45 protein-coding genes and 3 pseudogenes (2 of these 48 cut by a window edge) are annotated in these 57,009 nt (G+C 68.5%); 22 read left to right on the forward strand and 26 right to left on the reverse strand.

The features are described from left to right. Positions 1-180, forward strand: the end of a protein-coding gene (gene ggt, locus ACT9AS_RS01990; RefSeq protein WP_445098443.1) for a gamma-glutamyltransferase. The gene continues 1,557 nt to the left of window position 1, outside the view; 180 of the gene's 1,737 nt are visible here — the last part of the coding sequence; its start codon lies off the left edge, out of view; the stop codon is at positions 178-180. Positions 181-230: 50 nt separating this feature from the next. Beyond that, complete coding sequence (locus ACT9AS_RS01995) at positions 231-1,127, forward strand: LysR substrate-binding domain-containing protein (RefSeq protein WP_445098444.1); 897 nt, start codon at positions 231-233, stop codon at positions 1,125-1,127. Between the two features lie 57 nt (positions 1,128-1,184). Here the strand turns inward: ACT9AS_RS01995 and ACT9AS_RS02000 are convergent, their stop codons facing one another. The 3 genes from ACT9AS_RS02000 to ACT9AS_RS02010 form a co-directional block, all read right to left on the reverse strand. Then, positions 1,185-2,111 (reverse strand): alpha/beta fold hydrolase, encoded by a 927-nt coding sequence (locus tag ACT9AS_RS02000; protein ID WP_445098445.1) that lies wholly within the window; start codon positions 2,109-2,111, stop codon positions 1,185-1,187. A gap of 251 nt (positions 2,112-2,362) precedes the next feature. Then, the gene (locus ACT9AS_RS02005) at positions 2,363-3,097 is read right to left on the reverse strand and encodes an SDR family oxidoreductase (RefSeq protein ID WP_445098446.1); all 735 of its coding nucleotides are present in this window, start codon (positions 3,095-3,097) and stop codon (positions 2,363-2,365) included. A gap of 49 nt (positions 3,098-3,146) precedes the next feature. After that, positions 3,147-3,752, reverse strand: coding sequence for an NAD(P)-binding domain-containing protein (locus tag ACT9AS_RS02010; protein ID WP_445098447.1), 606 nt, complete (start codon positions 3,750-3,752; stop codon positions 3,147-3,149). Positions 3,753-3,885: 133 nt separating this feature from the next. Between ACT9AS_RS02010 and ACT9AS_RS02015 the strand changes: the two genes are divergently transcribed. Further along, entirely contained in the window at positions 3,886-4,776 is an 891-nt protein-coding gene (locus ACT9AS_RS02015) for a LysR substrate-binding domain-containing protein (protein WP_445098448.1), read from the forward strand. 129 nt (positions 4,777-4,905) lie between these two features. Here the strand turns inward: ACT9AS_RS02015 and ACT9AS_RS02020 are convergent, their stop codons facing one another. The 5 genes from ACT9AS_RS02020 to ACT9AS_RS02040 all read right to left on the reverse strand — a co-directional run bounded on the left by ACT9AS_RS02020 (position 4,906) and on the right by ACT9AS_RS02040 (position 9,796). Then, positions 4,906-5,241, reverse strand: coding sequence for an EthD family reductase (locus ACT9AS_RS02020; protein ID WP_445098449.1), 336 nt, complete (start codon positions 5,239-5,241; stop codon positions 4,906-4,908). A 33-nt stretch (positions 5,242-5,274) separates the two neighbouring features. Then, complete coding sequence (locus ACT9AS_RS02025; protein ID WP_445098450.1) at positions 5,275-6,366, reverse strand: alpha/beta hydrolase; 1,092 nt, start codon at positions 6,364-6,366, stop codon at positions 5,275-5,277. A 115-nt stretch (positions 6,367-6,481) separates the two neighbouring features. Continuing rightward, the gene (locus ACT9AS_RS02030) at positions 6,482-7,603 is read right to left on the reverse strand and encodes an alpha/beta fold hydrolase (RefSeq protein WP_445098451.1); all 1,122 of its coding nucleotides are present in this window, start codon (positions 7,601-7,603) and stop codon (positions 6,482-6,484) included. Next, positions 7,603-8,850, reverse strand: a complete 1,248-nt coding sequence (locus ACT9AS_RS02035; protein ID WP_445098452.1) for an FAD-dependent oxidoreductase — start codon at positions 8,848-8,850, stop codon at positions 7,603-7,605. Before ACT9AS_RS02035 ends, ACT9AS_RS02030 begins: the two co-directional genes overlap by 1 nt. Before the next feature lie 64 nt (positions 8,851-8,914). Next, on the reverse strand, positions 8,915-9,796 hold the full coding sequence (locus tag ACT9AS_RS02040) for a sigma-70 family RNA polymerase sigma factor (protein WP_445098453.1): 882 nt from the start codon (positions 9,794-9,796) through the stop codon (positions 8,915-8,917). A gap of 153 nt (positions 9,797-9,949) precedes the next feature. On the opposite strand from ACT9AS_RS02040, the gene ACT9AS_RS02045 reads away from it, so the two are divergent. Continuing rightward, entirely contained in the window at positions 9,950-10,951 is a 1,002-nt protein-coding gene (locus tag ACT9AS_RS02045; protein ID WP_445098454.1) for a hypothetical protein, read from the forward strand. 212 nt (positions 10,952-11,163) lie between these two features. On the opposite strand, the gene ACT9AS_RS02050 is transcribed toward ACT9AS_RS02045, so the two are convergent. Further along, positions 11,164-11,595, reverse strand: coding sequence for a GNAT family N-acetyltransferase (locus tag ACT9AS_RS02050; protein WP_445098455.1), 432 nt, complete (start codon positions 11,593-11,595; stop codon positions 11,164-11,166). Positions 11,596-11,603: 8 nt separating this feature from the next. Then, entirely contained in the window at positions 11,604-11,903 is a 300-nt protein-coding gene (locus ACT9AS_RS02055; protein ID WP_445098456.1) for a DUF2782 domain-containing protein, read from the reverse strand. Between the two features lie 96 nt (positions 11,904-11,999). On the opposite strand from ACT9AS_RS02055, the gene polA reads away from it, so the two are divergent. Then, on the forward strand, positions 12,000-14,789 hold the full coding sequence (gene polA / locus ACT9AS_RS02060) for a DNA polymerase I (protein WP_445098457.1): 2,790 nt from the start codon (positions 12,000-12,002) through the stop codon (positions 14,787-14,789). An 815-nt stretch (positions 14,790-15,604) separates the two neighbouring features. On the opposite strand, the pseudogene ACT9AS_RS02065 reads toward polA, so the two are convergent. From ACT9AS_RS02065 to ACT9AS_RS02080, 4 genes and pseudogenes are all read right to left on the reverse strand, one after another. Further along, a pseudogene (locus ACT9AS_RS02065) lies at positions 15,605-15,899 on the reverse strand (IS30 family transposase); the annotation flags it as partial. Positions 15,900-16,066: 167 nt separating this feature from the next. Next, positions 16,067-17,074 carry a methyltransferase domain-containing protein gene (locus ACT9AS_RS02070; RefSeq protein WP_445098458.1) on the reverse strand — a complete coding sequence of 336 codons (1,008 nt, stop codon included), beginning with the start codon at positions 17,072-17,074 and terminating at the stop codon, positions 16,067-16,069. 200 nt (positions 17,075-17,274) lie between these two features. After that, a complete protein-coding gene (hemF, locus tag ACT9AS_RS02075; RefSeq protein ID WP_445098459.1) occupies positions 17,275-18,219 on the reverse strand; it encodes an oxygen-dependent coproporphyrinogen oxidase in 945 nt (314 codons plus the stop codon). 188 nt (positions 18,220-18,407) lie between these two features. Beyond that, positions 18,408-20,837, reverse strand: a complete 2,430-nt coding sequence (locus tag ACT9AS_RS02080; RefSeq protein ID WP_445098460.1) for a prolyl oligopeptidase family serine peptidase — start codon at positions 20,835-20,837, stop codon at positions 18,408-18,410. A gap of 181 nt (positions 20,838-21,018) precedes the next feature. Between ACT9AS_RS02080 and ACT9AS_RS02085 the strand changes: the two genes are divergently transcribed. The 4 genes from ACT9AS_RS02085 (at position 21,019) to ACT9AS_RS02100 (ending at position 27,251) form a co-directional block, all read left to right on the forward strand. Continuing rightward, a complete protein-coding gene (locus ACT9AS_RS02085) occupies positions 21,019-22,428 on the forward strand; it encodes a cytochrome ubiquinol oxidase subunit I (protein ID WP_445099012.1) in 1,410 nt (469 codons plus the stop codon). Beyond that, positions 22,428-23,441, forward strand: coding sequence for a cytochrome d ubiquinol oxidase subunit II (cydB, locus tag ACT9AS_RS02090; RefSeq protein ID WP_445098461.1), 1,014 nt, complete (start codon positions 22,428-22,430; stop codon positions 23,439-23,441). Before ACT9AS_RS02085 ends, cydB begins: the two co-directional genes overlap by 1 nt. A gap of 128 nt (positions 23,442-23,569) precedes the next feature. After that, positions 23,570-23,839: a YcgL domain-containing protein gene (locus tag ACT9AS_RS02095; RefSeq protein WP_445098462.1), complete on the forward strand. Its 270-nt coding sequence runs from the start codon at positions 23,570-23,572 to the stop codon at positions 23,837-23,839. Next, positions 23,832-27,251 carry an ankyrin repeat domain-containing protein gene (locus ACT9AS_RS02100; protein WP_445098463.1) on the forward strand — a complete coding sequence of 1,140 codons (3,420 nt, stop codon included), beginning with the start codon at positions 23,832-23,834 and terminating at the stop codon, positions 27,249-27,251. Before ACT9AS_RS02095 ends, ACT9AS_RS02100 begins: the two co-directional genes overlap by 8 nt. A gap of 3 nt (positions 27,252-27,254) precedes the next feature. Here the strand turns inward: ACT9AS_RS02100 and ACT9AS_RS02105 are convergent, their stop codons facing one another. Beyond that, positions 27,255-29,105: a monovalent cation:proton antiporter-2 (CPA2) family protein gene (locus ACT9AS_RS02105; protein ID WP_445098464.1), complete on the reverse strand. Its 1,851-nt coding sequence runs from the start codon at positions 29,103-29,105 to the stop codon at positions 27,255-27,257. A 173-nt stretch (positions 29,106-29,278) separates the two neighbouring features. Here ACT9AS_RS02105 and ACT9AS_RS02110 point away from each other — a divergent pair, with 173 nt between their 5' ends. After that, a complete protein-coding gene (locus tag ACT9AS_RS02110) occupies positions 29,279-30,115 on the forward strand; it encodes a hypothetical protein (protein WP_445098465.1) in 837 nt (278 codons plus the stop codon). Positions 30,116-30,191: 76 nt separating this feature from the next. Here the strand turns inward: ACT9AS_RS02110 and rho are convergent. Next, a pseudogene (gene rho / locus ACT9AS_RS02115) lies at positions 30,192-31,670 on the reverse strand (transcription termination factor Rho); the annotation flags it as partial. Between the two features lie 831 nt (positions 31,671-32,501). Then, positions 32,502-32,828 (reverse strand): thioredoxin TrxA, encoded by a 327-nt coding sequence (trxA, locus tag ACT9AS_RS02120; RefSeq protein ID WP_445098466.1) that lies wholly within the window; start codon positions 32,826-32,828, stop codon positions 32,502-32,504. Positions 32,829-33,053: 225 nt separating this feature from the next. Between trxA and rhlB the strand changes: the two genes are divergently transcribed. The 6 genes from rhlB (at position 33,054) to rpoH (ending at position 39,255) form a co-directional block, all read left to right on the forward strand. Continuing rightward, complete coding sequence (gene rhlB, locus ACT9AS_RS02125) at positions 33,054-34,823, forward strand: ATP-dependent RNA helicase RhlB (protein ID WP_445098467.1); 1,770 nt, start codon at positions 33,054-33,056, stop codon at positions 34,821-34,823. Positions 34,824-34,890: 67 nt separating this feature from the next. After that, entirely contained in the window at positions 34,891-35,577 is a 687-nt protein-coding gene (ftsE, locus tag ACT9AS_RS02130) for a cell division ATP-binding protein FtsE (RefSeq protein ID WP_445098468.1), read from the forward strand. Continuing rightward, positions 35,574-36,521, forward strand: coding sequence for a permease-like cell division protein FtsX (gene ftsX / locus ACT9AS_RS02135; RefSeq protein ID WP_445098469.1), 948 nt, complete (start codon positions 35,574-35,576; stop codon positions 36,519-36,521). The genes ftsE and ftsX overlap by 4 nt, the downstream gene beginning before the upstream one ends. A gap of 10 nt (positions 36,522-36,531) precedes the next feature. Then, positions 36,532-37,359, forward strand: a complete 828-nt coding sequence (locus tag ACT9AS_RS02140) for a response regulator (RefSeq protein WP_445098470.1) — start codon at positions 36,532-36,534, stop codon at positions 37,357-37,359. Positions 37,360-37,473: 114 nt separating this feature from the next. Then, positions 37,474-38,181 carry a uracil-DNA glycosylase gene (gene ung, locus ACT9AS_RS02145; protein ID WP_445098471.1) on the forward strand — a complete coding sequence of 236 codons (708 nt, stop codon included), beginning with the start codon at positions 37,474-37,476 and terminating at the stop codon, positions 38,179-38,181. 180 nt (positions 38,182-38,361) lie between these two features. Next, positions 38,362-39,255, forward strand: coding sequence for an RNA polymerase sigma factor RpoH (rpoH, locus tag ACT9AS_RS02150; RefSeq protein WP_445098472.1), 894 nt, complete (start codon positions 38,362-38,364; stop codon positions 39,253-39,255). A gap of 237 nt (positions 39,256-39,492) precedes the next feature. On the opposite strand, the pseudogene ACT9AS_RS02155 reads toward rpoH, so the two are convergent. Continuing rightward, positions 39,493-40,887 (reverse strand): annotated as a pseudogene (locus tag ACT9AS_RS02155) (NAD(P)/FAD-dependent oxidoreductase); the annotation flags it as partial. A gap of 144 nt (positions 40,888-41,031) precedes the next feature. Here ACT9AS_RS02155 and ACT9AS_RS02160 point away from each other — a divergent pair. Further along, positions 41,032-41,802, forward strand: coding sequence for an NYN domain-containing protein (locus tag ACT9AS_RS02160; protein ID WP_445098473.1), 771 nt, complete (start codon positions 41,032-41,034; stop codon positions 41,800-41,802). Positions 41,803-41,936: 134 nt separating this feature from the next. On the opposite strand, the gene ACT9AS_RS02165 is transcribed toward ACT9AS_RS02160, so the two are convergent. Continuing rightward, positions 41,937-44,171, reverse strand: a complete 2,235-nt coding sequence (locus ACT9AS_RS02165; protein ID WP_445098474.1) for a primosomal protein N' — start codon at positions 44,169-44,171, stop codon at positions 41,937-41,939. A 96-nt stretch (positions 44,172-44,267) separates the two neighbouring features. Next, entirely contained in the window at positions 44,268-44,471 is a 204-nt protein-coding gene (locus tag ACT9AS_RS02170; RefSeq protein WP_445098475.1) for a hypothetical protein, read from the reverse strand. 140 nt (positions 44,472-44,611) lie between these two features. Between ACT9AS_RS02170 and ACT9AS_RS02175 the strand changes: the two genes are divergently transcribed. After that, positions 44,612-45,559 (forward strand): hypothetical protein, encoded by a 948-nt coding sequence (locus ACT9AS_RS02175; RefSeq protein ID WP_445098476.1) that lies wholly within the window; start codon positions 44,612-44,614, stop codon positions 45,557-45,559. Further along, positions 45,546-46,205 carry a DUF3106 domain-containing protein gene (locus tag ACT9AS_RS02180; protein WP_445098477.1) on the forward strand — a complete coding sequence of 220 codons (660 nt, stop codon included), beginning with the start codon at positions 45,546-45,548 and terminating at the stop codon, positions 46,203-46,205. The genes ACT9AS_RS02175 and ACT9AS_RS02180 overlap by 14 nt, the downstream gene beginning before the upstream one ends. Before the next feature lie 4 nt (positions 46,206-46,209). Here ACT9AS_RS02180 and ACT9AS_RS02185 read toward each other — a convergent pair whose 3' ends face one another. Beyond that, entirely contained in the window at positions 46,210-47,385 is a 1,176-nt protein-coding gene (locus ACT9AS_RS02185; protein ID WP_445098478.1) for a DUF3667 domain-containing protein, read from the reverse strand. A gap of 122 nt (positions 47,386-47,507) precedes the next feature. Here ACT9AS_RS02185 and ACT9AS_RS02190 point away from each other — a divergent pair, with 122 nt between their 5' ends. Further along, the gene (locus tag ACT9AS_RS02190) at positions 47,508-48,956 is read left to right on the forward strand and encodes an MATE family efflux transporter (RefSeq protein WP_445098479.1); all 1,449 of its coding nucleotides are present in this window, start codon (positions 47,508-47,510) and stop codon (positions 48,954-48,956) included. A 51-nt stretch (positions 48,957-49,007) separates the two neighbouring features. Continuing rightward, positions 49,008-50,897 (forward strand): signal peptide peptidase SppA, encoded by a 1,890-nt coding sequence (gene sppA, locus ACT9AS_RS02195; RefSeq protein ID WP_445098480.1) that lies wholly within the window; start codon positions 49,008-49,010, stop codon positions 50,895-50,897. Between the two features lie 198 nt (positions 50,898-51,095). Here sppA and ACT9AS_RS02200 read toward each other — a convergent pair whose 3' ends face one another. Then, positions 51,096-51,332: a hypothetical protein gene (locus ACT9AS_RS02200; RefSeq protein ID WP_445098481.1), complete on the reverse strand. Its 237-nt coding sequence runs from the start codon at positions 51,330-51,332 to the stop codon at positions 51,096-51,098. Between the two features lie 90 nt (positions 51,333-51,422). Between ACT9AS_RS02200 and ACT9AS_RS02205 the strand changes: the two genes are divergently transcribed. Then, on the forward strand, positions 51,423-52,199 hold the full coding sequence (locus ACT9AS_RS02205; protein ID WP_445098482.1) for an SDR family oxidoreductase: 777 nt from the start codon (positions 51,423-51,425) through the stop codon (positions 52,197-52,199). Between the two features lie 15 nt (positions 52,200-52,214). Here the strand turns inward: ACT9AS_RS02205 and ACT9AS_RS02210 are convergent, their stop codons facing one another. The 4 genes from ACT9AS_RS02210 to ACT9AS_RS02225 all read right to left on the reverse strand — a co-directional run. Beyond that, on the reverse strand, positions 52,215-52,814 hold the full coding sequence (locus ACT9AS_RS02210; RefSeq protein ID WP_445098483.1) for a DUF4124 domain-containing protein: 600 nt from the start codon (positions 52,812-52,814) through the stop codon (positions 52,215-52,217). 110 nt (positions 52,815-52,924) lie between these two features. Continuing rightward, on the reverse strand, positions 52,925-53,710 hold the full coding sequence (locus ACT9AS_RS02215) for a DUF4124 domain-containing protein (protein ID WP_445098484.1): 786 nt from the start codon (positions 53,708-53,710) through the stop codon (positions 52,925-52,927). Positions 53,711-53,841: 131 nt separating this feature from the next. After that, complete coding sequence (locus tag ACT9AS_RS02220) at positions 53,842-54,405, reverse strand: Sua5/YciO/YrdC/YwlC family protein (protein ID WP_445098485.1); 564 nt, start codon at positions 54,403-54,405, stop codon at positions 53,842-53,844. Between the two features lie 206 nt (positions 54,406-54,611). Continuing rightward, positions 54,612-57,009 carry the 3' portion of a DNA topoisomerase I gene (locus ACT9AS_RS02225; protein WP_445098486.1) on the reverse strand. Its footprint extends 56 nt past the window's final position, so the window shows 2,398 of its 2,454 coding nt (coding positions 57-2,454); its start codon lies off the right edge, out of view; it ends in the stop codon at positions 54,612-54,614.

The following is a 57,009-nucleotide window of genomic DNA, read 5'->3' on the forward strand; positions in this document are numbered from 1 at the left end:
AACTTCAACGGCGAGGCCCACGCGTTCGACCCGCAACTGCGACAGGCGCTGTCCGCGCTCGGCGTCGACGTGGAATCGGGCTCCGGCGAGAACTCCGGACTGCACGGCGTGGTGCTGCGCGACGGCGAACTGCACGGCGCCGCGGACCCGCGACGCGAGGGCACCGCCGCCGCACTGTAGCCCGCATGCCGCAATCGGCGATCATGTCGGCTGCCCATCGGGGACCGACCATGCGCTTCCGCCAGATCGAAGTCTTCCACGCCGTCTACACCACCGGCTCCATCAGCGCCGCCGCCCGCGCGCTGCACGTCTCGCAGCCGTCGGTCAGCAAGGTGCTGCACCACACCCAGCAGCAACTGGACCTGGAACTGTTCCGCCTGGTGCGCGGCCGGCTGGTGCCCACCGACCAGGCGCACGCGCTGTTCGTCGAGGTCGCCGATGTCTTCGAGCGCGTCAACTCGCTGCAGAAGACCGTCGGCAACCTCAAGAACGTCTCCACCGGCCACATCCGGCTGGCGGTGGTGCCGTCGCTCGGCCTGCAACTGGCGCCCCTGGCGATCGCCCGCTTCCGCCAGCAGCACCCGCAGGTCACGTTCGACGTGCAGACCCTGCACCACGACGAAGTGTTCGAAGCGCTCTACGAGCGCAGCTGCGACATAGCCATCGCCTACGACCCGCCGACCCATCCACGCATGAAGCGCCGCGACCTCGACGCCGGCGAACTGATGCTGTTGTTCCGCAAGGCCAGCCTGCCGGAGGTGGGCGACACCGTGCCGATGCAGCTGCTGGACGGCCGCGACATGGTCGGCCTGACCACCGGCGGTCCGGTCGGCGAGGTGTTCAGCCGCGAACTGCGCCGGCTGGGCATCAGCGTGCGCGAAGTGGTGTCCAACCAGACCTTCTACATCGCCGCCGCGCTGACCCGCTGCGGCGCCGGCATGGCCGTGGTCGACGAGTTCACCGCGCGTGCGAGCGTCGACGAGAGCACCGCGTTCCGGCCATTTTCGCCGTCATTACGGTTCAAGGTGCAGTGCGTGCACCTGGAGGACCGCCCGCCATCGAAGGCGGCGGTGGATTTCCTGGAGGTGTTCGGGAAGGTGCTGCGGGAGGGGCGGGAGGGTGGTTGATTAGCTGTGACGCATGGAAGGCTCCATCCACCCGCCCACTAGTCGAACTTGTATTGGTCAGCGGAAGAATCGGATCAATTCTCCCGAAACAGCCCCCGGCTGCTCTTCCGGCAGGTAATGGCCGCAGTGGGCGATCGTGGTCCCATGCACGTCTTCGACATAGGCACGTAATGGGGCGGCCATGTCCGAGATCGAACCGTGGTCCGCACTCAACGCCAGCAGCGGCATCTGCAGCTTCCCTTGGGCACTCAGTTCGCGGTTCTGTCGCGCCGACTCGATCGCGGCACGGTAGTAGGCGAGTCCCGCGCGCAGCCCGCCCTCCCTGGTGAAAACGCGCGCGTACTCGTCCATGTCCGCATCGGAGAACGTCTGTGGATTGGCGGCCTTGCGGCGGATGAACCAGTCCAGATACGCGCGCTCCTTACCGCCGATCAGGAGCTCGGGCAGGTCGGGGAGCGCATGGAAAGCGAAGTGCCAAGTGCGCCACGCCCGATCCGGCGCGACCGGCAAGGCATCGGGCAATGTGATGCCGGGGATGCCGGCGTCCAGCAGCGCAAGTCGCTGTAGCTCGTCACCGAACAGAGCCGCGTAGGGGTAGGCGACCCATGCGCCGACATCATGAGCGGCAAGGTGGTAGCGCCGGACGCCCAGCTTGTCGAGCAGCGAGTGCAGAACGGTAGCCAGTGACTTCGTGTCGTAGCCATCGAGCGGACGATCGGAGTCGCCCTGGCCGGGGAGGTCTGGAGCGATGATGCGGTAGCGTTCCCCCAATGCCGGCATGACCTTGCGCCAGGCAAACCAGCTCTGCGGGTAGCCGGCCAGCAACACGACGGTATCTCCGCCATCCTTCCCGCCTGTGACGTAGTGCAACCTGATTCCATCGACGGTCAGGAAGCGATGATGGAAGCCGTCCAGATTCTGGTCACGCAGCGAGGCCGAACCGAGGTCGACGATCCTGGGTACGGCGGAGGTTGAGGTTGTCATTTTGAACTCCTGTTGACGGAACGAGCCGACGCAGCAGCCCTTTTAGACGACAGCGCACCCACGGCTTATCGCAGTCACGAATATCGTCGGCTAGTTTCTGCTGCTTCAAAGCGGCGAAGTGTCCGTGTCTCGGTGTCGTCGTCCATCGCTGGCGCGGACGAGAACTACACGCGGGCGCTCAGCGACGAACCCCGCGCTCTCAGTAGTTGGCGCTCCGGATAATCGAACGGAGCGCCGTCAGGCGTGGCGCGTCAGAGTTGCGCCAGGCCGCCGTCGACAGCGAGCTCACTGGCGGTCATGAAGCTGCTGTCATCCGACGCGAGAAAAGCCGCCCCCGCCGCGATCTCCGCCGGCTCGGCCATGCGCTGCAGCGGATTCATCGAGGCGAACATCTTCAGGCCCTCCTCACCGACCGCGGCCTTCGCCAGTTCTGTCGCCGTCGGCCCGGGCGACAGCACGTTGACGCGGATGCCGGTGCCCTTCAGGTCCTCCGCCCAGCTCCGCGCGAGGTTGCGTACCGCGGCCTTGCTCGCGCTGTAGACGCTGAAGGCCGGCGCGCCAGTGGTGCCGGCGCTCGATCCGGTCAGGATGATCGAGCCGCCCGGGGCCATCAGCGGCAGTGCCTTCTGGACCGTGAAGATCGTGCCCTTCACGTTGGTCTCGAAGGTGTCGTCGATCTGCTCGGCGGTGATCTCGCCCAGCGGCAGCACGCCCCCGGTCCCGGCGTTGGCGAACACGACGTCGAGCGTGCCACGCTCCGCCTTCACCGCCGCATAAAGCCGGTCGAGGTCGGCCGGGTCGGAGACCGAGCCCTGTACGGCACGGGCGTTGGGGCCGAGGTCGGCCACGGCCGCGTCGAGCGCCTCCTGCCGGCGGCCAAAGATGAAGACGAACGCGCCCTCCTCGATGAAGCGTTCTGCCGCCGCCTGTCCGATGCCGGTGGCACCGCCGGTGATCACGGCGGTCTTTCCATTCAATCTGGTCATGTCATGGGTCCTTGTTGGATGCGCAGCTAAGTGGTTGCGATTCGGGGGATTACGCAGCGGCGGGTGTTGCCGGCCGCGCGGGTTCGTTCTTGAACAGGTCCTGGAAGATCAGGGGCGCCCAGCTCTTGTCCAGCACCTGCACCAGCGCGCCGCCTTCTTCGAGCTTGCCGAGGTGGACGGGGGCGAAGCCCAGTTGTCGGGCCAGGTCCGTCACCTGCGCGGCGGCGGCCTCGTCGTCGCTCGACAGGAACACCACGCGGCGGCTGCCGTTGACGTTCGGGTCGGCGGCCAGCGTCCTCGCGGGGAGATGGTTGAAGCCCTTCACCCAGCGCGCACCGGGGAAGGCCTTGGCGACGTCGGCGGAAGACAGGCCTTCGAAGCCGTTCATCGCGTCCACCACTGTCTTGCCCTGCCAGTCCGGCAGCGCCTTGGCGACCTCGCGATGCCCTTCGAACAGAACGGCCAGGAAGATCACGTCCGCCTTGAGGGCGTCCTGCAGCGTCGTGGGCGTGACCGTCGGCCCGATCGCCTGTGCTTGGGGCAACAGTGCTTCGGGGGTGCGCCGGCTGGCGACGGCAACGTCGATGTTGCTGCGGGCGAAGGCGCGGGCGAGGGCCTGGCCGATGGCGCCGAAACCGATGATTGCGTAGTTCATGAGAGTGTCCTTTTCGATTGGGGGAGGGATTCGCTTGGCCCGTGCGGGCCTGTTGCCCCACCGATCTGGGTCGCTTGACGTATCAAAACAATTGACGAAACATCGCTAAATACCATCTGGTTTTTGGATACAAATGCTCGACAACGTCACCATCAACCAGCTGCGTGCATTCGTTGCGGTGTGCGACCAGGGGAGCTTCTCGGGCGCGGCGCGGAAGCTCAGCCGCGCGCAGTCCGCCATCAGCCACGCGGTCAAGTCGCTGGAAAGCGCGTTCGATGTCGAACTGTTCGAGCGCAACACGCGCAAGGCGCAACTCAGCGCGGCGGGGCGCAGCCTGTTGCCGGACGCACGCGCGGTGATCTCACGCATCGAGGAAATGAAGAACCGTGCCGGCGCGATCGCCCGTGCCGGGGTGCCGCAGGTTTCGGTTGCGGTCGACGCCTACTTCCCGCGCGCCCGCCTGGTCGACTGCCTGCGTACGCTGCAGGCGGAGTTCCCGACCGCGGCGATCAACCTGCGGATCACCACCATGCAGGGTGGCGAGCGCCTGGTGCTCGAAAAGGTGTGTGCCTTGGCGATCACGATCGAGAACGTGCCGGAGGTGAACCCCGATGCGATCGAGCGCAGTTGGCTATGCGAGACCGGGATGGTGACGGCATGTGCACCGGCGCATCCGCTCGCTTCGGTACCCGGGCCCATCCCCATGGACGAGTTCGGCCTGCATATCCAGGTCGTCGTCACGGATAACCAGCCCGGTGCGGAAAAGACCCAGCAAGGCGTCGCCGGCAAGCGCCAGTGGCTGGTCAATGACCTCGGCGCCAAGCGTGACCTGCTCAAGGCCGGTCTTGGCTGGGGGCACATGCCGCGACACCTCGTCGCCGAAGACCTGGAGAGCGGGCAGCTGGTTGAGCTTGAACGTCGCGCCTGGCACATCCGTTCGCTGACGTTCGTGGTGTCGCAGCGGCGGGGCTACGACCTCTCACCAAGTGAATCGCGGCTGGTCGAGATTCTTGGCAAGTCCTAGCTTCGTGCAGATCGCCGCGTCGAGGTGCATGGCGAAAGAACCCGCCCAGCAAAGTCAGGAGCGGCGGGAGTGGGCACAACGTTATTTCGCCAGGCTTGGTGTAACGAAGCAAGTACGGTGAGCGAACTGTCAGGTCACGCCCAGTTTGCTGATGACGATCTCATTGAACTGGATGTCGGCCGGAATGTCGGTGTAGTGCGGCATATCACCTTGCAGTTCATCCGCGTGTGGCATGAAAGCTGAAACAAACGACTCGACTGTGTCAAACGTGTAGAAGCACGCTGCCACGTACTTTGGCGGTGAGCCAGGCGCTGCGCCGCCGAGGCCGCGCTCTACCGTGACGCTACGAAAGCCAGGGTGTGCTCCAAGCAGCTCAATGGAGCGCGGCATGTGTTTTGACACGTAGTAGTCGAAATCGAAGCGGCCACCAATGACATTTGGATAGAGGATGCTGATTTTCGTCATGTTCCAGTGTCCGGTTGCGTATTGCGCGCGCGGCTAGTTGCCTACTGCTTCTGGCAGTACGTGCAGCGTGCCACGGAAGAAGGAGAGCGCATCAGCATTGATTTGGCGGTGGGCAATCGCACGGTTAACCCCCGGCGGATCAGTGCAGACTCTCGGGACAGCGCTCATCATCTCTTTCGAGCACGGGGCCAGGAAAACGAAGTGGCCGGCCTTTGGTATGAGTTTGATGCCAACCAATGTCTTGATCAGGGCGGCCGCGTGCAACGTGTTGTACTGGATCGGCTGGAACTGGTCGTCCGCTCCGTCGTAGAGATAGACCGGCCGATTGATTGAACCGAGCCCTGCCTGATCGAAAACCATGCCCCAAGGCGACATTGCGAACGCGGCCTTGACGCGCGGGTCGTCGGGATCGCCCCAACGCTGGAGCTTGTTCTGGATGCTGGTCAGGTACTTCTCGGTCGATGTCCATCCTTGCCCCAGAAGCTGAGCCTCCATTTCGCGAAATGGGGTGCAGACGTTAGTGTTGTCCGGGTGTGCTTTGCAAAAACTGATGAGCCGGGTGAAGCGAGGTACCGCACCTACAAGCATCAGGGCGGTATAGCCTCCGGCGGAGAAGCCAGCGACACCGATCTTCTCCGGGTCAATCAGCGCTTTCCAGTGTGCATCGTCGAGCAGCATAGTGATCGTCGCCTCGACTTGAATCGGGCGGCCGATGAGCACCGCCGGCGTCCCGATTCCGCTGGTGTCTTTGTAGTTGTCCTTTGGATGCTGAAGAGTGGCGACGATGAAACCGTGGCTTGCCAGATAGACCGCGAGGTCATGATGGCCAAGGTCTGATCCGCCGTGGCCATGCGAGATGACGACCAAGGGTTTTGCCCCGGGAATGGCCGGTGCTCCACGCTTCGCGTGCAAATCGTAGAGGCCGATCCGGGTATTTTCCGTGGGCGCAGCGCTCGGGTAGAAAACGTAGCCGGGCATGCTGCCGGCATTGACCGGATCGTGAATCTCGATTGGCGCAAAGCCCACCCCTGTAGCGGGCTGTGCGTAAGAACTACATGGCAGCGCAAGCAAGAGCAGAGCCAACCAGAGTAAATGTCGAAAAGGCTGCAAGCACTGATATTTCATCTATAGCTTCCTTAAGGCGAACGCTTGAACTAAGCCGACCCGCAAAGCCATCCGGGAACGGGAGTGCAAAGCGGGCATCAAGCCTCACGAAACTTCTGCCGTGAGCTACATGGCATCAGGGCGCCAGGTCACCCGCGCGTTCGGCGATGGGGCGGACTTCCTGCACCATCGTAACCAGCGTCTTGCCCGGCTCTTCAATCATGACTTCATGGGCCGACTGCTCGAACCAGACCAGCTGTTTCCGCGGTGCCTTCACCGTCTCGAACCACTCCGCGGCCAGCGCGGAGGACACGTTGTGGTCATGACGCCCGAGGAACAGGAACAGCGGGACATCGACCTCGCGCACCGTCGTCATGTCCAGCGTCAGCACGTCGGTCAGCAGGTGCTGCATTGAGAAGTCGTTGCCTTCCCACATGCCGGTTACGTCCAGGTCGGAGTACTCCGGCGACAGTTTCACCGCCGCGGCTTCGGCATCGCCGCCCTTTCGGTTGTGGACCATGCCGCCGTAGTGGTTCAGCCATTTGCGCTGCTTGAACAGGCTGTCGAGCGGCACCGGGTCGTCGTCCTGCGCGTAAGGAGCGAGCGCTTCGAGTTCGGCCACGGCCTGCGCGTTGCCGTCCCGTTGCGCCTGCTGCAATGTCCACGCCCAGCCGCGACGCTCGCTCTCGGGCGCATTGGTGACCTGGCCGATGCCGATGTACGCGTGCAGCCACTCGGGCCGGCGTTGCGCCAACTCAAGTCCCAGGTAGCTGCCCCACGAGTGGCCGAGTACGAAGATCTTCTCTTTCCCGAACTCCGCGCGCAGCCAGGCGACCATTTCCTCGGCGTCGGCGACCATGCGCTCACGCGTCATCGTCGGCGCCACGACGGCCGGATCATTGGCGACATAGGTTTTGCCGGCACCGCGCTGGTCCCACTGGACGACGGTGAAGTACTCCTCCCAGCCCCGCTGGAAGTACCAGCTGGTCGGCATCGCCACCCATCCAGGTCCGCCGTGCAGCATCAGCAGCACCGGGTTGCGACGATCACTGCCGCGAATCGATACCCACTGGTCGAGGCCGCCGATCCGCACCGCTTCCAGCCGCTCGACGCCGTTGTCGGCCACCACTTTGCGCAGGTCCGCGATGATGCGGACCGCCTCCGCGCGATCGTGCGGTCCCGGCGCCTCGGAGGCCGGTGAGGGAATGCTCAGGCCCGCGAGGGCGATGGACAGGAATGCGGAAATCAGCGTCTTCATCAGGATTCGTAACGCTCAGTGCGATGCAGCCTGGGAGGATAGCCGGACCCTGCGGTGCGTTCTTCCAATTGTTGTTGTCGTTTGGGGTCGCGGATCCGCCAGTTGTGGATCCGCCACTCGCGCGATCCGGGTTCGCGCGCTTGGTCCCCCAGCACGTCGATCGGGCTTGCGCAGGCAGCTTCCTTGGCCTTCGCGCCGAGCCAACCGCTCAGGTGGAACCCCATCGCAGTGTCATCCCTGTGGGCGGGCTGGAAGATGCCGTCCCGGCGTCCCAGGCTGAGGCACATGGCGACGATGCCCTTGCTGAAGGGGGCCGGCGCTGCACCTGCGATCCGGTCCAGGACGGTATCGGCCGCGTGGGCGCCCAGCGGCAGCGCGGCCTGCAGGCTCATCCGGAACGGCAGGTCCGACGGCGCCGCGGCGTCGCCGGTCGCGACGATCCGCGCGTCGTCCACGCTGGTCAGCGTCTCGTCGGTCAGCAGGCGTCCCAGCGCGTCGGTGCTAAGACCGCTGCGCACGGCCAGGTCCGGAACGCCGAAACCGGCGGTCCAGACCGTTACCGTGCTTGGGAGTTCGCGGCCATCGCGCAGTTGCACGGCATCGCGTGTCACTTCGGACACCTCCGAGCCGCGGCCGTCGAGCACAGTTACGCCGAGCTTGGACAATCCTCTGACCACCGAACGTCGGGCCCGCGGGTGCAGGTAGCGGCCCAGCTGACCGCCGCACACCAAGGTCACCGAACGACCTGTCTCGGCGAGTTCGGCGGCCGTTTCAATACCCAGCGGACCGCCGCCCACCACGGTCACTGGAGCGGACGCGGGAGTGTCATCGAGGATCGACCGCAGTCGCTGCGCCTGTTCCAGGCTGGCGGGCGGGTAAGCGAACTCGTCTGCTCCGGGCACGCCCTGATCGGTGCTGGCACTGCCAACCGCGTAGACAAGGTAGTCGTACTGCAAGGGATCTCCGTTCTCCAAGGTCACGCTGCACCCGGCGGCATCGATCCGCGTCGCGGTATCCACTACCAGTCGCACGTCGCTGGCGAGGACGTCCCGGAAGTCCACCACCGTGTCGTTGGACCCGCCGACCAACTGGTGCAGGCGGACCCGTTCGACGAACTGCGGGCGCGGGTTGACCAGCGTCACCGCCACATCGCCCCGCTGCGTGAGGCGATTGGCCGCCATCACGCCGGCGTAGCCGCCGCCGATCACGACCACGCGGATTCGCTCGTCTTGCCTGCCATTGTTCATGCGTCTTCCCATTGCCTCGTTCGTCAACAAACGACGAACCAGGTCGGACCGACGTAACACGGGCCTAGGCGGGTCGTGCCGGAAGGGGCAGGGTTGCCAGGCGTTTGGGATCGATGAGCGCCAGGATTTCGACGATCCGGCCATCCACCACGGTGCATGCCATAACCGCCTGCGGCTTGCCGTTCGCGCCCCACACCAGAACCCCCGGCTCACCATTGACGAGCACGCGGTGTGCGGTCACGTTCGCGCCGGTCGCCTGCTGAATCTTGGCAGCCGCCTCGGCGGCCCCGTGCCTGACCACAACGCCACGGGTCGTGTGGGTGCGCCAGGTGAGCTCCGGATCGAGTACCCGCAGCAGTCCTTCGAAGTCCCCGTCCCGGGCTGCCGCGATGAACGCATCCACCACGGCACGCTGCCGCTGCCGGGTATCGACGCGACGATGCATGCCTCGTACCTTGCGGCGGGCCCGGCTGGCGAGCATCTTCGATGCATCCGTGGACTTGCCGATGATCCGGCCGACTTCCTCGAACTGCACCTCGAAGATGTCGTGCATCACGAATGCCAGCCGTTCGGCGGGGCTCAGGGTGTCGAGCACCACGAGCAGTGCCAAGCCGACCGAGTCGGCCATCAGCACGTTGTCTTCCGGCGCCTCGCCGCTGTCCTCGGTAACCACCAGCCCGGGCAACGGGTCGTCGAACGCGGACTCGGGCCTGGCCTTGCGCGAGCGCAGCATGTCGATGCACACCCGCCCCACCACGGTGGTCAGCCAGGCGGGAAGGTTGTCGATCGCCGCCGCGTCCTGGCGCGCCAGCCTTAACCAGGCTTCCTGCATCGCGTCCTCGGCATCCGCGCGTGACCCGAGCATCCGGTATGCAATCGCCACGAGACGCCCGCGTTGCGCCTCGAAGGCTTTCGCCACCGTTTCGTCGGAACCTGCTGCGGTCATGTTGTTACGTTCTCCTGGCCAGTGCCGTCATGGATGGTGACGTGCCCGGAAGGGCCGAGGTAACAGGCGACGAGGACGAGTCAACCGAGAGGTCGTTCACGGCAGCCAGTCGCCACTCCCATAACGGTTACGCGGCAGATCACTGGAGCTTCAATGAAAAAATTCCTGATGTGGGCATTGTCTGTTGCAAGTTTTGCGCTGGGCTACCTGGGGATTCCACTTCCCGGCTGCGCAGCTTCGCCTGAAAACACCCGAATTGCTCCGTCCTTGCTGCTTGCGATCAAGGACGCGAAGGATCAAGCCAGGTCTTTCGGAAGCAGTATCTGGCCAGGCTACGAGACGGCGCCATTCGGGCTTCTTGCCACCCTCGAAGGACGGGAAGTCCTGTTCTGTCACGGATCCCTCGTCGCCGGGTTTACGGCGCTTCCACCCGATCCTGATACGAGGTGTGACCTCCAGGAAAGACCCAATGTCTTTCCGCGCAACCTTTTGGCGGCAATGCCCGTAATAGATGGAATTTCGACGATCGTAATGGGAACGCCCGAGTCAACGGGTCGGGATCAAGTGGACTGGACGCAGACAATTTTCCACGAGCACTTCCATCAATACCAAAGCGGGTTCGACAATTACTACCAGCGCCTCAATGGACTGGATCTTGATGGTGGCGACAATACCGGGATGTGGATGCTCAACTACCCGTTCCCGTACCGGGATGAGCAGTTCGAACTCGCCCTGTCGAGAGCAGCCCAGGCACTGCATGATGCGATCAATCAGCATGGGACTTCTTTCCAGGAGCAGGTCTCGATCTACCTGAAGGCAAGACAGGCACTGGAAGCCGCAGTGCCAGCGGAGGACTGGAAATATCTCGAACTCCAACTATGGATGGAGGGTGTTGCCCGCTGGACCGAGATCGAAATTGCACTGGGCTCTTCCGACAGCGGGGTGGTCGCATCTGGAAGGGCTTTGAGGCAACGTACTGTCTCCTCCCTTCCTGGCCTGGATGCAGCCCAACTCGGGCGTGCACTCGTCTATCCCTATGGCGCGACTGAAGCGATGCTGCTTGAGCGGTGCAATCCAACATGGCGCCAGGTCTATCCTGCCGTGCTGTCACTGGGAGCCCTGGTAAAGGCAATCGAACCGGACAATTGCAGGTGATCGCGCCAGAACGGCTCACTACTTCAACAGCTCGGCCATTGCTCGTTATGGGTTGTGTCCAAAGCTCTTAGCTCTAGTTGCCCTGCGTTAGCGTCGACCCGTCGACTGGAACGATCGTTCAAATGACGGTCTCGAAATGTCGACCCACCATCAAGTTGAGCTTTCTGGCAGTCCGTTCGCTTTGGGTCGACAGCTGCCATTCGCCAGGCTCCTTACCCCACCCCAACCCCAAAATGAAACGCCTCGATCCGCATCCGTTCCCTTAGATAGAACGCATGCGCATCCTGCCGCTGCGTCCCAGAGTCCAGTTGCAGCCGTTCGCATCCCAGCCGCTTCGCTTCCGTCTTCAACCAGTCCAGCATCGCCTTGCCATACCCGCGTCCGCGGCTGGCCTCGTCGGTGACCAGATCGTCGACGTAGATGTGCCGGCCGACCGCCAGCATTTCCATCACCCGCCAGCCGGCGAACGCGCGCGGGGTGCCGGTGTCGTCGTACAGCACGGTGGCGCGGAAGCCGTCGGTGGCCATCTGGCGCAAGGCCTGGCTGACGAAACGTTCTTCATCGAACGCGGGACGCAGTAGCTTGGCCACCGGCCATGCGGCGCGCAGGTCGGCGTCTTCGGTAACGGTGCGGATGGTCGGCACGGGCCGACTCAATTCCACTCGAACAGCTTCCAGTACACCGGCGACACCGGGGCGCCGTCGTCGGGCTGGCCGTCGCCGTCGTTGTCCATCAGGTAGTAGACCGGGCCGCGCGAGGGCGTGACCTTGACCACCTTGAGTTGCCCGGCGACGCGGTACTGCTCGATGACGTCGCCGTTCTCGGCCACTTGGCGGGTGACGTCGGCGTCCTCCAGGCCGGCGGTGGGGTCGGCGGGCTGGCCCATGGTGGCGCAGGCGGCCAGCGCGACGGGAAGCAGCAGGCCGAGCAGGGCGGTCGTGGCGATACGCATGGCGATGTCTCCGGTCGCGGAAGTTCAGGATACGCCGCAGCCGGGGCGGGGCAACCGGCGGCCGGCCCGACCCGGCGGGCACGTAGAATCGGGTCCATGAAAAGACTCGTGCTGATCGACGGTTCCAGCTACCTCTACCGCGCCTTCCACGCGCTGCCGCCGCTGACCAACGACGCCGGCGAGCCGACCGGCGCGCTGTTCGGCGTGGTCAACATGCTGCGCGCGCACCTGAAGGAGCAGCCGGACTACATCGCCTACGTGGTCGACGCGCCGGGCAAGACCTTCCGCGACGACCTCGACCCGCAGTACAAGGCCAACCGCCCGCCGATGCCGGACGAGCTGCGCTCGCAGGTGCAGCCGATGTGCGACATCGTGCAGGCGCTGGGCATCGACATCATCCGCATCCCGGACGTGGAGGCCGACGATGTCATCGGCACGCTGGCGATCCAGGCCGCCGACGCCGGGGTCGACGTGACCATCTCGACCGGCGACAAGGATTTCGCGCAACTGGTGCGCCACGCCAACGAGCGCGCCGGCATCGCGCTGGTCAACACCATGAGCGGCAGCCGGCTCGACAACGACGAGGCGGTGTTCGCCAAGTTCGGCGTGCGCGCCGACCAGATCATCGACTACCTGGCGCTGATGGGCGACAAGGTCGACAACATCCCCGGCGTCGAGAAGTGCGGGCCGAAAACCGCGGCCAAGTGGCTGGCCGAGTACCAGACGCTCGACGGGGTGATCGCCAATGCTGGCAACATCAAGGGCAAGATCGGCGAGAACCTGCGCGCGGTGCTTGAGCGCTTGCCGCTCAACCGCACGCTGACCACGATCCGCACCGACGTGCCGCTGCAGCAGCGCCACGACCAGTTGCTGCTGCGCGAGCGCGATGCCGACAGCCTGCGCGTGCTGTACGCGCGTTACGGCTTCAAGCAGGCGCTACGCGAGCTGAACGGCGGCGCTGGTGACGCGGCGACCGACAGCGGCAACGTGCGCAACACCGCGGCCGGTTATGCGCGCTCGGCCAGCGCGGGCGAGGCCGACATCGACCCCGCGCTGTCGGCGAAGGGCGAGTACGAGTGCGTGCTGACGCGCGAACAACTGGACCAGTGGATCGCCCGGCTGCAGGCGGCCGACGAGTTCGCATTCGACACCGAGACCGATTCGCTCGATGCCTTGTGTGCGCGGCTGGTCGGCCTGAGTTTCGCGGTCGAGCCGGGCCGCGCCTGCTACATCCCGGTCGGCCACGACTACCCGGGCGCGCCGCCGCAGCTGCCGCTCGACGAGGTGCTCGATGCGTTGCGGCCGGTGCTGGCCGACGCGGGCAAGCGCAAGATCGGCCAGCACGGCAAGTACGACCTGCACGTGCTGCGCTGCCACGGCGTCGAGGTCAACGGCTACGCCGACGACACCATGCTCGAAAGCTTCGTGCTCAACGCCACCGCCAGCCGCCACGACATGGACTCGCTGGCCAAGCGCTACCTTGGCTACGACACCATCAAGTACGCCGACGTCGCCGGCAAGGGCGTCAAGCAGATCACCTTCAACCAGGTCGCGATCGACGACGCCACGCCGTACGCGGCGGAAGATGCCGACATCACGTTACGCCTGCATCGCGTGCTCGGCCCGAAGCTCGCCGCCGAGGCGGACCTGCTGCGCGTCTACCGCGAGATCGAGGTGCCGCTGGTGTCGGTGCTGGAGCGGATCGAGGCCAACGGCGTGATGATCGACATGGACGAGTTGCGCCGGCAGTCGGCCGACCTCGGCCAGCGCATGCTCGCCGCGCAGCAGAAGGCGACCGAGCTGGCCGGGCGCACGTTCAACCTCGACTCGCCCAAGCAGGTCTGCGCGCTGCTGTACGAGGAGCTCAAGCTGCCGGCGCTGGTGAAGACGCCCAAGGGCCAGCCCTCGGCCAACGAGGAGGCGCTGGAGGCGATCGCCGACCTGCATGAGCTGCCGCGGGTGATCCTCGAATACCGCGGCCTGGCCAAGCTGCGCAGCACCTACACCGACAAGCTACCGTTGATGGTCAACGCCCGCACCGGACGCGTGCACACCAGTTACCACCAGGCCGGCGCGGCGACCGGGCGGCTGGCGTCGTCCGACCCGAATCTGCAGAACATCCCGATCCGCACCGCCGACGGCCGCCGCATCCGCACCGCGTTCACCGCACCCGAGGGCCGCCGCATCGTCGCCTGCGACTACTCGCAGATCGAGCTGCGGATCATGGCCCACCTGTCGGGCGACGAAGGCCTGCTGCGCGCGTTCGGCGCCGGCGCCGACATCCACAAGGCGACCGCGGCCGAGGTGTTCGGCAAGACCCTGGAGACGGTCGAACCGGGCGAGCGCCGCGCGGCCAAGGCGATCAACTTCGGCCTGATGTATGGCATGAGCGCGTTCGGGCTGGCCAAGCAGCTGGGGGTGTCGCGCGGCGAGGCGCAGGACTACATCGGCCTGTACTTCAGCCGCTACCCGGGCGTGCGCGAGTTCATGGACAACACCCGCCAGCAGGCGCGCGACCGCGGCTATGTCGAGACCGTGTTCGGTCGCCGCCTGTACCTGGACAACATCCACGCCCGCAACCAGGGCCTGCGCGCCGGCGCCGAGCGCGCCGCGATCAACGCGCCGATGCAGGGCACCGCGGCCGACATCATCAAGCGGGCGATGATCGAGGTCGACGCGTGGCTGGCGACCCAGCGCGGCGCCGACGGCAGCGGGCCGGCGCAGATGATCCTGCAGGTCCACGATGAGCTGGTTTTCGAGGTCGATGCCGGCTTTGTCGACACGTTGCTGGCGGAAGTCGTCACGCGGATGGTCGGCGCGGCGCAGTTGCGGGTGCCGCTGGTGGTTGACAGCGGGGTGGGGCTCAATTGGGACGAAGCGCATTGAATCCGGGCGCGCTGGACCCCCGGTCCGGCCCGCGAGGCGCGATTGAGGGGGTCAACTGCGGCAGAAGTTGCCGCCGGTTGGCACAATCGCGCGATCAGGGCTCGGACCGGGTTGTTAACGTCACGTTAGCCGAAGTTGGCGCTCTGAATCGCTACTGAATCCAACAATTAATTAACCCCGATCTTCACGATTCATCCATGTACGGGATGGTCATATAGCCCTCGACAGATGCAACGTCTGTCGACGATCTCTCCCTCCCCTGGAGTGATCCCGGAGCGAAGACCCCTCCCCAGGTCCCGCTCCACCAGCCCCGCCGGCCCCCCCTGCCTGCGGGGCTTTTTATTGCCTGCGATTTGGCGGTGGGGGTTGTCGCTGGCGTGCGAGTGGGCTGGCGCGGTGATCAGGGTGCCAACCTCAACGCCAGAGCTCCGGGCTTCGGCTGGAGCGTCGCCCTGGGCGGGGTACTGCTTCCCGGCTCGGTCGGCCCGCTCCGCGGTCCGGCCCGGCGCAGCGCGCCGGGCGTTCGCACAGGCGCGCGGCGGTGCCGCGCAAGCAGCCTGTGCTCACCCTTGGCCGACTCGCCGGCCGCGGACATCCATGTCCGCTGTGCGCAGCACCCCGACCCGGACGCCGCTTCGCCATTTGCCTGCCGATGGCGTCGGGCAAAGCAGGGCGGCGCACAGCCGTGTCGCCAGCTTTTGTAGGAGCGACGTAAGTCGCGAAAGAAGATCGTCTACCCGTACTGCCTAACGATCGCAAACGAATGCCCTACCCAGACTCCCCCAGCCAGTCGCGCGGCCGCAGGTCCGCCAACTCCCGCAGTTCCACGTCAGCGATCTGCACAACTCGTTGGGTAGCTGAAGTGCGAATCAGTGCTTCCAAGACCTTCACCAGCACGACATAGCGCGTGCTTGCGCTCGACCAGCGTGGAGGTCCGGTTGCCGCTGCCGCACAGCAGGACAGCTTCCCAGTGCCCCGGAACGACCCGGTCCTCGACCCACGCCGGGCGCTCACTGATCGAACGGCATCGCTGATCCGACCATGGTCTGCCGTTTGCCGGGTGTGGTGGCGGGAACGCCGCCCCGCCCGCGTCCGCCGCAAGTGCTTCGACCAGATCGAATGCCCGGCGACCAATGCTCGTGAGACGTCTTTCCGCTCGAACAGGCTCAATGCTCATGCGGCGACAGCGACCCGAAAGACAGCACGCGTGATCATCGGTCGTGATCACGCCGCTGAATACAACCGGGTCCTTCATCCACTCCCCTCTCGATTTTCGTTCAGGTGGCTTTCCAGTCAGAGGGTAGAGAAACAAAATTCTCCATCAATGCACCCACTTTTCCCTTCTGGATATCCTTGAGTAACAAGATCTCGGAACGGTCGGGAAGTTCATGGCTTTCCGTGTGACGAGCCATGTTCGATTTTCGAGCAATTGCTCTGACAGCCAATCCCTTGGTGCCCGTGTATGTCCTGAAGCTGGAATAATGTAGCTTCAATACCTCAAAACCGGCGGCTTCAAGACAATATCGTAATGAAGGAGCCGAAAACCAGTTGATGTGCGTTACCGGCTCCGAAGGTTTCGGGTGCTTCCTGTTCCATAGTTCTAGCGGAACCTCAACAAAGATCACGCCGCGCTGGTCGAGTGCCTTGCGAACGGAGAGTAATTCCCCTATGGGATCGGCCACGTGTTCCAAGACGTGATTGCAGATAGCCAGATCATATTCTTCGTCAACTCCCTGCAAGTCGGGAGCGCGGTAATATATCCCAGGAAGAGGATTGCGGCACCCGTAATCAACGACATGGCAGTTCATGCCCTCCCTGACAAAATATTCAAGAATGGCTCCCTGCGCTCCTCCGAAGTCCAGTATTCTTGTCTCATTGGAAACCCATGGCGAGAGCAACTGGAATAGCTCCCTGGCCCTTTCTGTGTATACCTCATGGTGTGTAAGCCTTTGCCATGCTTCGGGCGAGTATTCCACCCGATCAGGGAAGGGAGGCTGTTTCAATGGCTTGGTGCTGAGGCGCTGATATTTTATCGAAACCATCCTGGGGGTCGGTCTCGGGGAGTAGTACACGAATCCGCAGCATGTACATTGACACCAGCGTATCCGAGCGGTTTGTTCTCGAGTGCCAATCCAGTCTTCAAGAAATATCTGGAGGCGAAGTTTTCGTCGGTCATCAAGCCCTCCTCGGTCTTCAATAACCTGCTCGCCGATATTTTCAATTCCGCTCTGCTTGCATAACGGACACGTATTTTCTGCGAGGGATGGTTCGGCGGGGGCTTTCAAGTCATTCGAAAAATTGTCCATCTCGGCACCTATGGATTGAACTTGGCAGCCTGACGAAGCGCCCACGAAGAGCAAATCGATGGCCAGTCTGGATCGGCGAACTCTACGGAAAAAGACCTGCAATGCGTAGTCAGACGCGATGTTGGCAAACCTCCCCAGCCCACAATTCCTACAGCTATGCGCGGACTGACGTTGCCAACTCAACGCAACCAGTCGCGTGGACGCAGGTAGTCGGCCAGCCGCGCCTCGGCGCTGCCGGCCTCCGGTTCGAAGCGGTACTCCCAGCGCGCCAGGGGCGGCAGGCTCATCAGGATCGACTCGGTGCGCCCACCCGACTGCAGGCCGAAGTGGGTGCCGCGGTCGAGCACGAGGTTGAACTCGACGTAGCGGCCCCGGCGGTACAGCTGGAACTGCCGCTCGCGCTCGCCGTACTGGGTGTCCCTGCGGCGCTCGACGATCGGCAGGTAGGCGTCGAGGAAGCCGTCGCCCACGGCGCGCATGTAGCCGAAGTCGGTGTCGAAATCGCCCTGCAGGTCGTCGAAGAACAGTCCGCCGATGCCGCGGGTCTCGTCGCGGTGCTTGAGGAAGAAGTACTCGTCGCACCAGCGCTTGTGCGCGTCGTAGCGCGCCTGTCCGCCGAACGGCTCGCACAGCTCGCGCGCGGTGCGGTGCCAGTGCAGCACGTCTTCGTCGAACGGGTAGAACGGGGTCAGGTCGAAGCCGCCGCCGAACCACCAGGCGACGGTCTTGCCGTCGCGTTCGGCGTGGAAGTGGCGGACGTTGGCGTGGGTGGTCGGCAGGTACGGGTTGCGTGGGTGGAACACCAGCGACACGCCGACTGCGCGCCAGGAGGCGCCGACCAGTTCGGGGCGGTTGGCGGTGGCGGACGGCGGCAGTTTGGTGCCGGAGACGTCGGAGAAACCGATGCCGGCCTGCTCGAACACCGCGCCGTCGCGCAGGATGCGGGTACGGCCGCCGCCGCCGGCGAGGCCGCTGGTGTTGCCGGTGGCGCTGCGTTCCCAGCGGTCCTCGATGAAGCGGGCACCGCCGTCGGCGTCCTCGATGGCGGTGCAGATGCGGTCCTGCAGGCCGGTGAGGTAGTCGCGGACGCGGGTGAAGTCGGTGTCGTTGTCGGTGGTGCTCATGCGGCGGATTCTACCGGGCGCGGCGGTGGCGGCGGCCCGGTAGTGCTGCGATGCCGCGGCTGGCTGATCTGTGTCAAGCAGCGACTGGTGTAGGAGCGACGTCAGTCGCGATTTCCTCGCGGCCTCACGGGGTCAGAGGGTCGCGACTTACGTCGCTCCTACATGGAGCGGTTAGCCCGCTCCCGAGCTCATTCTTCCGTGGAAGAACCACCGGGCTTCAGGTTCTCCTCGAACAGCTCGAAGATCCGGCGGTACTCGTCGTACCAGCTGTCGGGGTGCACGAAGCCGTGCCGCTCGAGCGGGTACGAGGCCAGTTCCCAGTCGTCCTTGCGCAGTTCGATGAGTTTCTGCGCGAGCATCACCGAGTCCTTGTAGAACACGTTGTTGTCCATCATCCCGTGTGCGATCAGCAGGTTGTCCTGCAGGCCGGCGGCGTATTCGATCGGCGAGGACTTCAGGTACGCCTCGGGGTCGACTTCCGGGGTGTTGAGGATGTTGGAGGTGTACTCGTGGTTGTACTGCGACCAGTCGGTGACGGGACGCAGCGCGGCGCCGGCCTTGAACGTGCCGGGTGCCTTGAACAGCGCCATGAAGGTCATGAAACCGCCGTAGCTGCCGCCGTAGATGCCGGCGCGGTCGACGTCGCCCTGCTTGTTGGCGCCGAGCCAGGCGAGGCCGTCGAGGTAGTCCTGCAGCTCCGGCGTGCCCATCTGCCGGTAGATCGCGGTGCGCCAGTCGCGGCCGTAGCCCTCGGAGGCGCGGTAGTCGAGGTCGAGCACGACGTAGCCGTGCTGCACCAGCAGGTTGTGGAACATCTGCTCGCGGAAATAGACCGGGTAGCGGTCGTGCACGTTCTGCAGGTAGCCGGCGCCGTGCACGAACATCACGACGGGGTACTCGCGACCCGGTTCCATCGTCGCGGGACCGTAGTACTTGCCCCAGACCGTGCCTGCGCCATCGCTCGACGGGATCTGCACGATCTCCGGCTGGATCCACTGGCGCGCCTTGAATTCCGCGCTGCGGGTGTCGGTCAGCAGCGCGGTTTCCTCGCCGCGCGTGTCGACCACCGCCAGTTGCGTCGGCAGGTAGCTGTCGGAGTGGCTGACCAGCAGCTTCGAGCCGTCCGGCGACAACGCGAAGCCCTCGACGCCGTCGAGCGCGGTGACCTCGCGCACGTCGCCGCCATTGCGGTCGACCGCGCAGACTTCGTAGTCGCCCGGCCAGTCGCGGTTGCAGACGAAGAAGAACGTGCGGCCGTCGGCGCCGAGCACCGGCGACGAGGCTTCCCACTGGCCGGAGGTCAGCGCGCGCGGCGTGCCGTCGCCGTCGGCGATGTAGAGGTGCGAGTAGCCGCTCTGCTCCGACAGCAGCCACAGCGCGCCGTCGGCGGTCCAGCCGAAGTCGTTGTAGTTCCAGTTGATCCAGGCGTCGTCGTGCAGGCGGTGGCGCACGGTGAGCGCGGCCGCGTCGACCTGGCCGGTCTGCGGGCTGACGGTCGCGATCCAGCGGTCCTTGTTGTCGACCGCGCGCAGCAGCACCGCGGCGCTGCTGCCGTCGGCGCGCCAGTGGATCGCGGGGCTGCCGCCGCCTTCGCTCTCGACCCGCACCGCGCGGTCGCCCTTGAGCGACTCCAGTTCGGCCTGCTCGCGCAGCGCCGCCAGCGGGTCGGTGCCGATCCCGGGCAGGGCGTGGAACTGCAACTCGTCCACCTCGGCGGTGGCCACCTCGACCAGCCACAGCCGGTGCGGCAGTGGCGCGTTGTGGCCGACGCGCACGCGGACTTCCTCGAACTCCTCGTAGCCCGACTCGGTCACGTACTTGGGCATCTTGCCGGCCTGGCCGGCATCGGCGTCCTTGGCCTCGGTGACCACCAGCAGCCACTTCGCGTCCGGCGAAAGCGCGCTGTCGACGATCTCGACGTCTTCGCCGAGGTAGGCCGGCAGCGGCGCGCGGGTCGGGTCGGCGGCGCGCCACGCGGCTTCCTGCTCGCGTTCGGCCTCGCGCTTGGCGCGGTCGCTGGCGAGGGTGTCGATCAGGCGCAACTGGCGGTCGCGCAGGTCGTCGGGCTTGGGCTCGATCGCCGGGTCCTTCTCGGCCTTGACGACTGCGGCCTGGCTGCTGCCCTGGCCGGCGCGCCACTGGAACCACTCGTTGCCGGCGCGGAACACCAGGTTGCCGGCGGCGCTCCACTGCGGCCGCGACTCCTGCTGGTCGGTGCGGCTGACCTGGGTCAGCGCGCCGTTGCGCAGGTCGCGCACGAAGATGTCGCCGTTGCGCGCGAATGCCATGCGCGTGCGGCTGGCGTCGTACACCGGCCGCGCACCGTCCAGTTGCGCGCGCGCGGCGCCGTCGACCTTGACCGGGGTGCCGCCGTTGATGCCGACCTGCCAGGTGTCGCGGATCGTTTCGCCCTCGCGCTTGAGTTCGTACTGCGCGGTGTTGCCGTCCCAGGCCCACCACGCCTGCTCGACCGGCGGCCCGATCCAGTCGGGGTCGGCCATGGCCTGTTCGAGGCTGATCGGGGTCGAGCCGGTGGCGACGGGCGCGGCGGTCGGTGCCTGCGCGAATGCGTTGGCGGACAGCAGCAGGGCGGCGGACAGGGGCAACAGACGGGGCATCGGCACGGTTCCGGCAACAAATTTGGCGCAGGGTAGCAGCGCCCGCGCGGCGGCGGACCGGCCAGCGGTCATGGGCGGTGGCGCAACGCCCGACCCGGCAAACCCCGGGTGCAAACCGGCGGCGCGTACAATGGCCGGCGCGGCGCACCCCCGCGTGCCGCGGAGGTAATGCGTGGACGAGCTGCTGCAGTCGCCGTTGCTGTTGTCACGGATCCAGTTCGGTTTCGTGATTTCGTTCCACATCCTGTTCCCCGCGTTCACCATCGGCCTGGCGCACTGGCTGGCCTTCATCGAGTGGCGCTGGCTGCGCACGCGCGCCGACGTCTGGCGCGACCTCTACTTCTTCTGGCTGCGGATCTTCGCGATCTCGTTCGGCATGGGCGTGGTCAGCGGCATCGTCATGAGCTTCCAGTTCGGCACCAACTGGGCGGTGCTGAGCGAGCGCGCCGGCGCGGTGCTCGGGCCGCTGCTGAGCTACGAGGTGCTCACCGCGTTTTTCCTGGAAGCGAGCTTCCTCGGGGTGATGCTGTTCGGCTGGAAGCGGGTGTCGCACGGGCTGCATTTCTTCTCGACCTGCATGGTCGCGCTCGGCACGCTGCTGTCGACGTTCTGGATCCTCGCGGCCAACAGCTGGATGCAGACGCCGCAGGGCCACGAGATCATCGACGGCATGTTCGTGCCGGTCGACTGGTCGGCGGTCATCTTCAACCCGTCGTTCCCGTACCGGCTGGTGCACATGACGCTGGCGGCGTTTATCACCACCTGCTTCGTGATTGGTGGCGTGAGCGCGTGGTACCTGCGGCGCGGCATCCATATCGAGCCGGCGCGGCGGATGCTGAAGCTGGCGGTGGCGTTCGCGCTGGTCGCGGTGCCGGCGCAGGTGCTGGTCGGCGACCTGCACGGGCTCAACGTCGGCGAACACCAGCCGGTCAAGCTGGCGGCGATGGAGGCCCATTGGCATGCGGAACCCGAAGGCGAGGGCGTGCCGCTGGTGCTGTTCGCGCTGCCCAACGAGGACGCCGAGCGCAACGACTACGAGGTCGCGGTCCCGCGGCTGGGCAGCCTGATCCTGACCCACAGCTGGGACGGCGAGATCCAGCCACTGACCGCGGTACCGGCCAGCGAACGGCCGCCGGTGGCGCCGGTGTTCTGGGGCTTCCGGGTGATGGTCGGGCTCGGCGTGGCGATGTTGCTGCTGACCCTGGTGTCGGCGTGGGCATGGTGGCGCGGCTGGCTGTTCGAATCGAAATGGCTGCTCAACGGCTGGCGGCTGCTGAGCCCAGCCGGCTTCATCGCGCTGCTGGCGGGCTGGTACGTGGTCGAGATCGGCCGTCAGCCGTGGGTGGTCTACGGCCTGCTGCGCACCAGCGAGGCGGTCAGCCCGAACATCACCGCGGCGGCGGTCATGGGCTCGTTGATCACCTTCGCGATCGCCTACGCGGTGATCTTCGGCGCCGGCATCTGGTACCTGATCGGGCTGGTCCGCAAGGGCCCGCAGCCGCACGAGCCGCCGCCGGACACCGAGGACGGCGACAAGACCCCGGCGCGGCCGCTGTCGGTCGGCGACCGTGACGACGCGGAGACGGGCTGATGGAACTGCAGACGGTATTGCCGGTGATCTGGTTCGGCGTGATCGGTTTCGGCGTGCTGATGTACGTCGTGCTCGACGGCTTCGTGCTCGGGCTCGGCATCCTCGCGCCGTTCGCCGAGGACGAGGCCCAGCTCGACCACATGATGAACACCGCCGCGCCGATCTGGGACGGCAACGAGACCTGGCTGGTGCTCGGCGGCACCGGCCTGCTGGCGGCGTTCCCGAAGGCTTATGCGCTGGTGCTGTCGGCGCTGTACCTGCCGGTGCTGCTGATGTTGATCGCGCTGATCTTCCGCGGGGTCGCGTTCGAGTTCCGCTTCAAGGCGCGGCGCGGCAAGCCGGCGTGGGGCGCGGCGTTCGCGCTGGGCTCGATGTTTGCGGCGTTCGCCCAGGGCGTGATCCTCGGCGCGCTGGTCGAGGGCATGCCGCTGCAGGAAGGCAAATACGTCGGCGGCGCGTTCGACTGGTTCAGCCCGTTCTCGATGCTGACCGGGGTCGCGGTGGTGTTCGGCTACGCCCTGCTCGGCGCCTGCTGGCTGATCCTCAAGACCGAGGGACGGATGCAACTGGTCGCGCGCAACCTGACCCGGCCGCTGGTGTTCGTGGTGGTCGCGTTCATGGGGCTGGTCAGCGCGTGGCTGCCGTTCCTCGACTCGCGGATCATGGCGCGCTGGTTCGAAGGCGGTAACTTCTGGTGGCTGGCGCCGGTGCCGCTGCTGGCGCTCGCCAACGCCGTCGCGTTGTGGCGCGCGGCGATGCGCGAAGGCCGCGACGCCATGCCGTTCGTGCTGACGTTGTGCTTCTTCGCGCTGGGTTTCATCGGGCTGGTGCTGGGGATCTGGCCGAACATCGTGCCGCCGGCGCTCACCATCTGGGAGGCCGCCTCGCCGCCGTCGTCGCAGGTGTTCGTGCTGGCCGGGCTGGTGGTGCTGCTGCCGCTGATCCTGGGTTACACGTGGTGGTCGTACCGGGTGTTCCGCGGCAAGGTCGAGGCCGACTCGGGCTACCACTGAGCCGGCCCGGGAGGCCGCACGGGCGCTAGCATCCGCGCCTGCGATCCGGCCTGAACGCCGGATTCGCGTGTCCGTGGGCTGCGGGTATGCTGTCCGCACAGTTTCCGTGCAGCTTTCCCCCGGCCGCCATGCAAGCCTACGTCTACAAGAGTCTCCGCAAGGACGACACCTACGTGTTCCTCGCCGCGCGCGACGACTTCACGCGCGTGCCCGAGGCCGTGCGCGCGCCGCTGGGGCGGTTGCAGTTCGTGATGGAGCTGGCGCTGACGCCCGAACGGAAGCTGGCCCGTGGCGACGCCGCAGTGGTGCGCGGGAACCTGGCAACGCGCGGCTTCCACCTGCAACTGCCGGCCGACATGGCCGACCCGATGACCGAGGACTGGGGTACAGATGGCTGAGCGACCCGAGCACCGCGGTCCGCTGGCCGGGCTGGCGGCCGGCGCAACCGTGCTGGCCTTGCTGGGCGGCCTTGGTGGCTGGTTCGCCGCGGTGGCCGGCACCTTCGCCCAGCCGCTGTTCGCCCTGGCGGCGCGGCACTGGCGCAACCGCGCGCCGGTGACGCCATCGCGCTTGCGCCACGGATTGCCTCCGGTGCTGCTGCTCTGGGTGGGCGTGGTCGCGGCGCTCGCGCTCGCGGTCGCCTGGCCGCTGTCGGCGTTGCTGCGCGGTGGCTCGCTGCCGGCGGTACTTGGCCTGAGCGTGGTGATCGGCGTCGCGCTGATCGTGCTGTGGCGCCTGTGGCCGCTGTGGCAGGGGCTCGAACGCGATGGCGGCGCCTTTGGCGACCACTGGCGCGCGCTGGTGGCGGTCGATCCCGGTGCCTGGCGCGGGCTGGGCGTGGCGTTGGCGGTGACCGCGGTGGCGGCGACGATCCTGGCGCTGGCGTGGCCGGGGCTGGTCGATGGCGGCCTGCGCTGGCTGCTGGCGATACTGCTGCTGGCGGGGTCGGTGGCGCTGCATGCGTGGCTGCAGCGCGTGGCGCCGGCCGATGCGCTGGGCTATCTGGGCGAGGAGGAATACGAGGAAGAGTTCGGCGAGGAGCAGATCGAAGGCGAGGGCGCCGCGGAGCAGGCGCTGGTGGACCGCGAAGTCGCCGACGTGGTCGAGTTGCCGGCCGGCCACAGCGACACAGCCCCCGATGCCCTGGTCGACGATGTCGTCCTCCGCCGCGCGCCGCCTGCGGAACCGCTGGAGCCGGCGTTGTACGCCGCCGCCCGCAGCGGCCGGGTCGAGCGCGCGCTGGAACTGATCGAAGCCGGCGCCGACCCGCACGCACCGCCACCGGCCGACGAGCGCGACCAGCGCAGCCTCGCGGTACTGGCCGCGGTGCTGCCCGACCTGCGCCTGCTGCGCGGGCTGATCGCGCGCGGGATCGAGCTCAACAACGCCGACGCCGGCATCACGCCGCTGTTGGCCGCCACCCGCGACAGCTGGCACGGCCGGCCCGACGCGGTGATGACCCTGCTGGCCAACGGCGCCGACCCGCGCGCGGTCGACGCCGAGGGCAACACCCCGCTGCATTTCGCCGCGCGCAGTTCCGACCCGGGCGTGGCCGCGCTGCTGCGCGACGCCGCGGCCGAACTGGATGTGCTCAACCACGACGGCCTGTCCCCGCTCGGCGTCGCCTGCGCCGCCGGCAACTGGCGGCTCGCGCGGTTCCTGCTCGAGCGCGGCGCCCGGCCCGAGCCGGCCGATGGCCAGCCGGCATTGCTGGCCGCCGCCAGCGGCGAGGACGACGACCCGGCCGGGGTGTTGCTGCTGCTCAAGCTCAAGGCCAGGGTCGACGCCCGCAACGGCGATGGCCGCAGCGCATTGCACGAAGCCGCGCTGGCCGGCCACGCCGGCATCGTCGACGCGCTGCTCGCCGCGGGCGCCTCGCCGGCGATCGCCGATGTCCACGGCGCCAGTCCGCTGCACGAAGCCGCCCGGGGCGGCCATCTCGACGTGCTCGACCGGTTGCTGGAAAAGCTGCCCAGCGGCGGCGCGGCCGAGGTCGCCAGCCAGGACGAGCACGGTCGCAACGTATTGGCACTGGCCTGCATGGCCGAGGGCGCGACCCCGGCGCTGGTCAAGCGCCTGCTCGATCTGGGGATCGATCCCGAGCAACGCGACCGCGAGGGCAAGCGCCCGATCGACCGCGCCGCTGCCGCCGGTCGCTGGCCGCTGGTGGCCGCGCTCGACGCCGGTTATGCCTTGCCCGCCAGCGTCACCGGCGCCGACGATGCCGCGCTGGCCGACCGCGCCCCCGCCGCGTTGCTGCGCGAAGGCCTCGGCGACGGCCGCGAGCTGGAACTGGAATCCGTCGCCAGCCTGCTCGGCCCGGCCGAACTCGGCGCGCTGCTGCACGACGGCGATGCGATCGTGCCGCCGCACCAGATCGAATGGTTGCTGGCCCGCGGCGGCGACCCGGAGGTCCGGGACGGTTCCGGCAACACCCCGATGGCGGTGTTGCTGCGACGCGGTCCCGCAAGCCTGCCGTCGCTGCGCGTGCTGCTGCAGCGCGCGGTGTCGCCGGCCGGTACCGGTGGCCTCGCCACGTTCCTCGGCGCCTGCGTCGCCAGCGAAAAATCGCTGGCCGGGCTGGAAGACGTCGCATTGACCCTGGTCGAACACGGCGCCGATCCGTTCGCCCCGGGCCGCGCCGGCGACCCGCCGCTGACGCTGGCGGTTCGCCTGGGCTGGATGCGCTTGCTGCGGCGCCTGCTGGACAGCGGAGTAAACCTGGATGCGCGCGACAGCCGCGGCATGAGCCCGCTGCACCTGGCCACGGCGCTCGGGCGCGAGGCGATGCTGCGCCAGCTGGTCGCCCACGGCGCCTCGCCGGACCAGCTCGCCGCCGACGGCCAGACCCCGCTGGGCGTTGCCCTGTCGGCCGGCCGCCGCGACCTCGCCGACTGGCTCGACTGGCGCGGCTGGCCACTGCCGCGTCGCCGGCTGGAGGCCGCCGACGTGCCCGCCGCGGCGATCGTCGGCGATGCCGATGCGGTGCGTCGCCTGCTCGATCTCGGATTGCCGGTCGACGCGCTGGACAGCCAGGGCTGCACCGCCCTGCTGCGCGCCGCCGGTGGCGGGCACCGCGCCGTGGTCGACCTGCTGATCGCCCGCGGCGCCGACCCGCAGCTCGCGGCCGGCTCCGGCGCGACCCCGCTGTCGGCGGCGGTCAGCATGCGCCACAACGACATCGTCGACCGCCTGCTGACGGCCGGCGCCGACATCGAGCAGCGCCTGCCGGGCGAACTGACCGTGCTGATGGTCGCGTGCGCACTTGGCCTGCCCGACCTCGCCGCGCGCCTGCTCGGTGCCGGCGCCAACGTGCGCGCGGTCGACGCGCAGGGCCGCACCGCGTTGCACTGCGCCGCGATGTTCGGCTTCGGCGCACGCGAGCGCACCCGCCTGGTCGCGCTGTTCGACACGCTGCTGCTGGCCGGCGCCGAAGCCGATTCCGACGGTGCCGCCGATGGCGGTGCCACGCCGTTGCTGCTGCTGCTCGGCGCGCGTGCCGAACCCGGCAGCCCCGCCGACGAGGACGTGCTGATCGCCGGCCTCGAACAGCTGATGGACCACGACGCCCGCCTCGATCGCCAGGACCCGCGCGGCTTCGGCCCGCTGCACCTGGCCGCGCTGCACGGCCTGCTGAAAGTGGTGAAGTGGCTGCTGCGTGCGTCCGCCGACCCCGACCTGCGCGACACCCTCAACCGCAACCCGCGCGAGATCGCGGTGATGCGCGGCTTCATCGACATCGCCGCCGAGTTCGCGCCGCCGACCGGTGGCGACGTGTCGATGGCGCGGTTCCTGCGCGACCAGCGCTGAGCTTCAGGCGCCGTCGGGCTCCACGGCGTCCTTCGCCGGCGGCGAGTCCTTGCGCCGGGTGATGCCACCGAGCACGCCGGCGCCCTGGTCGGCGTCGAACAACTGCTCCAGCTCGCGCCGCGCATCGCTGGACGCCTGCAGCAACGCCTCCGCATCGTCGTGGACCAGGTACTGCGCGTTGAGCAGGCGCTCGTCGTGGGCGAGGAACTTGCGGCCATGGTCGCGCGCCACCGCGGCCGGCACCCCGAGCGCGACCAGCACGTCCTCGCCGACCTGCAGGCTCGACAGCAGCATCTCGCGCTGCGACTGCGCGCCGAGGTCCATCAGGTCCCAGGCATGCCGGCGGTCGCGCGCGCGGGCGATGACCTTCGCCTGCGGATACAGCCGGCGGATCACCCGCACCGTGCGCAGGCTGGCCTCGGGGTCGTCGATCGCGATCACGAACACCCGCACGTGGATGGCTCCGGCCGAGCGCAGCAGCTCCGGCTTGGCCGGGTCGCCGTAGAACAGCGGGTTGCCGAAGCGGCGCATGAAGTCGACCTGGTCGGCGCTGTGCTCGATCGCGATGAACGGCACCTTCTGCGCCACCAGCAAGCGCGCGACGATCTGGCCGAAGCGACCGAAGCCGGCGATCAGCACCTGCGGATGGCCGTCGTCGGGCATCGGGTCGTAATCGCGCGCCGGCCGCGCCACCGGATGGCCGCGCAGGAAGCGCGCGATCGCGATCATCAGCAGCGGCGTCAGCGCCATCGACACGCCGACCGCCGCGACCAGCCGGTCGCGCATCACGTCGTCGAGCAGGCCGGCCTTGACCGCCTCGGAGAACACCACGAACGCGAACTCGCCGCCAACCGCCAGCACCGCCGCCAGCTGTAGCGCATCGCGCCGCGACAGCCCGCCCGGGCGGATGCCGACCGCGAGCAGGATCGCGAACTTCACCACCAGCAGCGCCAGCACCATCAACTCGATCAGCAGCGGCTCGGCCATCACCCGCTTGAGGTCGATGCTCATGCCGACCGCCATGAAGAACAGTCCCAGCAGCAGGCCCTTGAACGGCTCGATCTGCGCTTCCAGCTCGTGGCGGAACTCCGAGTCGGCCAGCAGCACGCCGGCCAGGAACGCGCCCAGTCCCGCCGACAGCCCGGCGATCTGCATCAGCCACGCCGAACCGAGCACCGCCAGCAGCGCCGCGCCAGTGAACACCTCCGGCATCAGCGAACGCGCGACCACCCGGAACACGTGGCGCAGCAGCACCCGGCCACCGAACACCAGCGCCACGATCGCCGCGACCGCCTTCAGCACCGCATCCCAGCCGAGCCCACCGGACTCCACCGCCGCCGCCTGACCGAGCAACGGGATCGCCGCCAGCAACGGGATCGCGCACAGGTCCTGGAACAGCAGGATCGCGAACGCCAGCCGGCCGTGCTCGCTGGTCAGCGCCTTGCGTTCCGACAGCAACTGCAGGCCCACCGCGGTCGACGACAGCGCCAGCCCGAGGCCGACCACCAGCGCCGCCTTCCAGCCGAATCCGGCCAGCGTCGCCAGCAACCCGAGGATCAAACCGCTGGCCAGCATCTGCGCGCCGCCGGCACCGAACACCGGCTTGCGCATGACCTTCAAGCGCGACGGCGACAGCTCGAGGCCGATCACGAACAGCATCATCACCACGCCGATCTCCGACGCCGCCAGCACCGGCTCGGCATCGCGGATCACCCGGATGCCGTACGGCCCCAGCACCACGCCGGCGGCGAGGTAGCCCAGCACCGCGCCGAGCCCGAAACGCCGGAACACCGGCACCGCAATCACCGCCGCCAGCAGGAATACCAACGCCAGTTCGAGACCACCACCGTGCATGCGCACCTCCTTGGATGATTATGCGCGGAAGTGGTCGACCGCCCAGAGAGCGATGGCATGCCGCGCGCACTCGGGTTGCGGCCTGGCGAGCCTGGGCTTAGCCTTCGTTCACGCAGGTGCGCCGTGTTATTACGGTTCTTGCGATCACTCGATATCTCAGGGAGAGGGGAACCGTGAAAACATGGATTCTGTTATTGGCGCTGTCGTTTGCGCCGTTGGCGTATGCCGGGGACGCGTCTTCCACCCAGGCCGCCGCCCCGATCTACGAGATCACCGCGACCGGCGACATCGAGATCGGTCCGGACGGCCGCGTCCATCACTACGAACTGGACAAGGGTCAGACGCCAGTGATCGAACAGGCCTTGGCGCGGAACATCGAACAATGGCGATTCGAACCGATACTGGTCGACGGACGCCCGGTGATCGGCGCTACCCGCATGCGGATATCGATCAATGCCGAACCCACCGCGACCGGCGACTACCAGTTGCGTGTCAATGACGTCTGGTTCGGCGAGCCGAGCCGCAGCGCGCACGACCTGAGCCCTCCCCGCTATCCGGTGGAAGCGCTGCGCTCGAACATGGGCGCAAAGGTGGTGCTGGTACTGAAGCTCGATGACCAGGGCAAGGTGATACGGGTGCATCCGGAGCAGGTCAGCCTGGACCGGGGCGTCCGCAATGAGCGCAGTGCCGAGAGATGGCGCGATTTGTTTGCAGAGGCCAGCGTGGACGTGGCGAAGCACTGGACGTTTAATATCAATGAAACCGTCGGGGGCAAACCGGTGGGCGTCAGCGTGCGGATACCGGTGACTTACTCCCTGAATGACGGCTATGGGCGTTTCACCGTCGAAAACACCTGGCGTCAATACTTGCCGGGACCGCGTCATCCGGCACCGTGGGTTACCGAAAGCGCCGTGGCGGCGACGGACGGCATGTCGTTGAAGGACGGCCAGGTGCAGCCGATCAACTCCCGGTTCCAGCTTGCCACCGAGGTGGTCGGTATCCTGCTCTGATTCCGGCGCTTCGCCGGAATGCGCAAAGAGAAACGCCCCGCAATGCGGGGCGTTTCTATTCCAGCCGTTGCCGGCCTCAGCGCTTCATCGAACTGAAGAACTCGTCGTTGGACTTGGTGTTCTTCATCTTGTCGAGCAGGAACTCCATCGCGCCGATCTCGTCCATGCCGTGCAGCAGCTTTCGCAGGATCCAGATCTTCTGCAGCAGCTCCGGCTCGATCAGCAAATCCTCGCGGCGGGTGCCGCTGCGGTTGATGTCGATCGCCGGGTACACGCGCTTCTCGGCGATGCGGCGGTTGAGGTGGACCTCGGAGTTGCCGGTGCCCTTGAACTCCTCGTAGATCACCTCGTCCATCTTGCTGCCGGTGTCGATCAGCGCGGTGGCGATGATGGTCAGGCTGCCGCCTTCCTCGACGTTGCGCGCGGCGCCGAAGAAGCGCTTGGGCCGGTGCAGGGCGTTGGCGTCGACGCCGCCGGACAGGATCTTGCCCGAGCTCGGCAGCACGTTGTTGTAGGCGCGGGCGAGGCGGGTGATCGAGTCGAGCAGGATCACCACGTCCTTTTTGTGCTCGACCAGGCGCTTGGCGCGCTCGATCACCATCTCGGCGACCTGCACGTGGCGGCCGGCGGGCTCGTCGAACGTGGACGACACCACTTCGCCGCGCACGGTGCGCTGCATTTCGGTGACTTCCTCGGGACGCTCGTCGACCAGCAGCACGATCAGGTGCACGTCGGGGTGGTTGTGGGTGATCGCGGTCGCGACCTGCTGCATCAGCATGGTCTTGCCGGCTTTCGGCGGCGACACGATCAGCGCGCGCTGGCCCTTGCCCTGCGGCGCCATCAGGTCGAGGATGCGGCCGGTGATGTCCTCGGTCGAGCCGTCGCCGCGCTCCAGCACGAACTTGCGGCGCGGGAACAGCGGGGTCAGGTTCTCGAACAGGACCTTGTTCTTGCTCGCTTCCAGCGGCTCGCCGTTGATGGTGTCGACGATCGACAGCGCGAAGTAGCGCTCGCCATCCTTGGGGAAGCGGATGCGGCCCGACAGGTGGTCGCCGGTGCGCAGGTTGAAGCGGCGGATCTGGCTCGGCGAGATGTAGGTGTCGTCCGGGCCGGCGAGGTAGGACGCCTCGGCCGCGCGCAGGAAGCCGAAGCCGTCGGGCAGGATCTCCAGCACGCCGTCGGCCGCGACGCCTTCGCCGTGGCGGGTCAGCACCTTCAGCACGGCGACGATGACGTCCTGCTTGCGTGCGCGGGCGACGCCCTCGGAAATGCTCAGCTGTTCGGCGATCTCGAGCAGCTTGTGCGCCGGCATGCGCTTGAGGTCGCCCAGCGAGTACACCGGGAAACCCTCGGGGACCTGCGGGTTCGGCCGCGGGACGAAGGTCTCGTTGCCGCCGTCGTCGCTCGGAAAGCCGTCGCGGTTGCCACGGTTGTTGCCGCCGCCACGCTCACGGCGGTTGCGGAAACGATCACGGCGGTTGCCGCGGCCGCCGTCCTGGTCGCCGCCACCGCGCTGCTGGTTCTGGCCCTGGTTCTGGCCTTGGCCCTGGTTGTCGCGCGGCGGATTGGCCTGGCCTTCGGCGCGCGATGCGTTGCCGTTGCCGGAGGGGGCGGACTCGCCGGCGCCGGTGGCTTCGGCCTTGGCCGGGGGCGGCGCCGCGGCCGGCTTCGGCGCGGGCGCGGACGCTTCGCCGGCGTTCGGCGCAGCCGGCTTGGCCTCGGCCGGGGCAGGCTTGGGCTCGCTCTTGGCCGGCTCGCTCTTCACGGGCTCGGCTTTCGGGGTATCGGCCTTGGCCGATTCGGTCTTGCTGGCGGCGGGCGCGCTATCGGCCTTGCTCGCACGCGGCTTGCGCACGCGCTTTTCGGCGGTATCGCCAGCGTCGGGGGTGTTATCGGACAAGCGGGTATTCCTCGCTAAGCGGCGAGCGCTCGCGCGAATGGCGAGCGGGACGTCGGGGACGTGGTCACTGGTTAAGTGATGTTCTAGAAGGGGTGCGGCGCCTGCAACACGCCGGGTTTCGTGAAACTAGCATTGCTGCCGGGCCGCAGCAAGCGGGGCGACGCCGGGTTGTTCATGATCCGGGTGCGGCGTCGTTCCGTGGCGGGGCGATGTAGGAGCGACGTAAGTCGCGATTTCCTCGCCCTGGCTGGATGCGGCAGGCGTTGTGCGCCTCAAGGGTTCCCGCAGCGGCTGCGGCCCACGTTCCCGCAGGCGAACCGCCACGCCGTTGGACCGGGCAGTGCGTTCGCGACTTACGTCGCTCCTACATTCGCATCGTGGGCCATCGCGACCATCATGCGTCAGCGGAGATGTGCGCCCGTGCGTGGGGACGATCCGCACCGCGCCCCGACGGACCGCGGCCGCCGCCGTGGCGGCCGCCGGCGCTCAGAGCGCCTTGTCGATCAGCTGCGCCAGCTGGCCCTTGCCGACCGCGCCGATCTGGGTTTCCTGCACCTGGCCGTCCTTGAACAGCAGCAGCATCGGGATCGAGCGCACGTGGTACTTCATCGCGGTGGCGCGGTTGTGGTCGACGTTGACCTTGGCGATCTTGACCTTGCCGGCGTACTCCTCGGCCAGCTGGTCCAGCGCCGGGGCGATCATCTTGCACGGGCCGCACCATTCGGCCCAGAAGTCGACCAGGACCGGTTCGGACGACTGCAGCACGGCGCTATCGAAGTCGGCGTCGCCGACCTGCATGACTTTATCGCTCACAAGGCTCTCCTGCGTGGGGGCGGGTGCCGGCGGACGCGGGTCGGCCGGGCTTTTGGTGGGGGTTGCGTTAAACTGGGGCGTTTCGCGGTGGCATTCAAGGCCTCCGCACGCTGCGGTCAGGGATGAAACTGGCCGACCCCGGCAGTCTGCTTCGCCGACGCCACCCACGCAAGCACGCCCATCAACGCACGCGTGGGACCTCCCAGACCCGAGATGAATGACCGCATGAGCGACAAGCCCCTTACCGATATCGCGTTTTCCTCGTTCGACCTGCACCCGAGCCTGCTGGCCGGGCTGGAGGGCGCCGGGTTCACCCGCTGCACCCCGATCCAGGCGATGACCCTGCCGGTCGCGCTGAAGGGCGGCGACGTCGCCGGCCAGGCCCAGACCGGCACCGGCAAGACGCTGGCGTTCCTGGTCGCGGTGATCAACCGCCTGCTGACCCGGCCGGCACTGGCCGAGCGCAACCCCGGCGACCCGCGCGCGCTGATCCTGGCCCCGACCCGCGAGCTGGCGATCCAGATCCACAAGGACGCGGTCAAGTTCGGCAGCGACCTGGGCCTCAAGTTCGCGCTGGTCTACGGCGGCGTCGATTACGACAAGCAGCGCGAGCTGCTGCAGCAGGGCGTCGACGTCATCATCGCGACCCCGGGCCGGCTGATCGACTACGTCAAGCAGCACAAGGTGGTCAGCCTGCACGCCTGCGAGATGTGCGTGCTCGACGAGGCCGACCGCATGTTCGACCTCGGCTTCATCAAGGACATCCGCTTCCTGCTGCGGCGCATGCCGATCCGCACCGAGCGCCAGACCCTGCTGTTCTCGGCGACCCTGAGCCACCGCGTGCTGGAGCTGGCCTACGAGCACATGAACGAGCCCGAGAAGCTCGTGGTCGAGGCCGAGACGATCACCGCGGCCAAGGTCCGCCAGCTGGTCTACTTCCCGGCCGACGAGGAGAAGATCCCGCTGCTGCTGGGCCTGCTGTCGCGCAGCGAGGGCGCGCGCACGATGGTGTTCGTCAACACCAAGGTCTGGGTCGAGCGGGTCGCGCGGGCGCTGGAGCGTGGCGGCTACCGGGTCGGCGTGCTCAGCGGCGACGTGCCGCAGAAGAAGCGCGAGTCGCTGCTCAACAAGTTCCAGAAGGGCCAGCTCGAACTGCTGGTGGCGACCGACGTCGCCGCCCGCGGCCTGCACATCGACGGCGTCAGCCACGTCTACAACTACGACCTGCCGTTCGACGCCGAGGACTACGTGCACCGGATCGGCCGGACGGCCCGACTCGGAGCGGAGGGCGACGCGATCAGCTTCGCCTGCGAGCGCTATGCGATGAGCCTGCCGGACATCGAGGCCTACATCGAGCAGAAGCTGCCGACCGCGCCGGTCGAGGCCGAACTGCTGGTGGCCAAGCCGCGGCCGAAGCGCGAACTGGCCGAGGGCGAGGAGCAGGAAAGCGTCGGCGCGATCTTCAAGGAAGCGCGCGAGCAGCGCGCGGCCGACGAGGAGCGTCGCGGCGGTGGGCGCGGTCGCGGCGGCCCGGGTTCCGGTAGCCGCGGTACGGGTGGGCGTGGCGAGGGCGGACGCGGTTCACGACGCCCGCGTCGCGACGGTGCGGCCGGTTCCGGTGCTGGCGTCACCGCAGAAGCGAAGGGCGGAAGCCCGGCGGCGTCCGGCGCGCGTCCGCAAACCGCGGCAACCGTGACCGACGGTGTCCCGACCGGGGCCGATGGCGAAGCGCAGCGTCCGCCGCGCAAGCGCCGTCGTCGCCGCGGCGGCCGCAAGGTCGAGGGTGCCGGCGACAACGCCGCCAGCCAGCCGGCGCAGCCGCAGCCGACGCGCAGCCCTGCCGGCACTGGCAAGGCGACGCAGGTCGCGGCCAGCAAGCCGAAGCCGGTCGCCAAACCCGTCGCCGACAAGGGGGGCGAGAAGCCCGGCCTGCTCGGCCGGATCAAGCGCAGCCTGCAGTCGATGGTGACCCGCGGACCGAATTCGCAACACTGACGCTCCGCGGTAGCCATCACCGCCGCCGCCGCCGATACTTGGCGGCATCGTCTTCGACAGGTGCGCGATGAGCGTTCTGCGCTTCGACAACGTCAGCAAGCAGTACAGCGGCGGCCAGCAGGCGCTGCGCGAGGTCAGCTTCGAGGTCGGCGCCGGTGAGATGCTGTTCCTCACCGGCCACTCCGGCGCCGGCAAGACCACCATGCTGAAGCTGATCCACCTCGCCGAGCGGCCCAGTCGCGGCGCGGTGCTGTTCGGCCAGCAGAACCTGATGCGGGTGCGCGGCAGCAAGGTCGCGCTGCACCGCCGCAACGTCGGCGTGGTGTTCCAGGACCACCGGCTGCTGGCCGACCGCAGCGTTGCCGACAACGTCGCCCTGCCGCTGCTGCTGCAGGGCCTGCGCCGGGCCGAGATCAACAAGCGGGTGCGTGCGGTGCTCGACCGGGTCAGCCTCGGCGCGCGTGCGCAGGCGCTGCCGACCCAGCTTTCCGCCGGCGAGCAGCAACGCGTCGGCATCGCCCGCGCGATCGTCGGCGAGCCGGCGCTGCTGGTGGCCGACGAGCCGACCGGCAACCTCGACCCGACCCTGTCGGCGGAGATCATGGCGCTGTTCGAGGCGCTGCCCGAGCGCGGCACCAGCGTGTTGATCGCCAGCCACGACCTGGCGCTGGTCAAGCGGATGAAGAAGCGCGTGCTGGTGCTCAACCAGGGCCAACTGGTGGACGACATCGCGCCGGAGGACCTCGCCGAATGAGCAGGACGCCCAGCACCTCGCCGGCGAAGGCGCGCTCACGCGTCGGTACCTGGCTCGACCACCATCTCTACAGCCTCGTCGCCAGTGTCGGGCGGATGCTGCGCAAGCCGTGGTCGACCGCGCTGACGATCGGTGTCATGGCGGTCGCGCTGGCGTTGCCGCTGGGCCTGTGGGTGGCGCTGGCGAATGTGGAGCGCTTTGCCGGCGACGTGCAGGACGCGCGCCAGATCAGCCTGTTCCTGAAACCCGAAATCAGCCTGGAGCGCGCCGGTAAACTGGCCGACGAGTTGCGCGCGCGCGCCGACGTCGCCGCGGTCGAACACCACACCCCGGAGCAGGGCCTGGCCGAATTGCGCGCCACCAGCGGCCTGGGGGAGACGATCTCCAGCCTCGAAGGCAACCCGCTGCCGAGCCTGCTGGTGGTCAGCCCCAGCGGCGACGAGGCGTTGCTTGCCGCCGCGCTGCAGGAGTTGCCGGAAACCGACATCGTCCAGCACGACGCCGAATGGCGCGAACGCCTCGACGGCTGGCTGCGCTTCGGCGGCCGGCTGGCCTGGGTGCTGGCGGCGATGCTCGGTTTCGGCGCGCTGCTGGTGGTCGGCAACACCGTGCGCCTCGACATCCAGCAGCGCACCGAGGAGATCGGCGTGCTGCAACTGCTCGGCGCCACCGACGGCTTCATCCGCCGGCCGTTCCTGTATCTGGGCCTGAGCTACGGCGTGGTCGCCGGCGCGTTGGCGCTGGCGCTGCTGACCGCGGCCGACCTGTCGTTGCGGGCGCCGCTGGCGGCACTGGCGCGCAGCTACGGCAGCGATTTCGCGCTGCAGGGCTTCGGCCCGCTGGCCGCGCTCGGGATCGTCGTTGGCGCCGGCGTGCTCGGCTGGATCGGCGCCGGCCTGGTCACCGGCCACTACCTGCGCCAGACGCGCCCCACCGACACATGAGCGCGCACGCATGACCGGAAACGACGACAAGTTGCGCCACGTCGCCGCTGCCGCGCCGCGGGTGATGGTGGTGGACGGCTCGAAGCTGGTGCGCAAGCTGATCGGCGACGTGCTGGTGCGCGAGCTGGAAAACGTCGAGGTCGTGCCCTGCGCCGACATCGCCGAAGCCCGCGCCGCGCTCGCCGCCGGCCCGGTCGACCTGGTCACCACCTCGCTGGCGTTGGCCGACGGCGATGGCATCGCGCTGGCCCGCGCCGTGCGCGAGGCCGCGGGCCAGGCCTACGTGCCGGTGATCGTGGTCTCGGCCGACGCCCAGTCGCACCTGGAGTCGCGGCAGTTCACCGAGGACGTCACCGATTATTTCGACAAGTCGCTCGGCCACACCGCACTGGCGGAGTTCATCCGCGGCTACGTGCAGCCCGCGCCGATCCCCGGTGCGCGCGTGCTGTACGTCGAGGACAGCCGGGTGGTCGCGCTGGCGACCAAGCGCATGCTCGAACGCCAGCAGATGGAAGTGCTGCACTTCGTCGATGTCGAGTCGGCGCTGGAATACCTCGAAGGCCAGCGCGGCGCCGACGATCCGGGTACCGATCTGGTCCTGACCGACGTCTACCTGAAGGGCGAACTCGAAGGCAAGGACCTGCTCGACCGGGTGCGCAACGACTTCGGCTACGGCAAGCGCCGCCTGCCGGTGCTGGTGATGACCGGCGACGCGAACGCCGACAACCAGAGCGCACTGCTGCGCGCCGGCGCCAACGACCTGGTGCTGAAGCCGATCGAGGAGCGCCTGCTGGTGACGAAGACGCTGTTCCAGTTGCGGCTGGCCAGGCTGGGGTAGCGGGGCCACGGCCGGCGTCACTGTCGCGTCCTGTAGGAGCGACGTAAGTCGCGATTTCACGGCGATCCCGGTTGGCGAGGAAATCGCGACTTACGTCGCTCCTACAATAAGGGCATGACCGACGACCGGATCAAGCTCGAACCCTCCTGGAAAGCCCGCATCGGCGACTACCTGCAGCGCGACGATATGCAGTCGCTGGCCGCCTTCCTGCGCCAGCGCAAGGCCGCCGGCGCACGTGTGTTCCCGCCCGGCCCGGAAATCTTCGCCGCGTTCGACGCCACTCCGTTCGACGAAACCCGGGTGGTGATCCTCGGCCAGGACCCGTACCACGGTCCCGGCCAGGCGCACGGCCTGTGCTTCTCGGTCCGCCCCGGCGTGCCCGTCCCGCCGTCGCTGCTCAACATCTACAAGGAGATCGAGCGCGACCTCGGCATCGCCCGGCCCGACCACGGCTGCCTGCTGCCGTGGGCCCACCGCGGCGTATTGCTGCTCAACGCGGTGCTGACGGTCGAGTCCGGCCAGGCCGGCGCGCACGCCGGCAAGGGCTGGGAAGGCTTCACCGACCACGTGGTCGAAACCCTGGACCGCGAGCGCGAAGGCCTGGTGTTCCTGCTGTGGGGCAGCTACGCGCAGAAGAAGGGCGCGATGATCGACCGCCAGCGCCACCGGGTGCTGAAGGCGCCGCACCCCTCGCCGCTGTCGGCCCATCGGGGCTTCCTCGGTAGCGGCCATTTTTCCGCCGCCAACCAGTACCTGGCCCGCCACGGGCAGGCGCCGATCGACTGGTCGCTGCCTCCGGTGGCGGCGCTGGACGTGGCCTGAGCGCCTCTCCGCGAAGATCGGCAGTTGGGACAGTCAGCGCGCATTGAAACTTTTGACCCGGACCTTACGTCCAACGGTGCACGATCCATCTTCGAAACCCCGCTGATTGTTCCGTGAATGGGATGCTGAAGCCCCGCCGGAGCCTTAGCACGCACCCATAACGACTGCTAAGATCACCCCATGACCCAGATTGCAGCCTCCAACGCCCTCGTTTCCAACAGCCTGCCGGTTTCCGCGCTGAACGCGCTGACCCCGATCGGCTCGCTCGACGCCTACATCGGCGCCGTGCACAAGATCCCGGTGCTCAGCGCCGAGGACGAGCAGGCGCTGGCCCGCCGCTTCCACGGCGAGGACGACCTCGACGCCGCCCGCGAGCTGGTCCATTCGCACCTGCGTTTCGTGGTCCACGTCGCCCGCGGCTACAACGGCTACGGCCTGCAGCTCGGCGACCTGATCCAGGAAGGCAACATCGGCCTGATGAAGGCGGTCAAGCGCTTCGACCCCGACCAGGGCGTGCGCCTGGTCAGCTTCGCGGTGCACTGGATCCGCGCCGAGATGCACGAGTTCATCCTCAAGAACTGGCGCATCGTCAAGGTCGCCACCACCAAGGCGCAGCGCAAGCTGTTCTTCAACCTGCGCAAGAGCAAGAAGCGCCTGGGCTGGATGAACGACGCCGAGGTCACCCAGGTCGCCGCCGACCTCAACGTCTCCAAGCGCGAGGTGCTGGAGATGGAGTCGCGGCTGTCCGGTCGCGACATCGGCTTCGACCTGTCCAGCGACGATGACGACGACCACGCGCCGCCGTCGCCGGCCGCCTACCTGCGCGCCAGTGACGAGGACCCTTCGCAGATCTACGAGCGCGAGGATTCCGAGGACAGCCAGATCGCGCTGCTCCACGAAGGCCTGGCCGAACTCGACGAGCGTTCGCGCGACATCGTCGCCCGTCGCTGGCTCGGCAACGAGAACAAGGTGACCCTGCAGGAGCTGGCCGACGAGTACGGCGTGTCGGCCGAGCGCATCCGCCAGATCGAGGCCAATGCGCTGAAGAAGATGCGCGCGCTGTTCACCGCGTAAGTCGCGTCACCGCACGTAAACAACGGCCCGGTACCCCGGGCCGTTTTCGTATGCGCGTTCGCTTCCACGTCGACTGCTCCATGTAGGAGCGACGTAAGTCGCGAACGCGCAGGTAACCGGGACGGGTTGCAACAGGCGTTGCGGAATCGCATGACGAAGCATCCGCTCGCCGGCTGCCGAAGCCGAGGTGAATCCGCCGCACCTCACAGGCCGTGGCGTTCGCGACTTACGTCGCTCCTACATCGGCGGGGGATCGTCGGGGGTGTCGGGCTTGCCGAAGATGATCCGCGCATGCCGCTGGTAGCTCCAGTACGCCCAGGCCCAGTTGAGCAGCACCACCAGCCGGTTGCGGAAGCCGATCAGGAACAGGATGTGCACGACCAGCCAGAACCACCACGCGAGCAGTCCCGACAGTTTCAGCCGTCCGAAGTGCACCACCGCGGCCATCCGTCCGATGGTCGCGAGGTTGCCGAAGTCGCGGTAGCGGAACGCCGGGGCGGGCTGGCCGGCCAGCCGCGCGCGGATCACGGCAGCGACGTGGCTGCCCATCTGCTTGGCCGCCGGCGCCACCCCGGGCACGGGCTTGCCGTCCTGCTGGATGCTGGCGAGGTCGCCGGCGACGAACATGTCGGGATGACCCGGCACGCCGAGATCCGGGCCAACCAGGACACGCCCCGCGCGATCACGTTCGGCATCCAGCAGCGCACCCAAGGGAGAGGCGGCCACGCCCGCGGCCCACAGCACGGTACGTGCGGGAATCGTGACCGGTGCCGCGGCATTCGATGGGGCGTCGCTGCCAGACGGGCTGTTCCCCGTTGCCGCGCCAGTGGTCGGCACCCGGTCCGGCGCCGGGCCGCCGGATGACCGTGCGGCCCCTGCGGTTCCCGGGCGCGCCGGATCCTTTCGCGACAGGGTGATGCCGTGCGCGTCGATCGCGCTGACCGGCGAGTCGGTCAGCACCTCGACGCCGAGCTTCCGCAATTGCCGCCGCGCCTTTTCCGACAGCGACTCGGGGAACGTCGACAGCACCCGCGGCCCGGCCTCGACCAGCCGCACCCGGGCCTCGGACGGATCGATATGGCGGAACTCGCGACGCAGGGTCTTGCGCGCGATCTCGGCGAGGGTGCCGGCCAGCTCGACCCCGGTCGGGCCGCCGCCGACCACCGCGAAACTCAACCACGCATCGCGCTCGGCCGGATCGTCGGCGGCTTCGGCGCGTTCGAATGCCAGCAGTACCCGGCGCCGGATCAGCAGCGCGTCGTCGAGCGTCTTTAGCCCGGGTGCGTCGCCGGCCCAGTCGTCATGGCCGAAATAGGCGTGGGTCGCGCCGCTGGCGAGCAGCAGGCTGTCGTAGCCGATCGCGTCGCCATCGGCCAGGGTGACCGTGTGCGCGGCGGCATCGATGCCGATGACCTCACCGAGCCGCACCTCGACGTTGTCCTGCCCGCGCAGGATGTGCCGCAGCGGCGCGGCGATGTCCGGCGCCGACAGCCCGGCGGTCGCGACCTGGTACAGCAGCGGCTGGAACAGGTGGTGGTTGCGGCGGTCGACCAGGGTGATGCGGACATCGTCGCCGGCCAGTGCACGGGTCGCCCACAGCCCGGCGAAACCGCCCCCGACCACCACCACATGGTGCTGCCTGCCGTTGCCGTGCATGCCGACTCCCTGCGTTCGCGTGGGCATAGTCTGACAGCCGCGTCGGCGCCGACCAACGGTTGCGCCGCCAACCGCCGCGCGCTGCGGTAGGCTCGATCCACCGCCCCGCAAGGAACCGCCATGGCCGCCAACGACCCGGCAAAACGCATCGCCCTGCTGATCGACGCCGACAACGCGCCGGCGGCCAAGATCGACGTGATCCTCGCCGAGGTCGCGCGCCACGGCGAGGCCAACGTCCGCCGCGCCTACGGCAACTGGAAGAACCCGCACATCAAGGGCTGGGAGGAGCGGCTGCACGCGCATGCGATCCGGCCGATCCAGCAGTTCGCCTACAGCACCGGCAAGAACGCCTCGGACATGGCGATGGTGATCGACGCGATGGACATGCTGTACGCGCGCAACCTCGACGGGTTCGCGATCGTGTCGAGCGATGCCGACTTCACCCCACTGGTGATGCGCCTGCGCAGCGAGAGCCTGAAGGTCTACGGTTTCGGCGAGAAGAAGACGCCGGAGCCGTTCGTGAAGGCCTGCTCGACCTTCCTCTATCTGGAGAACCTGGGGGAACCGGAGAGTCCGGACGCGGTGCCCGCGGCCAAGCCGATGACCGCGGCGGCGCTTCGCGGCGACACGAAGCTGGTGCAACTGCTGCGTTCGGCGGTCGACGCCGCCAGCGGCGATGACGGCTGGTCGCACCTGGGTGCGGTCGGCAGCCAGATCGGCAACCAGACCTCGTTCGACTCGCGCAACTACGGCTACCGCAAGCTCAGCGACCTGATCGAGGCGACCGACCTGTTCGAGGTGCGCCGGAACAACCTCGCGATCCATGTGCGCGACAGGCCGAAGGCGAAGAAGGCCGTGGGCGGGAAGCGGGCGGCGAAGACCGTGAAGTAAACGGAATCACCGCAATGCGTTTCCGCGTTGATGTAGGAGCGACGTAAGTCGCGATTGCACGGCGATCCCGGGCGGCGAGGAAATCGCGACTCACGTCGCTCCTACATCGAAGCAACGCCTACAACGCCAACCCGTCAATACAGATCCACCGGATCCACATCCAGCGACCAGCGCACCTTGCGCGCCCCGGGCAGCGCGTGGATCGCCGGCAATGCGGCATCCAGCGCGCCGTGCAGGGCACGCCGCTCCGGCGCCGACAGCAGCAGCTGCACGCGCTGGTAGCCGGCGCGGCGCGGCATCGGTGCCGGCAACGGGCCGCTGATCTCCAGCGTGCGGTCGGCGTCGCGTTCGATGCAGCCGCGCACCGCCTGGAGGAAGTCGTTGGCGACTTCGACCTGCTTCGCTTCCGCACGCAGCATCGCCAGGTGCGCGAACGGCGGGAAGCCGGCCGCCTCGCGCTGTTCCAGTTCCAGTTCGGCAAACGCGCCATAGCCGCCCGACAGCAGCGTCGCCAGCAACGGGTGCTCCGGATGGTGGGTCTGCAGCAGCACCTGTCCGGCTTTGTCGGCGCGGCCGGCGCGGCCGGCGACCTGGATCAGCAGTTGCGCGAGTTTTTCCGGGGCGCGGAAATCGGCGGAAAACAGGCCCTCGTCGATCCCGACCACCGCCACCAGGGTCAGGTTCGGCAGGTCATGGCCCTTGGCCAGCATCTGGGTGCCGACGAGGATGCCGCGGGTGTCGCCGAACTGCGCCAGGTGCTGCTCCAGCGCGTCGCGACGCCGGGTGGTGCCGCGGTCGATCCGCAGCACCGGAACGTCGGCGAAGCGCGCACGCAGGGCCTCCTCGATCCGCTCGGTACCGGCGCCCTGCGACTGCAGCGCCAGCCCGCCGCAATCGGGGCAGGCGTTCGGCGCGGGCCGGCGCGCGCCGCAGTGGTGGCATTGCAGCCGCCGGCCGCCGGCATGCACGGTCATCGGCGTGCCCTGCTCCGGCAGGCTGCAGCGCGGGCATTGCGCGCTCCAGCCGCAGTCGTGGCACAGCAGCACCGGCGCGTAGCCGCGGCGGTTCTTGAACACCAGCACCTGGCCGCCGGCATCGAGCGCGCGGCCGATCGCGTCCAGCAGCTCCGGCGACAGCCCGGCCTGCAGCGGTCGCTTGCGCACGTCGATCACCCGCACCGCCGGCGGCCGGGCATTGCCGGCGCGCTGCTGCAGGCGCAGGTGGGTGTAGCGCCCGGTCCGGGCGTTGCGCAGCGACTCCAGCGACGGCGTGGCGCTGCCGAGCACGATCGGCACCGCCAGCGCGCGGGCGCGGACCAGGGCGAAGTCGCGGGCGTGGTAGCGGATGCCGTCGAGCTGCTTGAAGCTGCCGTCGTGTTCCTCGTCGATGACGATCAGGCCCGCCTTCGGCAGCGGCAGGAACACCGCCGAGCGCGTGCCGACCACCACCCGCGCCTCGCCACGGCGGCAGGCCGCCCAGGTGCGCGCGCGCTCGCCGTCCGACAGCCCCGAGTGCAGCGCATGCACCGGCACCCCGAGCCGGGCGCGGAAACGGGCCAGCAGTTGCGGGGTCAGGCCGATCTCCGGCACCAGCACCAGTGCCTGCCGGCCGCGCGCGAGGCAGTCGGCGATCGCGTGCAGGTAGACCTCGGTCTTGCCGCTTCCGGTGACGCCGTCGAGCAGGAACGGCGCGAACCCGTCGGTGCCCGCCAGCAGCGCGTCGATCGCCGCCTGCTGTTGCGGGTTGGGCGTCGGGCCCGGCTGCGGGCGCGGCGCCCGCTGCGACGGCGGAATGGCGACGCGTTCGGCCAGCCCGCGCCGGGCCAGCGAGCGCGCGGCGCTGCGCCAGTCGGCGGGCGCCTGCGCGGCGTCGTCATCGAGCGTGGCCTCGTCGAGTGGCCCGGCGAGCAGGCGCTCGGCGAGTCGCCGCGGCCTGCCACTCCGCAGCCCGTCCACGGCGGTCCGCCCGGCCTCGGTCAACTGCCAGGCCCAGTCGTGGGTGTCGGGCAGGGGCTCGCCGTGGCGCAGCGGGCCGGGCAGGGCGGTCGCCAGCACTTCGCCCAGCGGCGCGTGCAGGTAGCGGGCCAGCCAGCGCAGGGAGTCCAGCAGTTCACCGGCGAACAGCGGCTCGGCGTCCAGCACCGCCAGCGCCGGCTTGAGCGCGGGGGCATCGTCCTCGGCGGCCGGCGCCAGTGTGGCGATCACCCCGACCCGTTCGCGCGGCCCGAATGGCACCCGGACCCGCGAACCGACCCCGGCGGTCGGGCCGTCGCCTGCTGGCATCAGGTAATCGAACAGGCGCGGCAACGGCAGCGGCAGGGCGACCCGCAGGACGTTCGGTGCGGGCGGTTTGGGCGGTGCGGGCGGCATGGGCGCCAGTCTAGCGAGCCGCCCGATCGGGCATACGCGGCAGTTGCGCCGCATTGCTTCGGGTTGCCTGACAAAGCGTGCGCAAGTTCGCGTTTTTCAAAGGAAATGGCCGTTATCCACATCGACTGTGGATAACTCTGTGCATGGTCGTCGCCGAAGAATGCGCGATGCCGGTGCCACAAGCGCTTGCGCCGGGTTGGTCAAAAAAGTGCCATGCGCGATAACCGTAAAAAAATCAGACACTTGTCCGTGAAACATCGCTGCAATACGGTCCTGCATTTTCCTGAATGGTTCGTTCATGACGGAAAACCCGCTGCTGTGCACAACCCATCTGGCGCAAGCCCCCGTCACGCTTTGTTCGCGAACTTTTACGGGGCTTGTCAAGCCATCCGGCGGGCGCGTTGCGGTCGCTATGATGCGGTCATGGTGAATTCGTTCCGATGAGTGTCCGTCCTCCGCCGGAGTCCTCCGGCACGTCCCCTTCCGGTACGGCCGTCGCGTCCGCTGCCGGGCGATCGGCGCCGCCGGCGCTGGCCGCGTTCCTGCGCGGGGTCGAGCGCCGCGGCGCGGTGCTGGCCGAGCTGCAATGCGGCGACGCGGCGACCGGGGACGCCGCGCTGGCTGCGACCATGCGGCAGTTCCGCGCCGAGGCCGGTCGCCTGCCGATGGACCAGTGGCCCCGACGGTTCTGGACCTTGCTGCTGGCCCAACCCGGCTTGCGCGAGCATCCGCCGCTGGCGATGGAGCTGGATGCGACCGACTGCCTGGCCAGGCTCGGCGATGGCCCGCGTGCGGCGTTGTTGCTGCGCCTGGCCGCGGGCCTGGAGCCGGTCGAGGCGGCCGCGGTGCTGGGCATCGCCGAGCCGACCTACCAGCTTGCACTGCGGCGCGCGCTGCCGCGCCACGCCGACGGCCGCGCCGACCCGCAGGCCTGGCAGCGCCTGGGCGACCAGGTGCGGCGCCGGATCAAGACCCTGCCGCCGCCACGGCTGGTGCGACTGGGTCGCAACCGCGAGGCCGCCTTGGCCGGGACCGCCGGCCTTGGTGAAGCCGGTCGGCAGGCCGGAGGCGTCGACACCCGCCGGCCGCCGAGTTGGTTGCCGACCGTGCTGTGGGCGCTGCTGGGGCTGTGCGCACTGGCGTTCGCCGCGACCTTCTGGCCGGGCACCGCGCGCTGGCTTGATGGCAGTTCGCGCGGCACGCCCGGGCAGCATGAACTGCCGGCCGAGGCACCGGCGTCACGCTACGGCGCGGAGGCCGGACTGGTCACCCATCGCGACTTTGCGCTGCTGGCCGACCCGGAAGGCCTCGCCGAATCCGAGCAGATCGCGTTCAACAGCTGGCTGGCCGACCATTTCTCCAGCGAGGCCGCCGATGAGTCGCGCTGAACGGTGCGTTCGCCGCCCGCGCTGGCCGTTGCTGGTCGCCGGGCTGTTCGGGCTGGCCGCGCTGGCGCACGCGACGCCGGCGGTGCTGGATGACCTGGAGGCGGTCCTGCCTCAGCTGCAGCCGCAACGGCGCGCGGAGCTGCAGCAGCAAGCGGCGCAATGGACCGCGTGGAGCCCCGGGGAGCGGCGTGCCTTCCTCGACCGTGTCGAACGCTGGAACGCGTTGCCGCCCGCCGGGCGCGGTGCGGCCCGTGAGCGCTACCGGGCGTGGCAGGCCCTGCCCGCCGACGAGCAGGCCCGGGTACGCGCGGCCGCGCGCCGATTTGCGGGCCTGCCGGCGGAGGAGCGGCAGGCGCTGCGCAGCCGGTTCGACGCGCTCGATCGCAGCGAACGCCGCGGCTGGCTGCTCGGCCCGGAACTGGGCGCCGACTACGCCGCGCTGCAGCCGTTGCTGGCGCAGGTCCCGTCGGACGAGCACGCGGACCTGTTACGCGTACTGCGTGCGATGACCCCGCCGCAACGCCACGACCTGTCGGTGCTGGTGCAGCGCACGCCGCCACAGGAGCGTGCACAGCTGCGCCGCGAGCTGGTCTCCACCGCCGCCGGCAACCGCAACGACTGGCTGTGGGACCGCCTGCACCGCTGAACGGTCAGCCGCCCGCCAGCCGCGCGAGGAACGCGATGATCGTCGCGAACAGCAGCATCATGAAATAGACCATGCCGATGGCGAGGTACTTCGGCACGGTCAGCCACCAGCCCTGCTGGTACACGCGTTTCTGCATCAGCAGCAGGTAGACCGGCATCCACACCATCATCGCGGCCGAGGCGGTGGCGATCACGATGCCGATCCAGACCGGCGCGGTCGCCAGCCAGCCGCCGAGCAGCGACAGCAGGAACAACGCCGTCAACGCCAGCAGCAGGAACGCGTGGCTGTACAGCGCCACCACCAGGTGTTCCAGGTAGAGCCGCCGGGTGAACAGGTAGAAGATCTTCAGCAGCAGCGCGAACACCGGCACCAGCAGGAACAGCGCGGTCGGCGCGGACGCCATCATGCCCTGCACCCAGAAGTCGGCCGAGGCGAACGCCTCGCTCTCCATGTTGCGGTCGATGTTGCCGGCCTTGCGGTTGAGCCACGCATTGGCGAAGTCGGGCCACCAGCTGACCACCAACGGGTTGGTTTCCGGATCCCACACACCGTGATGGCCGAGCATGTTGAACTGCAGCCCCTTGCGCCAGGGCTCGGACTTCGACGTCTCCGCCGCGGCCGTGCCGTTCGCGCCCGGATCCCCGCCCAGCTCGACGATGCGGTTCGCCGCCACACCGCGTATCCGGACCTCGGCGGCGATCAGCGCCGGATCCACCCCGGGCGTGTTGCCGGCTTCCACGCGCGCCTGTTCGATCTCGGCCACCAGCTCGTCGCGGGCCTTCTCCACCTCCGCGACCGTCGTCGCCGCGGCGATCGTGTCGATGCCGTCGGTGGAGACCGTCGCATCGTCGAAGTGCATGGTCGCCGCGCCGATGAAGAACGTCAGCACGCTGAGCACCACGAACAGCCGCAGCGGCGCGATGTAGCGCTGGCGGTGGCCGGCGAGGTAGTTGATGGCCGTCCGTCCCGGGCTGGCGAGGTCGCGCAGGGTGCGCCACAAGCGGCCGTCGAGATGCCAGAACGCCTCGAAGAATTCCTCGACCGCATGCGCGGCGTGGCGGATCGGGTTGTGTATCGACTGCCCGCACTGGTGGCAGAACTCGCCCTGCAGGGTGGTATCGCAGTTCTCGCAACGGGTTGGGCTGGCGTGGGCGCCGTGGGGGCTCGCAGCGTCGCTCATCGTGGTTTCTGTTCCATGGGCCGTCACCGGCGAGCGGCTAAGATAGCGGGCCGCCACGACCCGGCGCCAGCGCCCGACATCCGTTCGGCGGCGCGGCTGCAGTCGTGCGATCCGGTCGTTCGATGTCTTCCCCTCCCGTCCCGGCGGCGCCGTCGCCGCGCCTCCCCGACCCGCCACGCCTGTCGAAAGAGGTCCGTCGCACCGGCCTGCTCGCCGCGCCGCTGGTGCTCGGGCACCTGTCGACCGGGCTGATCGGTTTCGTCGATGCGGTGATCGCCGGCCACCACGGCACCGAGACGCTGGCGGCGGTGTCGGTCGGCACTGCGCTGTTCTGGCTGCCGATGATGGTGCCGATGGGCACGCTGATGTCGTTGCCGCCAGCGGTCTCGCAACTCGATGGCGCGGGCCGCCGCGACGAGGTCGGCGCGCTGTTCCGGCAGGGGCTGTGGCTGTCGGTGGTGCTCGGGATCGCGCTGTTCGGCTTCATGACCGCCGCGGTGCATGCGCTCGGACCGATGGGCATCGCGCCGGAGATCGTGCCCGGCGCCAGCGACTTCCTGCGCGGCATCCGCTGGGGCGTGCCGGCGCTGACCCTGTACCTGTGCATGCGCTACCTCTGCGACGGCCTGCACTTCACCCTGCCGACGATGCTGTTCGGGTTCGGCGGACTGTTGCTGCTGGTGCCGCTGGGCTATGCGTTGACCTACGGCCTGTTCGGCATGCCCGAGCGCGGCGCCGGCGGCCTCGGCATCGCCTCGGCGGTCATGCTGTGGGCACAGGCGATCGCGTTCGCGCTGTACCTGAGGCGGGCGCGACGGTTTGCCGGACTGCGCCTGTTCGCGCGCTTCGACCTGCCGCACTGGCCGGCCATCCGCGGGCTGCTCGCGACCGGCCTGCCGATCGGGGTGACGGTGGCGATGGAGGGCGGCCTGTTCGTCACCACCGCGTTGCTGATCGGCCGGCTCGGCGAGATCCCGGCGGCCGCGCACCAGATCGCGATCAACGTCGCCAGCCTGTGCTTCATGATCCCGATGGGCCTGGCCGAGGCGACCACGGTGCGGGTCGGCCATGCGCTCGGCCGCGGTGATGGCTTTGGGGTGCGCCGGGCCGCCAATGCGGGGTACGTGATCGTGCTCGGCACCCAGGCGCTGTCGGCGCTGGTGCTGCTGCTGGGCAACGAGTGGATCGTCGGGTTCTACACCGATGACGTGGCGGTCGCGACGCTGGCCGCGTCGCTGCTGCTGTTTGCGGCGGCGTTCCAGTTCCCCGACGGCGTGCAGGTGCTGTCGGCCGGCGCCCTGCGCGGGCTCGGCGACACCCGCGTGCCGATGCTGCTGGCGGTGCTGGCGTACTGGGGCATCGGCATGCCGCTGGGCGCCGGGCTTGGGCTCGGTCTCGGCTACGGCCCGCGCGGCATGTGGGTCGGCCTGATCGCCGGCCTGCTGGTCGCTTCGGTGCTGCTCGGGACGCGGTTCTGGCGGTCGAGCCGGCCGGCGCGGCTGCAGCGGCTGCTCGGCGCGCGCCCGCTCGACCGCACCCCCGACGCCACCCGGGTGACCAATGACGGATGATTCACCCCGTCCCAGCCGGTAGGCTGTGGAATCGAATCGGAGTTGTCGAAAATGAACCAGCCCCCGCGTCGCGGACCCATCGCCCGCTTCTTCATCGGCTTGTGGGACGCGATGAACTTCACCCGCCGGTTGATCTTCAACCTGGTGTTCTTCGTGCTGCTGATCCTGTTCCTGGCCATCCTCGGCGCCGGCGACCGGGTCGAGCCGCTGCTGGACCGCACCACCCTGGTGATCGCGCCGGAAGGCGCGCTGGTCGAGCAGTACAGCGTCGACCCGGCGACCCGCGCGCTGACCCGGGCGATGGGCGAGAAGAGCGGCGAAGTGCAGTTGCGCGACCTGCTGCGGGCGCTGGACACGGCCGCGACCGACAAGCGGATCGAACGGGTGGTGCTGCAGCTCGACAAACTTGGTGGCGGCGGCATGGCCAGCCGTCGCGAGGTCGCCGCCGCGGTGGCGCGATTGCGCGAGAGCGGCAAGCAGGTGCTGGCGTTCTCCGAAATGATGGGCCAGCAGCAGTACCTGATCGCGGCGCAGGCCAACGAGATCTACCTCGACCCGATGGGCGGCCTGATGCTGGAAGGCCTCGGCCGCTACCGCCAGTACTACCGCGAAGGCCTGCAGGACAAGCTGGGCGTCGACGTGCACCTGTTCAAGGTCGGCGAGTACAAGTCGGCGGCGGAACCGTTCGTGCTCGACGCGGCTTCGCCGGAGTCGAAGCAGGCCGACCTGTACTGGATGAACGACCTCTGGAACCGCTACCTGGCCGATGTCGGCAAGGCGCGCGGGATCGCGCCGGCGACGATCGCCGCCGACATCGACCAGCTGCCGGCCGGGATCGCGGAGGTCAATGGCGACCTCGCCCAGTACGCGCTGCAGCACAAGCTGGTGGATGCGCTGAAGACCCGCGGGCAGCTCGATGAAATGCTGGTCGAGCGGGGTGTCGCCGATTTCGATGCCGAAGGCGGCTTCCGCCAGGTGTCGCTGGACGGCTACCTCGCCCACCTCGACGGCGCGTTGCAGATGGCCGCCGATCCCCGGCCGCAGGTGGCGGTGGTGGTCGCGGCCGGTTCGATCACCGGTGGCGAGCAGCCGCCGGGCACGATCGGTGGCGAATCGACCTCGGCGCTGCTGCGCCAGGCGCGCGACGACAACAACGTCAAGGCGGTGGTGCTGCGCGTGGATTCGCCCGGCGGCGAGGTGTTCGCCTCCGAGCAGATCCGCCGCGAGGTGGTCGCGCTGCAGGACGCCGGCAAGCCGGTGGTGGTGTCGATGGGCGACCTGGCCGCGTCCGGCGGCTACTGGATCAGCATGGATGCCGACCGCATCTACGCCGACCCGTCGACGATCACCGGCTCGATCGGCATCTTCGGCATGATCCCGACCATCCCGCGCGCGCTCGACAGGATCGGCGTCAACACCGATGGCGTCGGCACCACGCGCTTTGCCGGTGCGTTCAACATCACCCGCGAGCTCGACCCGGCGGTCGGCCAGGTCATCCAGTCGGTGATCGAGAAGGGATACCGCGACTTCATCGGCAAGGTCGCCGGCGCGCGCGAGCAGACGGTGGCGAAGATCGACGAGGTCGCCCGCGGCCGGGTCTGGAGCGGCGCGCAGGCCAAGGCGCGCGGGCTGGTCGACGAACTGGGCGGCATCCGTCCCGCGATCGCCGACGCCGCCAAGCGCGCCGAACTCGGCGAGCCCGGCGACTACGCGGTGCGCTACGTCGAGAAGGCGGCATCGCCGTTCGAGCAGTTCTTCACCGGCTTCGCGCAGAGCCGCATCGGCGCGAACCTGCTGGGCGACTCCGCGCTCGCCCGCGGGCTCGTCGCCAAGGCGTTGCCGCAGACCCGCGCCGACATGGCGTTGCTGGAAGGCGCGATCACCCCGGTCGCCGGCGTGCCGGTGAAGGCACTGGCCTACTGCTTCTGCAGCTTGCGGTAGTTCGATGGGATTGTGGCGACGCCCCGCCTGAAGGGGCGTCGTCGTCCGCATATCCGCCGCGCTCCACGAATGTAGGAGCGACGTAAGTCGCGACCGCACGACGCAACCGGGCACCAGTGAAATCGCGACTCACGTCGCTCCTACATCGAAGCGTGACCCCGCCGCGTAAACCGGAACGGGCCGCCGTCCTGTCGCGTCTCAGCCCCCGGCCGCCTCGATCGCCGCACGTTGCGCCTCGGCCGCCTTCTGCATATCCCCTTCCACCGCCTTCGCCTTGTCCAACGGCTCCTGCATCGCATCGCGCAGTCCGGTGGCATGCGCCTGCGGTTCCACCGGGCGTTCCGGGTCGGGCGGCGTCGGCTTGCAGGCGGACAGCGCCAGCGCGGCGCAGCACAGCGCGCTGGCGAGTGCGGCACGGGACAGGTTTCGCGGCATCGCGGAGATCCTCATCGTGGCTCGGGGCTATGCTACGCCGGTCGCGCATCCATCGCAGGTTTCCGCGCGGCGCCCTCGACAGGAGCAGGCATGGACCCCAAACGCTGGCGGCTGGACGGACAACTGGCGCTGGTCACCGGCGGCAGCGCTGGCATCGGCCGCGCGATCGCGCGCGAACTGCTCGGCTTCGGCGCCGACGTGCTGCTGGCCGCGCGCGACGCGGCCGGTCTCGACGATGCCCGCGCCGAACTGCTGGAGGATTTCCCCGAGCGCGAGATGCAGGTATTCGCCTGCGACGTCGGCATCGAGGAGCAACGCCGCGAGCTGCTCGACTGGGTCGAGGATTTCGGCGAGGGCCTGCACATCCTGGTCAACAACGCCGGAGCCAACCTCAGTAAACCCAGCACCGACTACGGCGACGACGAGTGGCGGCAGATCTTCGAGGTCAACCTGTTCGCTGCGTTCGAACTGTCGCGCTACCTGCACCCGCTGCTGACCCGACACGCGGCCTCATCCATCGTCAACGTCGGCAGCGTGTCGGGACTCACCCACGTGCGCACCGGTGCGCCCTACGGCATGAGCAAGGCGGCGATGCACCAGATGACCCGCAACCTCGCGGTCGAATGGGCCGAGGACGGCATCCGGGTCAACGCGGTGGCGCCGTGGTACATCCGCACCCGGCGCACCTCCAGCAAGCTGGCCGATCCCGACTACCTCGACGAGGTGTTGCTGCGCACGCCGCTGGGGCGGATCGGCGAGCCGGAGGAGGTCGCCGCGGCGGTCGCGTTCCTGTGCCTGCCGGCCTCCGGCTACGTCACCGGCGAGTGCATCGCGGTCGACGGCGGGTTCCTGCGCTACGGGTTCTGAGCACCGCGGTTGCGTTCAGTCGCAGGTGCTGTGGGCGACGATCGTGCGGATCCGCTCGAGTTCGGCCGCCGCCGCGTCCGGGTCCTGCGCGCGGTCGAATTCGACGATCGCCTCGCTGCGCATCAGGTGGTCGCGCCAGCTCTCGCACAGCGCCGCTTCGGGCACCGGCTGGCAGAAGTCCGACACCACCATGCAAGCCGCGCCGGCACCCTGCGCCGGGTCGCCACCGAGGCCGGTGGTCCGCATAGGCGCGCACCGCTGTGCCGGGGTGGTGCTGTCGCTGAAATACTCCTCGCGGTTCCAGGTCTTGCAGGCGAACAGCGGGGGCGGTGGCGTGCGCTCGGCCGGCGGGACGGGCGGGTCCGGGGGCGTGTCGGATGCTGGCGTTTCGATCACCGTGGGGACGGGTGTCGGCTCGGTGGGTGGTGCCGGTTCGGGCGCCGGAACCGGGGGTTCGACCGGTGGCGTATACGGCGGTGGCGCCGCGGTCTCGATCACCCGGCGTTCCTCGCGGCTGCCCCCGGGGCAACGCACGTCGTTCTGCACCGTGACCGCGCCGCTGGCGTCGGTGCAGCGGTAGATCACCACCGCGTCCTGTGCGGTCGCGGGGGCCATGAACCCGAGCGCGATCGCGAGGGCGATGATTGGCAGATGCGCCCACGTGCGCGTGATTGCTGCGCGAGACCCGCCGTAGCGAACCACGGACTGCGTCGTCGCCATCGTCATCACCCCGTGCATTCGCGGTCCAGCCGCGCATTGATGCGGTCCTGCTCGGCATCGATCTGCCTGCGCTCGCTCTGCAGTGCGCTGTTGTAACGACGGCCCAGTTCCCAGTGGCGGTCGCGCAGGCGCTGGCAGACTTCGGCGGGCGGCAGCCGCTGGCAGGTGTCACGGATCCAGGTGCCGGGCGTATGGGCAAGGCCCACGGCCGGTGGCAGTTCGGGCGCGCGTTGCGGATCGCCCGGCGGCGGCGGGCTGGACCGGCCGATGCCGTCGAACACCAGGCCATTGCCGAGGTGGCTGCGGCTGCCGGCCGGTCGCACCGGCACGTCCAGCGGCGGGCGCCGGATCACCGGCGGCTGCGTATCGGCCGACGGGCGCCGCGGGTAGGCGTATGGCGGGCGCGCCGGGTAGCCCAGCGTCCACAGCGGGATCCAGCGCGGATTGCCGACCGGGTTGTCGCTGGTGTAGGTCTCGCCGTCGGCGGTGGTGCATTCGTAGACCGGCGCGGGCCGTTCGAGCACCACCACCCGGGTGACGATCTTTTCCGGTGCGGGCGCTGCCGCCGGGGCCGGCGCCGGCTTCGCGGCGGGCCGTGGTGGCGGGTCCTTCGGCCGCTGCATCTCGATCGCCTGTTGCTGCTCGCCGCGCTTGCACGGGGTGTCGCGCAGGGTCAGCGCGCCGCCGGCATCGGTGCAGCGGTAGATCGTGACCTGCTCCGGTCGTGCGTCGGCCCGCGCCACGGGGAGCAGGAGCAGCAGGACGAGCAGCGGCGGCAGGCGATCGTGCATGCCGTCATCTTGCACCGGCTTATGTCGATGCGGGTGAACCCGGCCGCCAATGGCCGGTGCGCGCGTGTCGCTGTCGACAGGCCGCACGCTGCCAGCTGCACGGGTTGGCATCGGCGGGGTCGCGCGCCGGTTCAGGGCCGCAGCACCGTCCCGCTGCACGCATCGCGGATGCGGGTCGGGCTCGACAACCCGCCGGTGTCGCCTTCGACGATCGCATCGACGGCGCCGCGCAGGACGGGGTCGAACGCATCGAGCCGACGCGGCGGTTCGGCGCCGGCCGGGTTGGCGCTGGTCGACACCAGTGGCCCGCCAAACGCGGTGCACAGCGCGATGACGGCCGGGTGCGCGCTGACCCGCACCGCGACGCCGTCGTGGCTGCCGGTGATCCAGCGCGGCACCCGCGCGGTGGCCGGGACGATCCAGGTGTTCGGGCCGGGCCACGAGGCGAGCACGCGCTCGCGCACATCCGCCGGGATGGCGTCCCAGTCGAGCAGGCCGTCGAGATGGCCCAGGGCGCCGGCGATCAGGATCAGGCCCTTGTCGACCGGGCGCTGCTTGAGTGCCAGCAGGCGGGTGACCGCGGCTTCGTCGAACGGATTGCAGCCCAGCCCCCAGACCGCTTCGGTCGGATAGGCGATGACGCCGCCGCGGCGCAGGGCGGCGATGGCGGCGGTGGGCCGGATGGGAGCGGACATGCGGGAAAGCATAGCGCCACGGTCGAGTGTGGCGTGTCGTGACACGGAATGTAGGAGCGACGTGAGTCGCGAACGCCTCGGTAACCGGTGGGTCGACCCGGTTCCGGCCTTCAAGGAAACACGGTGGCGACGGCGAGATCCTGCGCGCAGCGCGCCAGACGCGACAACAGGGAAATCGCGACTTACGTCGCTCCTACACCAGGGTGTCAGGCGGGCTTCTTGGTGGCCTTTTTGACGACTTTCTTCGTGGCCTTCTTTGCGGTGGTTTTCTTTGCCGCCTTCTTGGCGGGCGCTTTCTTCGCGACCTTCTTCGCCGCCGCCTTTTTGACCGCAGCCTTCTTCGCCGGCGCCTTCTTGCCGAAGCCCTTGCGCATCGGCTTGCCGGTCTCCTCCATCAGCTTGACGACTTCCTCCAAGGTCAGCGAGGCCGGCTCGCGGTCCTTCGGGATCTTGCCGTTGAGCTTGCCGTCGCTGAGGTACGGACCGTAGCGGCCGTTGAGGACCTGGATGTCGCTGCCGGCGAACTCCTTGATGATCCGGTTGCGGGCGATCTCCTCCTTCTCCTCGATCAGGAAAACGGCGCGCTCCAGGTCGATCTTGTAGGGGTCGTCCTCTTTCTTCAGCGAGGCGTAGGTACTTCCACGCTTGGCGAACGGCCCGAAGCGGCCGATGCCGACGCTGACGTCCTCGCCGTTGTGCTGGCCGAGGGCGCGCGGCATCTTGAACAGCTCCAGCGCCGCTTCCAGGCTGATCGAGTAGATGCTCTGGCCCGGCTGCAGCGAGGCGAACTTCGGCTTCTCCTCGTCCTCGACCGTGCCCATCTGCACCAGCGGACCGTACTTGCCGATGCGCGCGCTGACCGGGCGGCCGCTGGCCGGGTCGTTGCCGAGGATGCGCACGCTGCCGGCGTCGACCTTGTCGAGTGATTCCTTCTTGTCCTCGACCAGCTCGTGGAACGGCTCCCAGAAGCGCTCCATCAACGGCACCCACGCTTCCTCGCCGCGCGACACCGCATCGAGGTCGTCCTCGAGCTTGGCGGTGAAGTCGTAGTCGACGTACTGGGTGAAGTGCGCCGACAGGAACTTGCTGACCGCGCGGCCGACGTCGGTCGGGCGGAAGCGGCGGCTGTCGAGTTCGACGTACTTGCGGAACAGCAGGGTCGCGATGATCGAGGCGTAGGTCGACGGCCGGCCGATGCCGTATTCCTCCAGCGCCTTGACCAGGCTCGCTTCGGAGAACCGCGGCGGCGGCTCGGTGAAGTGCTGGTCGGCGTGGATGCGGTCGAGCGGGATGCGGTCGCCGGTCTTCATCGGCGGCAGCTTGCGGCCCTCGTCGTCGGCATCGGCGGCCTTGGCGTCCTTGCCTTCCTCGTAGACGGCGAGGAAGCCCGGGTCGATCACGGTGGTGCCGGACACGCGGAAGCTGTGTTCGCTGCCGGCGGCGAGGTCGACCGACACCGTGTTGAGCGTGGCAGGGACCATCTGGCTGGCGACCGCGCGCTTCCAGATCAGCTCGTACAGCCGGCGGGCGTCGTCCTCGAGGAAGCGCGAGACCTGCGCCGGGGTGCGCAGCGCCGAGGTCGGGCGCACCGCCTCGTGGGCCTCCTGCGCGTTCTTCGACTTCGACTTGTAGGTGACCGGCTGGTCGGGCACCGCGCGGGTGCCGTAGTCGCGCGCGATCACGTCGCGGATCTCGCTGACCGCCTCGACCGACAGGTTGACCGAGTCGGTACGCATGTAGCTGATCAGGCCGACCGTGCCTTCGTCGCCGAGCGCCACGCCCTCGTAGAGTTTCTGCGCGACCTGCATGGTGCGCTTGGTGGTGAAGCCGAGCTTGCGCGCGGCCTCCTGCTGCAAGGTCGAGGTGGTGAACGGCGCGGCCGGGCGGCGCTTGCGCTCCTTGCTGGTGACGTCGGTGACGTGCAGCGCGCCGTTGGCGGCGGACACGATGCGCTGGCGCGCGGCCTCGGCGGTGTCGCCGTCGGTGATCGTGAACTGCTCGAACTTCTGTCCGTCGAGCTTGGTCAGGCGCGCGCTGAAGGCCTGGCTCGGATGCTGGCACTCGGCTTCGATCGACCAGTACTCGCGTGCCTTGAACGCCTCGATCTCTTCCTCGCGCTCGACGATCATGCGCAGCGCCGGGCTCTGCACGCGGCCGGCGGACAGGCCGCGCTGGACCTTGCGCCACAGCACCGGCGACAGGTTGAAGCCGACCAGATAGTCGAGCGCGCGGCGGGCCTGCTGGGCGTCGACCAGGTCGCCGGCGATGTCGCGCGGGGCGTTCATCGCCTCCTTGATCGCGCGCGGGGTGATCTCGGTGAACACCACCCGCTGCAGGGTCTTGCCGTCGAGCAGGCCGCGCTCGCGCAGGATCTCGGCGATGTGCCAGCTGATCGCCTCGCCCTCGCGGTCCGGGTCGGTCGCGAGGTAGACGGCGTCGGCGCCCTTGGCGGCCTTGGCGATCGCGGCGACGTGCTTCTCGTTCTTCTCGATCAGGTCGTAGCGCATCGCGAAGTCGGCGGCGGGATCGACCGCGCCCTCCTTCGGCACCAGGTCGCGGACATGGCCATAGGAGGCCAGGACGATGAAGTCCTTGCCGAGGTAT

This window comes from Lysobacter sp. F60174L2 (assembly GCF_052547135.1).

Excerpts from the sequence above, each read along its gene's own strand:
- ACT9AS_RS02055 (WP_445098456.1), bottom strand. The coding sequence starts at position 11,903 with ATGCGTATCGCCACGACCGCCCTGCTCGGCCTGCTGCTTCCCGTCGCG.
- ftsX (WP_445098469.1), top strand. The coding sequence starts at position 35,574 with ATGAGCAGGACGCCCAGCACCTCGCCGGCGAAGGCGCGCTCACGCGTC.
- ACT9AS_RS02205 (WP_445098482.1), top strand. The coding sequence starts at position 51,423 with ATGGACCCCAAACGCTGGCGGCTGGACGGACAACTGGCGCTGGTCACC.
- rhlB (WP_445098467.1), top strand. The coding sequence starts at position 33,054 with ATGAGCGACAAGCCCCTTACCGATATCGCGTTTTCCTCGTTCGACCTG.
- polA (WP_445098457.1), top strand. The coding sequence starts at position 12,000 with ATGAAAAGACTCGTGCTGATCGACGGTTCCAGCTACCTCTACCGCGCC.
- ACT9AS_RS02175 (WP_445098476.1), top strand. The coding sequence starts at position 44,612 with ATGAGTGTCCGTCCTCCGCCGGAGTCCTCCGGCACGTCCCCTTCCGGT.
- ACT9AS_RS02200 (WP_445098481.1), bottom strand. The coding sequence starts at position 51,332 with ATGCCGCGAAACCTGTCCCGTGCCGCACTCGCCAGCGCGCTGTGCTGC.
- ACT9AS_RS02215 (WP_445098484.1), bottom strand. The coding sequence starts at position 53,710 with ATGCACGATCGCCTGCCGCCGCTGCTCGTCCTGCTGCTCCTGCTCCCC.
- ACT9AS_RS02000 (WP_445098445.1), bottom strand. The coding sequence starts at position 2,111 with ATGACAACCTCAACCTCCGCCGTACCCAGGATCGTCGACCTCGGTTCG.
- ACT9AS_RS02030 (WP_445098451.1), bottom strand. The coding sequence starts at position 7,603 with ATGAAGACGCTGATTTCCGCATTCCTGTCCATCGCCCTCGCGGGCCTG.
- ACT9AS_RS02005 (WP_445098446.1), bottom strand. The coding sequence starts at position 3,097 with ATGACCAGATTGAATGGAAAGACCGCCGTGATCACCGGCGGTGCCACC.
- ACT9AS_RS02040 (WP_445098453.1), bottom strand. The coding sequence starts at position 9,796 with ATGACCGCAGCAGGTTCCGACGAAACGGTGGCGAAAGCCTTCGAGGCG.
- ACT9AS_RS02190 (WP_445098479.1), top strand. The coding sequence starts at position 47,508 with ATGTCTTCCCCTCCCGTCCCGGCGGCGCCGTCGCCGCGCCTCCCCGAC.
- ACT9AS_RS02080 (WP_445098460.1), bottom strand. The coding sequence starts at position 20,837 with ATGCCCCGTCTGTTGCCCCTGTCCGCCGCCCTGCTGCTGTCCGCCAAC.
- ACT9AS_RS02035 (WP_445098452.1), bottom strand. The coding sequence starts at position 8,850 with ATGAACAATGGCAGGCAAGACGAGCGAATCCGCGTGGTCGTGATCGGC.
- ACT9AS_RS02170 (WP_445098475.1), bottom strand. The coding sequence starts at position 44,471 with ATGAACGAACCATTCAGGAAAATGCAGGACCGTATTGCAGCGATGTTT.
- ACT9AS_RS02010 (WP_445098447.1), bottom strand. The coding sequence starts at position 3,752 with ATGAACTACGCAATCATCGGTTTCGGCGCCATCGGCCAGGCCCTCGCC.
- ACT9AS_RS02045 (WP_445098454.1), top strand. The coding sequence starts at position 9,950 with ATGAAAAAATTCCTGATGTGGGCATTGTCTGTTGCAAGTTTTGCGCTG.
- ung (WP_445098471.1), top strand. The coding sequence starts at position 37,474 with ATGACCGACGACCGGATCAAGCTCGAACCCTCCTGGAAAGCCCGCATC.
- ACT9AS_RS02185 (WP_445098478.1), bottom strand. The coding sequence starts at position 47,385 with ATGAGCGACGCTGCGAGCCCCCACGGCGCCCACGCCAGCCCAACCCGT.
- rpoH (WP_445098472.1), top strand. The coding sequence starts at position 38,362 with ATGACCCAGATTGCAGCCTCCAACGCCCTCGTTTCCAACAGCCTGCCG.
- ACT9AS_RS02140 (WP_445098470.1), top strand. The coding sequence starts at position 36,532 with ATGACCGGAAACGACGACAAGTTGCGCCACGTCGCCGCTGCCGCGCCG.
- ACT9AS_RS01995 (WP_445098444.1), top strand. The coding sequence starts at position 231 with ATGCGCTTCCGCCAGATCGAAGTCTTCCACGCCGTCTACACCACCGGC.
- ACT9AS_RS02095 (WP_445098462.1), top strand. The coding sequence starts at position 23,570 with ATGCAAGCCTACGTCTACAAGAGTCTCCGCAAGGACGACACCTACGTG.
- ACT9AS_RS02180 (WP_445098477.1), top strand. The coding sequence starts at position 45,546 with ATGAGTCGCGCTGAACGGTGCGTTCGCCGCCCGCGCTGGCCGTTGCTG.
- ACT9AS_RS02165 (WP_445098474.1), bottom strand. The coding sequence starts at position 44,171 with ATGCCGCCCGCACCGCCCAAACCGCCCGCACCGAACGTCCTGCGGGTC.
- ACT9AS_RS02105 (WP_445098464.1), bottom strand. The coding sequence starts at position 29,105 with ATGCACGGTGGTGGTCTCGAACTGGCGTTGGTATTCCTGCTGGCGGCG.
- cydB (WP_445098461.1), top strand. The coding sequence starts at position 22,428 with ATGGAACTGCAGACGGTATTGCCGGTGATCTGGTTCGGCGTGATCGGT.
- ACT9AS_RS02015 (WP_445098448.1), top strand. The coding sequence starts at position 3,886 with ATGCTCGACAACGTCACCATCAACCAGCTGCGTGCATTCGTTGCGGTG.
- ACT9AS_RS02100 (WP_445098463.1), top strand. The coding sequence starts at position 23,832 with ATGGCTGAGCGACCCGAGCACCGCGGTCCGCTGGCCGGGCTGGCGGCC.
- sppA (WP_445098480.1), top strand. The coding sequence starts at position 49,008 with ATGAACCAGCCCCCGCGTCGCGGACCCATCGCCCGCTTCTTCATCGGC.
- ACT9AS_RS02210 (WP_445098483.1), bottom strand. The coding sequence starts at position 52,814 with ATGGCCCCCGCGACCGCACAGGACGCGGTGGTGATCTACCGCTGCACC.
- ACT9AS_RS02160 (WP_445098473.1), top strand. The coding sequence starts at position 41,032 with ATGGCCGCCAACGACCCGGCAAAACGCATCGCCCTGCTGATCGACGCC.
- ACT9AS_RS02025 (WP_445098450.1), bottom strand. The coding sequence starts at position 6,366 with ATGAAATATCAGTGCTTGCAGCCTTTTCGACATTTACTCTGGTTGGCT.
- hemF (WP_445098459.1), bottom strand. The coding sequence starts at position 18,219 with ATGAGCACCACCGACAACGACACCGACTTCACCCGCGTCCGCGACTAC.
- ACT9AS_RS02220 (WP_445098485.1), bottom strand. The coding sequence starts at position 54,405 with ATGTCCGCTCCCATCCGGCCCACCGCCGCCATCGCCGCCCTGCGCCGC.
- ACT9AS_RS02020 (WP_445098449.1), bottom strand. The coding sequence starts at position 5,241 with ATGACGAAAATCAGCATCCTCTATCCAAATGTCATTGGTGGCCGCTTC.
- ftsE (WP_445098468.1), top strand. The coding sequence starts at position 34,891 with ATGAGCGTTCTGCGCTTCGACAACGTCAGCAAGCAGTACAGCGGCGGC.